This window comes from Pseudoalteromonas sp. TP27, from assembly GCF_056470645.1.
Window position 1 is genome coordinate 1 of the sequence record NZ_JARDAK010000003.1, and the last position, 57671, is coordinate 57671.

Genomic DNA, 57671 nt, shown 5'->3' on the forward strand with positions numbered 1-57671 from the left:
GGATGAAATTAAAATAACCGAGTAGGAAAGGTAAATAATTAACTTAAAAAGTAGATTTTATGGCACAGTTTTATTTTTTAATTGGAGTGGCTGTCTAGTTTAGTTTCTACTTACTAAATGGATGAAATTAAAATAACCGAGTAGGAAAGGTAAATAATTAACTTAAAAAGTAGATTTTATGGCACAGTTTTATTTTTTAATTGGAGTGGCTGTCTAGTTTAGTTTCTGATAATCCCTTGTACCTAGCCATAGCTCCCCGTCTTGCCACCACTCGAATATGATGATTTCATTACAACCATGTACAACAAATGAGTCCAAACAAGGAACTTCTGCAACTTGTAAATAAAAGGAGGTTAACTGTTTAGTCACCTCATCAGGAACACCATGACCATGAGCTCTGAGTTTAAATATCGTTAGAGACTCCTCAGGTGCCGACTTGACCCTACAACCATGTTCTTGAAAAATAGGCTCTAACACATTTATGACATGTTGCATGATTATCCTCCAAGCTACATAACGGCTTTATCAGTGGACACTTTCCCTATTCTAGCGTGAAAACGTCCTTATTTTATGAGTTTCTATTAATAGCAAATAGTGTAAGTTATTGACATTAATAAACATTATTCTTAGGGAAGGTTGTTTTACTATGTAAAAAAGGGGAAAACTTCCTCTTAGTATCGCTTAGCTAATCCCAATAGATTCTGAATATCCGTTGTTCGGTGTGAGTTCAAGCATTCGAAGCCGACATAATGGGTACGTGCCAGCTGAGAAGTTAATTGTTCAGAATTCACTCTTTAAATATGCAGACTCGTCTATATAATCAATTACCAATTCAAAATATTGAAGAGCCGAACCACCTAAAGCTCCATCTATTTTTTTATCCATCATTGATGACATGAATTTGTGGAAGTTATTATCTGCCCTCCGTGTAAACCAAACCGGCCCTGTAACTTGCTCGGCAATCATAACTTTAGGGACCTTTATCATTGATTCTCCAGTATTAGACTCCGCCTTTTCAATAACAGCCCAACTTGGATTTTGAGTTTTCCAATTTTCAAAAATACTGGCTGAAATAAAAGAAGTACCTACTACCTTTGATGTACCTTGTATATGCTTTGCCGCTGCATCGGTTAATATTGATGTTGCACCAGTATCTAAAAGCATTTGGTATTCTATCCCTTGAACTTTTATTTCGATTCTAGGAAATGCGGTGGTGTATTTTTGTTGCGAGTCTTTTTGAAAACCTAGTTTTATCTTCTTGAATTTGTATAAGTTTATTTCATCTAAAGATTGCAGGATGGACATAGATTTATTTAAATAGTCAATTTTAATAATTTTTTCTGCGTGCCATCGGCCACCTAAAAAACCATCAAAGTCTTCCTCAATTGATAGTTCATCCTTAGGGACTATAAATAAATAGCCTTCCATAAAGTTTTGCAAACCACCAATAGGAACTTCTGAGCCAGCTTGAAAGTCCGGCATGCTTGACAGTGTATGCACATTACCTTCATCTACTTTTTTAATTGTAGGCCATTTATATTGTTGATGAAGTTCTTTCGATATAGCATTCCAACCGCCACCTGTATCTGTAAAGAACTTTAGCTTTTGACCATCTTTCAGTTCTGGAGTAAGAAAGATGCGGTTATTATTAAATTCAGTGGGCAGCGGTTGTTCAGCTAAAAGTTGAAATGGAACTAAAGCTAAAGCTAAAGCAAAGAAAAGAGGTACTAGATTTAAATTATACATTGATCATCCATGATTTTTAAAAATTACAATATGTAAATCCTAACACTTAGTTACTATGAGTGGTGAATTCACGTATCAAACCAGACCATTCAAATAGACTTAACCTGCCTAATAAACATAGTTACTAATCGAAATGTAATGACATACACACCCAGCAATAACAAATAAGTGCCAAATAGCATGGCTAAACTGGGTGCTTTTAGCGCTGTAAAATAATGTACCTAAACTATAAAAAATACCGCCAGCAAGTAGCCAGTAAAGTGCTTTTACATCAACACTAGAGTAGAGCGGATATACAATAGCCAGTGCAAACCAGCCCATGAGTAAGTAGGTGGCGAGTGATATTTTTTTATTACCGTTTTTTACAAATACTTTGTACGCAACGCCCGCCAGTGCCACAGTCCAAATAAATGTAAGTGTTGCCCATGACCAAGCACCGGTTAATGAGATTAATAAAAAGGGGGTGTAGGTGCCGGCAATTAATAAGTATATGGCGCAGTGATCGCACTTTTTATAAAAGGCTCTTAAGCGCGGTTGAATACTGGCGTGGTACAAAGTGGACGACAAAAACAGCACAAATAAGCTACTGCCATAAATTGCAGTACTAACATACGCCTTAGCGCTGGTGGCTTGGCTAAATAAATCCCACATAACAAACGCGGCAAATACAATACCGAGTGCATGGCTGATTACGTTTAGTTGTTCTTCTTTTCGGGAATAAGGCGCTTCTAACGACATAACTGTTCCTACCACTATTGGAATTAATTTCAGTGTACAACTGTACGCTGAATGTTTCAATCTTAGCTGTGAGTAATTCTAAATAACTTTATTTGATACGCTACTTTAGCTTTTACTTGATTTTAAAGAGAATTAATTCACTATGTTGGTGTCTAGTGTAATACATATTACGAGCTGAAATAACCATGAAACAAGATCTAAAAGCTGCTTTACTTACCGCTATTGTTTATCCTGGAGCGGGGCATTTTTCTTTAAAAAAGCACCTAATAGGCGCTATTTTTGCGGGTGTATTTTCTGTTCTTTTAATTTTAACCCTACAAGATATATTTGCGATTGCACAGTGTACTGCAAATGAAATTGTACACGGAAAAATCCCTATGTCGGTTACGGCTATTTTAAAAGCCGCGCAACAACCTTCCGACGCCTGCGCTAAACTCGCTGAATATAAGTATGTGCCTTTAATGATTATAATTTGGGTGCTGAGTATGGCTGATGCATACCGTTTGGGCTGAAAAGTACTTCCTACTAAAAAATAAGCCACTTAATCAGAACTCTTTTTAGTTGGCCTATTAATTTTCTTCCCGCATATTTATCCCTGATATTTAGCTATTATTGATGGCGGTAATAATAATTATTACCGCCTCTTCATTTTTATATATATTTTTTGTAATCGAGATTTTTGCCAGCGCCATGTAAACATCGTGTAAATGCCTGTATATACCCAGTAAAATCCTCAAACCTCGTTAAATCGATCACTTGTTGATATTTAGTTAATTAAAACCCTTCTCTTTGTACCTTTTTGTTCATTTAATGTTAATAAATAAATGGTACTTTCTGCTCGCCAAATTAACTTTGTTTAATTTTTAAGTATTGGTTTGCTATTAATTTATTACGTCAATCAATGACGACTGATAATTTCAATTTAAGGAAATACTATGAATAACAGTTCAAATAATCGCAACAGAAAGGATTTTAAAGTGGCGAGCTTATCGTTAGCTTTATTATTAGGATGCTCAACAATGGCCAATGCTGCTGTTGAGAAGTTAACGGTAAGTGGGAATCAAGTTCTTGCGGGTGGAGAAAACACAAGCTTTGCAGGGCCTAGCTTATTTTGGAGTAACACGGGGTGGGGCGCTGAAAAATTTTACACAGCTGAAACAGTGGCAAAGGCAAAAACTGAATTTAATGCAACATTAATCCGTGCAGCTATTGGCCATGGCACAAGTACGGGTGGCAGTTTGAACTTTGATTGGGAGGGCAATATGAGCCGTCTTGATACTGTTGTAAATGCAGCTATTAGCGAAGATATGTACGTTATTATTGATTTTCATAGCCATGAAGCACATACCGATCAAGCAACAGCCATTCGATTTTTTGAAGAAGTAGCCACTAAATATGGTGACAACGATAATGTTATTTATGAAATTTATAATGAGCCATTACAAATTTCATGGGTTAACGATATTAAGCCTTACGCCGAAACAGTTATTGATAAAATTAGAGCAATCGACCCTGATAACTTAATTGTGGTTGGTACGCCTACATGGTCGCAAGATGTTGATGTAGCATCACAAAACCCAATTGATCGCGCCAATATTGCTTACACTCTGCATTTTTATGCTGGCACGCATGGTCAATCGTATCGAAATAAAGCACAAACAGCTCTTGATAACGGTATTGCTTTGTTTGCCACAGAGTGGGGAACGGTTAATGCTGATGGCAATGGTGGTGTTAATGGTAATGAAACCGATGCATGGATGGCATTTTTTAAAACAAACAATATTAGCCACGCTAACTGGGCTTTAAACGATAAAAACGAAGGTGCATCGTTATTTACTCCAGGCGGTAGTTGGGATTCATTAACAGCGTCAGGCACTAAAGTTAAAGAGATCATTCAAGGATGGGGTGGCAGTAATGGCAATGTTAATTTAGATAGCGACGGAGATGGCGTAAGTGACAGCTTTGATCAGTGCGATAATACTCCCGCAGGTACAGCGGTTGATAGTATTGGCTGCGCGGTAACCGACAGCGACGCCGATGGTATTAGCGATAGTATTGATCAATGTCCTAATACACCAGTAGGTACAAGTGTTGATAATGTTGGCTGTGCTATTGAAGTTGTTGAACCAGCAAGCGATGCTGATAACGATGGAGTGAATGATAATATCGATCAGTGCCCTAATACACCAGCCGGTACAAGTGTGGATACAAATGGATGTAGTGTTGTAAGTTCAACAGATTGTAACGGTATTAATGCATATCCTAACTGGGTGAACAAGGATTACGCAGGTGGTCCATTTACTCATAATAACACCGACGACAAAATGCAATATCAAGGCAACGCATACAGCGCAAATTGGTATACAAACAGCATTCCAGGAAGTGATGCTTCGTGGACGCTTCTTTATAGTTGTAATTAAGCGCGTTTAATAAAATAAACGAAGAAGGTAAATGATGTATTTACCTTCTTTTTTATAAAATCAGCCTTTATAAACACTTTGGTGTTGAGCAGCAATGTTGTAGCTTGGAGAATCTATATTATCTATATAACGCCAATCGGTTGTGATTTGCTCGTTTGTAATTGTCAGTAGCATATATCCGCGGTGCGATAGATCACAATAATTTAAGTCATTTATTAGCAATGAAAACGAGTCAGCCATTTGCTTTGCTTGTGCTGTATTAAGTGCTAAATAATGCTCCATACCCGGGGATGTAACGCCAGGTGTTGCAAACTCTACTCCTACGCTTTCGCCTTTTGCGTTTTTTAATGTGCCATGCCACGCATTGTGCGTATCACCTGCAACCACGACTAATTTTTTATTTAACGTAGTAACGCTTTTATATAATGCTTCGCGCTCACTGGGGTAACCATCCCATGCATCTAAGTTGTAAGGCATTAAAGTATTTACGCGTGCTAGTTGCTCAGGAGTTACTACTTTATTGGTTAACACCGCTTTTTTAATAGCAACTAGTTCTTTTAATACCTCTAGTATTTTAGTGCGATCGGATTGCGAGAATATTTCAGTAGGTAGCCACATTTTAGTCATCAACACTTGCTGACCTAATACTTGCCACTTTGCATTTGATTGAGTTATTGCACTCGCGAGCCAGTTTAATTGTGTACTACCTAGTAACTGCCTTTTTGTATTATTTAAATCGCTCGCAAAGCGCGCAACATCCATTTGTTTGGTCTCTAGGTTTTTATAGTCGCTGTAAGCGAGTTGTTTATCGCGTGCAATTACGCGCGTATCTAGCATGTGTAAGCTTATTAAATTACCAAAATCGAAGGTGCGGTATATTTGCGGGCTTTGCTCGCCCCTAGGCGGCCTAATTGGCAGCCATTCGTAATAGGCTTGAATAGCTGCTGCACGGCGTTTAAAAAAGTCACCTTCATCAGGGGTGTGATTTTCAGCTCCTTCTTTATATGTGTCATTAGTAACTTCGTGATCATCCCATATTGCAATAAAAGGCGCTGCGGCATGCAGTGCTTGTAGGCCCTTATCTGTTCGATAAATAGCATAGCGTTTACGATAGTCGCTAAGGGTAATAATTTCACCGCTGTTATCGGCGGCTAATTGGCGACCAATTTTTTCAGCATTTTGCGTGGCGTATCCGCCCATTGGGTATTCGTAAATATAATCTCCCAGGTGCAGCACTACATCTAAATCTTTTTGCTTAGCGGCATCTGTGTAAGCATTAAAATACCCTGCAGGATAGTTTGAGCAAGACACAACAACCATTTTTATTTGTTCAACATTACTAACCGGCAGAGTTTTAGCGCGGCCAATAGGGCTTTGTGTATTTAATCCAATAAAGCGATAAAAGTATTCTGTATTTGGAGTAAGGTCTTGCACATCTATTTTTATTGTAAAGTCGCGGCTTTTATCGGTTTGTTCGCGCCCGCTGCGAATAATATTTTTAAATTGAGAGTCACTTGCCAACTCCCAAGCAACAGTTACTTCAAAATTTGATTGAGCAGTGGTTGCACGTGTCCAAATAATTAAAGCATTACTGAGCGGATCGCCACTCGCTACCCCATGTTTAAATTCAATTGCTGATAGAGGCTTGCTCATTAATGTTTGAGCACAACCTGTAATGGCGCTCGATACCGCAACTGTAAATATGCTTGCTGCTGAGGTTTTTAAGAAATTTCGACGAGATGAAAGAGTCATACTGCACTTTTTTAATTATTAATAGTGGTGCGCACTTTAACGATTAGATATGACGGTATTAATACACTTAAAACTCTTTTATTTATTAACTAAAAAATAGTCAAAAAATTAAATTAAATGGTTAAATTAACGAGGTATGAATTGCTTGAATTAAAAAAGTGAACATAAACCTATTTAATTACAATGGCTTGCATTTTGTTTTTATGTTGGCACAACCCTTGAGTATATAACTACGTCTAAACAATACACAAACAAGGAATACCATTATGAAACATTCAATTAAAATCGCTATGGCAAGTTTATTAGTATTAGGTTCTGCGCAAGTTCATGCAGTAGAAGTGGACCTAGATGTAACTGATATATTAACTCAAAGTGTAACAAGCTACGTTAAGCAAACCACAATTGAGCTTGAAAAATCACTAAAGGAAACACTTTATTTTGATGCTAAAACTGTTTTAGAAAGTTTACTAGATGAGCCAGTTTTAACAGATAGCGCAACGATTAAAAATACTGACGCTAGCGTTAAAAACGTAAAATAAACCACTTAAAGGATTAAAACGATGAGCAGTGAACTTGGATTATTTGCATTAATGTTAGCACCCGTAGTAAGCATGATTAGCGCTTATTACTCGGTTCAAGTGTTTAAAGCTATGGGAGGTTGGTTTAATTTTTAACCAATTATATAGCTGGTAATTAATTCGATTCATACAAAGCTGATCGACTTAGCAAAAGCGCACGTAAATAAAGGCAGAGTGTTTGAAATAAGTAGACTTTATGAAACGTGCGATTTTTCCATTACCCATTTTTATGTTACCTGAAGGTTTTACGCGATTGCGCATATTTGAGCCTCGTTATTTAAATATGGTTAAAACCGCATTAAAAAATAATTCAGGGTTTGTGCTTTGTACATTTGAGCACGACACGCTATTTAATATAAGTGCGCAAGGTTGCCTTGTCGATATTATTGATTTTGACCAAGACGACAACGATGTACTTTTAATTGATGTATTTGCATCTCAAAATGTGCAAATAAACGATGTATACCAAGACGAAGACGAACTACGACATGGCTTAGTGTCGCCTTGTAATACGCCTTACTGGTACAAGGATTCTAACAACGACATTGGCGATCATTACCTATTGCACGACGCGCTCAAAAACGTGTTTGCAGGTAATTCAGAGCTTAATTTATTGTACAAAAAAACTCATTTTGACAAGCTGCCTTGGATTGCAGCACGTTGGCTTGAGCTTCTACCTATATCAATTGAGAAAAAACAGCAACTTGCGTTTGAAACGAACTTTGATAACTTGCTGAGTTTCCTCCATACTGTGATTAATAACGAATTTGCCTAAATTTTATGATCCTAAATTAATTATTGCCCGTATCACTTAATACAAAAGCAATAACGGGATAAATTATTATGGTAAGTCAACAACAGTCACCACGTTGTGAACCTAATACAGGTAAGTACACTGCCATGCCAGAAACGCCGAGTAAAGAGCTCATGCAAGCGCTTATAGATGTTGCGCAATCACGCGACAAAAAAGCATTTTCCTATTTATTTGAATACTTTGCGCCAAAAATCAAACGCTTTGGAATTAAGCAGTTTGGTGTTGAAGCGCAAGCTATGGAGCTTGTGCAAGAGACACTAACGTCAGTTTGGCGAAAAGCACATTTGTATCACAGTGATAAAGGTGCGGCGACTACGTGGGTTTACACCGTTATGCGTAACGCTTCATTCGATATGCTTCGTAAAATGAAAAGTAATAAAGAAGAAAACATAAGCGAAGACATTTGGCCGTTATTAAACGACTCACAAGATACACATCACGAATACAGCGATCATTTAGAAGATAAACAAATTAAACGCTACCTCGATAAATTACCTATTGCTCAACGCGAAGTGGTAAGAGGCGTTTATTTTCAAGACATGTCGCAAGAGCAACTTGCGCATCAACTTAATATTCCAGTAGGCACGGTAAAATCACGATTACGTTTGGCCTTGCAAAAATTACGTAATGAAATGGGAGATCAGCATGATTAAACATCACCCGAGTGAAACTTTACTGACACAGTATTGCGATGCATCACTTGCTACATCACTAAGTTTAGCCGTATCTATACATGTAGATATGTGTCCTGTGTGCCAAGCTAAAGTAGCCAAAATTGAAGCAAGTAATGCGGACGCATTATTTAGTGAAGAGCCTGCCAAATTTGAGAAACCTCAAACTGAGCAATCTGAATTACTTGAAGAATTTGAATTAAACGTACTTGATATGATCATGTCTGATGATTCTATCGATGAAGTTTATGAAGTTGAGCCTGTGTCTGTAAGTATTAACGAACACAATTATCAGCTGCCGCGTGCTTTAACACGTATTTCTCATAGCAAATTTACACAAGTTGGTAAGCTAGCGCGTTCTCGCGTTGCACTGGATGATGGTGCGCTGCGTTCAAGCTTATTGCATATTGATGCGGGTGGTGAAATTCCTGAGCATACACATACCGGATTTGAAGTTACTTTACTATTAGACGGTGAGTTTAGTGATGAAGATGGTAATTACGTACCAGGTGACTTTATATGGCAAGATGGTAGTCATCAACATACACCTTTAACGAAAGATGGATGTTTATGCTTTACAGTTGTCAGTAGTGCGCTACATTTTAATAAGGGCTTCAGCAAGTTACTAAATCCAATCGGTAATTTGATTTACTAAGAGAATATATGCAAACAGATATAATAAAAATAGGTATAAGCGCCTGCTTAGCAGGCGAAAAAGTTAGATTTGACACAGGACATAAAAAGTCAAATTTTTGTATGGACGAATTAGGCAAACACGTTGAGTACACACGTTTTTGTCCGGAGGTAGCAGTAGGTTTACCGATACCTCGTCCAACTATTCGTCAAGTTAAAGTAGGCGATACTATTAAAGTATGTCGCCCAGATGGTAGCGGCGAAGTAGGGCAACAACTTACCGAATATGGTAAAAAAATTGCAACTGAACAAGCTAAAGAATTAAGCGGATTTGTATTTTGTGCTAAAAGCCCGAGCTGTGGCATGGAGCGCATTAAAATATACAACGAAGCTGGTACAGGCAATACCTCAGAAGGTGTTGGTTTTTTTGCTGAGCAAATAATGAAGCATAACCCATTGTTGCCATGTGAAGAAAATGGACGTTTAAACGACATGCACTTACGTGAAAACTTTGTGATGAGAATTTACGTATTTAAAAATTGGCAAAAGCTAGTACAAGAGCCGCTATCGGTTCACAAGCTTACTCAATTTCATTCTCAGTATAAGTACTTGTTAATGGCTCATAATTACCAAGCTTATCGCGACTTGGGTAATTTGCTAGGAACATATGTAGGTGACGATATAAGCGCAGTTGCGGATGAATATATTTTAGGTTTGATGACGGGTCTCAAAAAGCCAGCTTCTCGAAGAAATAACTGCAACACGCTGATGCATTTACAAGGTTACTTTAAAACATTTTTATCGAAGGTTGAAAAACAAGAACTTCGTGATGCAATAGATGAATATCGCGAAGGGTTGGTGCCATTGTATGTACCACTTACTTTGCTAAAACATCATTTGAAGGTTCACCCAAATGAGTACCTTGAAAAACAAGTGTTTTTTAACCCTTACCCTCACGATTTAAAACTACGATTTGGTATTTAATGGATACATTATTTTGGTTTAGGCGCGATTTGCGCCTTTTTTCTAACGAAGCGTTAATTCAAGCGCTAAACAATGGCGCTAAACACGCCATTTTTTTTGTGTCTGAAAAACAGTGGCAACAACATCAAGCTGCGCCTATTCAGATTGACTTACTTAAGCGCCGAGTTGCTTACCTTCAATCTCAGCTTGCTGATGTCGGTATTACTTTACATATAATTGAAGCGCCAAGCTTTTGCGATTGTACGCGTGAGCTTATTGATTTTTGTAAAGCAAACGATGTAAAACATGTAATAGCTAATGCAGAATACGAGCTTAATGAAGTAAATCGCGATAAGGCTATTTTGCATGAATGCGATGAGTTTTCTATTACTTTTACCTTGTACGAAGGCGATTTAATTGCACCTGTTGGCACGGTTAAAAACCAAAGCAATGAAATGTACAAAGTGTTTACTCCGTTTAAGCGAGCGTGGTTAAAGCAGTACCAAGATACGCACTTTAGTTTGCCACAATGGCCTCTCAGCTCTGAGCCAATAAAGTTTGATGAAAGCGATTTACTAAAAAGTGATGGAAGCTCTGATAAGTGGCCGGTTGACGATGAAACACTTGCAACTGTGGTTGATAACTTTATATGCGATAAGCTGACGAGTTACGACGATCAGCGTGATATACCTAGCATAAAAGGCACATCAGGATTAAGCCCGTATTTAGCACTTGGTATTGTAGGCACTAAGCAGCTACTTATTAATATTCAACAGCGCTACCCAGATATTTTAACTACGTCGAAAAGTAAAACCTTTACGTGGATTAACGAGCTCATATGGCGTGAGTTTTACAGACACTTAATTGCTGAGTTTCCTAAGCTTTCGCGCGGCAATAACTTTAACGAAAAGTATAACGCGGTAGTGTGGCGTAAAAACGAAAGTGAATTTAAAGCATGGTGCGAAGGGCGTACAGGGTATCCGTTAGTGGATGCAGCAATGTTACAACTAAAGCAAACCGGCTGGATGCATAATCGTTTACGCATGGTTGTTGCGAGCTTTTTAACTAAGCATTTATTAATAGATTGGCGTGAAGGTGAGCGCTTTTTTATGCAGCACTTAATTGATGGCGATTTAGCTTCAAATAACGGTGGTTGGCAGTGGGCTGCAAGTACCGGGTGTGATGCTCAGCCTTACTTTAGAGTTTTTAATCCTATCAGGCAAAGCGAGCGCTTTGATCCAACAGGTAAGTTTATCCGTAAGTATTTGCCAGAGCTTGAAAACGTGCCAGATAAACACATTCATTTTCCACACACTTATTTAGCCGCAATAGGTAAAGATAAGGAATGTTACTGGCCAGCAATAGTTGATCATAAAGCGGCACGAGAACGTGCACTTGCTGCATTTAAGGTGTGATATGGATAACCAGTTACCAGTAGATAAATTTGTTGAAATATACCAACAGCTTGATAGCACTAATCTTGATTTATTGAGTGATATTTACTGTGACAACATACAGTTTATAGACCCCATGCACGAAATTAATGGCATTGTAGAATTACGCAGATATTTTGCTAACTTGTACAGTAATGTTAAACATTGCCAGTTTGATATTAGTGATTCGTTTAATAGCGGCAATAACGCTTTCATATATTGGACTATGCACTACGCACATCCAAAACTTTCATCAGGTAAAACTATATCAGTGGAAGGTCATAGTAAGCTTATTTTTGAAGATGGCAAAATTATCAAACACCGAGATTACTTTAATGTAGGCGAGTTGTTATATAAGCACATTCCTTTACTTGGTAGTGTTATAAAGCTAATTGATAAAAGGGCAGGTTAATTATGATCACACTTATAACGGGTGCTACTTCAGGTATTGGTGAGCAGCTAGCAATTAAATATGCGCAGTTGGGAGATACTGTTATTGCCTGTGGTCGTAATAGTGAAAAGCTCGCTGAACTTGCTAAGCACGATAATATTCAAGCATGTAAATTTGACGCAACTAACTTACAGGATATTAAAGAGTCGACAGTTGGCTTTCCTCATTTTGACCGTGTTATTTTAAATGCAGGTAATTGCGAGTACGTAGACGACGCACGAAATTTTGATAGTGCATTGTTTGAGCGTGTAATAAACGTAAATTTACTTTCTATGGGATATTGCCTTGAGGCACTACTTCCTAAAATAAACTCAGGCGGTCAGCTTGTTTTAGTTAGCTCAAGTGTTACTTACCTTGCGCTACCTCGCTCAGAAGCTTACGGAGCATCGAAGGCGGGCGTAAGTTACTTAGCAAAAAGTTTAGCTGTTGATTTAAATGATGTAGATGTGACTTTAGTTCATCCTGGTTTTGTGAAAACTCCGCTTACTAATAAAAATGATTTTCCAATGCCGATGGCTGTGACAGCTGAGAAAGCCGCAGATTATATGATTAAAGGAATACATAAACGCCGTAAAGACGTTCACTTTCCGTATCGCTTTACACTTATATTAAAAGCATTACGCATTTTACCACTCCCACTTTGGCTTAAAATCGCAAAAGGATTAGCCCGTTGAAAAAAATAGCAATAATAGGAACTGGTGTATCTGGTTTAACATGTGGGCATTTGCTTCACAAACATTACGATGTAACCGTATTTGAAAAAAATGATTATATTGGTGGTCATACAGCAACTGTTGATGTTGACGTGTGTGGTATAAAATACGCAATAGACACCGGTTTTATTGTGTTTAACAACCGAACTTACCCTTATTTCGAAAAGTTACTTTCACGAATTGGCGTAGACAAACAGACAACACAAATGAGCTTTAGTGTTCATAACGAAGCTACTGGTTTTGAATATAACGGCCATACGTTTACAAGTTTATTTGCACAGCGTCGTAATATTTTTAGACCAAAGTTTTGGCGTTTATTGTACGACATTGTTAGGTTTAATAAACTGTGTAAAGCACTACATGAAAAAGATGATTACCAAGTAGACCAATCATTAGGGCAACTGCTTAGCGACAATCACTTTAATGACTTTTTTAAATACCATTACATTCTTCCAATGGGAGCTGCTATTTGGTCTACCAGCATTAAAGAAATGGAAAATGTTGGCGTAGAATTTTTTGTTAAGTTCTTTTTTAACCATGGCCTATTAGATGTAACAAACAGACCGCAGTGGTATGTAGTACCAGGCGGTTCTCGTCAGTATATTAAGCCGTTGATTAGAGGCTTTGCCGATAAAATTAACCTCAATACAGATATTAAATCTGTTACGCGTCAAAATGATGAAGTAACAATAGAGTTTGCCAATGGTGAATTAAGTAAGTTTGATAAAGTGATTTTTGCTTGTCATTCAGATCAGGCGCTTGCACTACTTGGTGATGCTACGGAGCAAGAAAAGTCAGTATTGGGTGCAATAGCTTACACTGAGAACTCAGTTGTGCTGCATACTGATACAAACCTTTTACCAGATAGAAAAGCGGCATGGGCAAGTTGGAACTACCTACTTAATAACAATACAGATAAAGCAGCTGTTGTAACCTACCAAATGAATATATTACAAGGGATACAATCGGATACACAGTTTTGTGTAACGCTTAATCACCTTGAAGGAATAAACCCAAGTAAAATTTTGCGCGAGTTTACTTATCACCACCCTGTATTTAACCAAGAGTCTATTGCTGCTCAAAAACTTAAACACAGTATTGACGGGCACAATAATAGTTATTTTTGTGGTGCTTATTGGTACAATGGTTTCCATGAAGACGGTGTACACAGTGGTGTAGATGTGGCTAAACAACTTGGGGTTGAATTTGACTAGTGCAGTGTATTTAGGCGATGTAAAACATCGCCGTTTTGCTGTTAAAGAACATCGTTTTAGTTACCCGTTATATATGATGTGGGTAGATTTAAATAATCCTCAGCAATTAAATGGTGTACATAAACAGTTAGGTACATCAGGCTTAAAAGCCTTAAAGTTTAATGAAGCAGATTATCTTAAAAATATATCAGCCCCTTACCAACACCCCATTATTGAACGCGCAAATGAACAACTTGCTGCATTAGGTGTAAATGAGACGTTTACTCATGTTTATATGCTTGGGCAACTTCGTTGTTTTGGTGTGTATTTTAGCCCTGTTAATTTTTACTTTTTTGGAAATAACGACACCCGTTTTAAGTACATGATTGCTGAGGTTAGTAATACACCCTGGAACGAGCGTCATTATTATTTAGTACCTTTAGAAAAAAAAGTGAACTTTAAGAAGGTTTTTTCCGTATCACCTTTTATGAATCTAGATATGAACTATCACTGGCATGTTAAACAATCGCCTGATAAAACATTGATACATATTGAAAACAAGCGAGATGAAGAGTTATTATTTGATGCAACACTTCGCTTAAAACGTAAAGAACTCACTAACGAAGAACTAAGTAAGTTGTTTAAGCGTTTTCCGGCCATGACATGGTCTATTTTCAAAGGTATTTATTATCAAGCGTTAAAGTTGTTTATAAAGCGAGTGCCTTTTTTAGGTCACTCAGGTAAGCCATAAAGCACATCGATAGTCAGGACAATTAATAGGTATTTTAATGGATAAAGTGTCGAGCTTAAATTGCGAGCAAAGTACGAGTTGGTTAACTAATATATATAAAAAATTAGTGACTAAGGCTTTCGCCTCAATTAAAACAGGTCAAATAATTTTAATTGACGCAAATGAACGTACAGTTTTTGGTGATGCGTCGTCAGCACTAAAAGCGACAGTCACAGTTAACGATAAAGCAATGTACAAGGCATTTGCGTTATCAGGTAGTGTTGGCGCTGGTGAATCCTACATATTAGGGCATTGGTCTTGCGACAATTTAACGTCATTTATAGAAATATTTGCTATAAATGAAAAACAACTCGACGAGTTCGAAAAGAAATTCGCATTTTTTAGCAACATAGCCCACCGATTTAATCACATAAAAAATAAAAATTCAGAATCGGGATCTAAGAAAAATATTGTTGCTCATTACGACTTAGGTAATGATTTGTACGAATCTTTTTTAAGTAAAGAAATGCTTTATTCGAGTGCAGTGTACCCTACAAAAGAAGCCACACTTGAAGAGGCGCAGCAATACAAACTCAAACGTATTTGTGAGCAAGTTGAGCTTCAAAAAAATGATTCAGTTATTGAAATTGGTACAGGGTGGGGCGCTTTTGCAATTTACGCAGCGACCCATTACGATTGCCACGTAACAACAACAACAATATCTGATGAGCAACATGATTATGTGGCTAATAAAATTATTGAACTTGGCCTTGAAAGTAAAATTACATTACTTAAGCTTGATTACAGGCTATTAAAAGGCAAATACGACAAGCTTGTTTCTATTGAGATGATTGAAGCGGTTGGTCATGAGTATTTACCGAGCTTTTTTACCCAATGTGGTGAGCTTTTAAAAGATGACGGCGCTATGCTTATTCAAGCAATCACTATTGGCGATCAGCGTTATAAGCATTACCTAAAAAACTCTGACTTTATTCAACAGTATATTTTCCCGGGTGGGTGCTTGCCATCACTCAACGAAATGAGTGAGCAAATTAAAAATAATACAGATATGGTTATTCACACTGTTAATGATATTGGCGCTCACTACGCTCGAACATTAGCAGATTGGCGAACTCGTTTTATAAAAAGCTGGCCTGATTTGGACCGCTCTAAATTTGATGAACGCTTTTACCGTTTATGGTTATTTTACTTTGCTTATTGTGAAGGTGCGTTTAGAGCCAGAGCGACCAGTACTGTGCATTTAATGGCGCGTAAACCACGTTTTATTAGCGATAACGATGATATTGCGCTCAATTACTAATTTTGTTTTGTTTCAAGCAGTGTGGTTTTTATCACTGCTGCTTGAAGCTGATTCGCTAATTTTTAGCGGATTAATTATTATTTTAATGTTTTTGTTGTCAAAGCAAAAAAAGCAAGACACCTTACTGCTAGTCAAAGCGCTACCTTTAGCCCTGTTGTTAGAATTTATAGCGGTAAAGTTAGGCTTGTTAGAATTTAAAGTATATCCCTTCCCCCTATGGCTTGTTTTTTTATGGGCTGCATTATTACTTTCTTTAAATACCTCTATGGTCTTTTTAAGTAGATTAAAACTTTGGCAAGCCTTTTTAATGTGCATTGCTTTTGCGCCTGCAAGTTATTGGGCTGGTGCTCGTTTTGAAGTAATAAGCCTAGGATTACCTTTATGGCAATTTTGGCTTGTTTACGGTGCGCTTTGGTCTACCATGTTTACCGCTATCCTTTTTATAAACCAAAAAATAAAGTTATTTATTAACCGCTGATCGGCAATAATTTTCACTTCGTAACACTACCCAGTTATTCAAAGGGAGCTCATTTTGAAATTTTTACTAAAGGCAATTACTTTTTATTTGCTTACAACCTCAATTGTTTTAGCCAACACACAATTTAGTAAAGTGGGTGAGGCGCGAATGGAGTATTTATTTTGGGATGTATATGATGCTGTGCTATTTACCCCTTCCGGTAATTACAGTGAAGGAACACTTCCTGTTAAATTTAAGCTCACCTACTTACGAGACTTTGATGCTAAAGAAATAGTGAAAGCAACTAATGAGCAGTGGGAATATATTGGAAAAACAGGGTTAGCAGACAAATATGACAGTAAATTACTGTCGATTTGGCCTGATATTAAACAAGGTGATTCGCTAACGTTAATCACAAATGAGCAGGGTATGAGCACTTTTTATCATAATGATGAAAAAATTGGTGAAATTAATGAACTTCAATTTTCGAGTGATTTTTTAGCCATTTGGCTTGATGAAAAAACCTCTGAGCCAAAACTACGAAAGCAACTATTAGGGAATTAATATGAAAGTATTAAACACGTTTAAAACAGTGATTATATGCTTATCGGCTGTGCTGTTAATTAGCTGTTCGGCGCCGAATGTTGAGCATTATAAAAATACATCACCAAATTTCGACTTTAAAACATTTTTTAGTGGAAATTTGAAAGCCTACGGTGTTGTACAAGACTTTAAAGGCGAATTAACCCGTAAGCTTGTTGTAGACATGAATGCAACTTGGGATGGTAATGAGGGAGTTATAGAAGAAGACTTTGTTTACGACGATGGCGAAACTCAAAAGCGTATTTGGAAAATAACGTTAAATGAAGACAACAGTTTAACGGGGACAGCGGCTGATGTTATAGGTACGGCAAAAGGTAAAAGTGATGGTAGCGTATTTCATTGGAATTACGATGTAGCGCTTCCATATGACGGCAGTACTTTAGAAGTGAATTTTGACGATTGGATGTACCTGGTTACACAATCGCGCTTGATAAACCGCACATCTATTGTTAAGTTTGGTGTCGAGGTCGGGGAAGTGACCTTAGTTATCGAAAAAATATAGCTTATTTACCCAGTTGCTTAACTTGCGCCAAAATTGTACTCAAATTAAGTCTTTGTTAACCCAACACGCTGTATTCTACCGAGAATTATTTAAATTTTACTCATTTTTTAAGAATTTAAGCAAAAAATGCAATTTGCTGTTGCTAACTCTTTAAAAATGCATAAAGATAGGTTTTGCGAAGGCAAAATAATAACGAATAGGAATCTAACAATGAATAAAGCTCAATTAGTTGAAAAAATTGCTACTGATGCAGAAATCTCAAAAGCCGCTGCTACTCGTGCTCTTGACGCGTTTACAGGTGCTGTAACTTCTTCTTTAAAAGAAGGTGATTCAGTAGCATTAGTTGGTTTTGGTACTTTCTCAGTAAAAGAACGTGCAGCGCGCACTGGCCGTAACCCACAAACGGGTGCTGAGATCCAAATCGCAGCGGCAACTATCCCAAGCTTTAAACCAGGTAAAGGTCTTAAAGACCAAGTAAACCCTTAATAGGTTTAACGAATTAAATTAAAAAAAGAGCTATTTAGCTCTTTTTTTTTATGTTTAAAAAGCCGCTATATAACGGCTTTAATCGATGAATGTTACGCTTTTAGCGCTTTATCGCCTCGTCCAATGCCAACAGCACCTGAGCGAACAACTTCTATAATATCGGTTTCATGGCGAAGTGTGTCTAAAAACGATTCTATTTTGTCTGTACTGCTAACTAATTGCAGGCTGTAGCTTTGTCGGCCCATATCTAAAATAGCACCTTGAAATACATCAACTACGCGGGTAACCGCTGCTCGGGTTGTCTCGTCTTGAGCAAATACCTTAACAAGTAATAACTCTCGTTCAATGTGGCTCATTTGTGTTAAATCGATAATTTTAAGCACATCTACAAGTTTATTAACTTGTTTTGTAATTTGCTCAACGACTCTGTCATCGCCCATAGTGGTAATGGTAATTCGCGACAATGACTGATCGTCTGTTGTGCCTACAGTTAGACTGTCGATGTTGTATGCGCGCTGCGAAAAAAGTCCGACAATACGCGATAGGGCACCGGGTTCGTTTTCTAATAAAATAGATAAAATACGACGCATTATGCTTTTACTCCTTTACGTAACCACATTTCATCAATGCCGCCTAACTTAATTTGCATTGGGTATACATGTTCTTTTTCATCAACGTTTATATCTAAAAAGACTAAACGATCGTTAATACTCATTGCTTTATCTATAGCCGGTTGTAATTCATCTAATGTATTTACTTGTATGCCTACATGCCCGTAGCTTTCAACTAACTTAACAAAATCAGGCAGTGAGTCCATGTAAGATGATGAATGACGTCCGCCATAAACCATGTCTTGCCATTGGCGTACCATACCTAAAGAGCGGTTATTTAGGGATACAACTTTTACCGCTAAGTTGTACTGCAAACAGGTAGATAACTCTTGAATGTTCATTTGGATAGAGCCATCACCAGTAATACATACAGACTCTTTATCAGGGAACGCTATTTTCACGCCCATGGCGGCTGGTAGCCCAAAACCCATAGTGCCTAGGCCACCTGAATTGATCCACTGGCGAGGGTGTTTAAATGGATAATACTGCGCTGCAAACATTTGGTGCTGACCAACGTCTGAGCTAATATAAGCATCACCATTTGTTGCTTTGTAAACCGCTTCAATTACAGCTTGTGGTTTAATTTTGTCGCCATCAGTGTTGTAGCTTAAACATTTTTGTTCACGCCAGCTGATAATTTGACGCCACCAATCTTCTTGTGCGCTGCGATCTATTTTAATTGGGCTTTTATCAATACCCGCTTGTAGTTGCTCTAGTACCGTTGCTAAGCAACCTACTACCGGTATGTGCGCTTTGATTGTTTTTGAAATAGAAGTGGGATCTACATCAACATGTACAATGGTGGCATTTGGGCAGAATTTTTTAACGTTATTAGTAACTCGATCATCAAAGCGAGCGCCTAGTGCTAAAATTACATCGGCGTTAGCCATTGCTTTGTTTGCCTCTAATGAGCCGTGCATGCCTAGCATACCAACAAAGTTTGGATGCACACCTGATATACCGCCAAGCCCCATTAGTGTATTTGTAATGGGTGCATTTAACGATTCAACTAAATGGGTTAACTGCTCTGATGTATTTGAAATAACAATACCACCGCCTGAGTAGATAACCAGTTTTTTGGCCTCTAGAATAGTGGTAACGGCTTTGCGAATTTGCTTTGAGTGCCCTTTAGTATTAGGGCTGTATGTTCTTAGTTCTGTTGTTTTAGGAAATTCGTATGCGAATTTAATAGCAGGGTTAAGCATATCTTTAGGAAGCTCAACCACAACAGGCCCAGGGCGACCTGTACTCGCAATATAAAAAGCTTTAGCTAAGATAGTAGGAATTTCTTTAGCACTTCTACAGTTAAAGCTGTGCTTAACTACAGGGCGAGAACAGCCAACAATATCAGTTTCTTGGAATGCATCATCGCCTATTAAACTAGTAGGAACTTGGCCCGCTAGAACAACCATAGGGATTGAATCCATGTAGGCCGTTGCAATGCCTGTTATACAGTTTGTAGCGCCAGGGCCTGAGGTTGCAAGTACAACACCAACGTCTCCAGTAGCACGAGCATAACCATCAGCCATATGTGTGGCAGCTTGTTCATGGCGTACTAATATATGCTCAATATCATCTTGCTGAAAAAGTGCATCATATAAGTCTAAAACCGAACCACCGGGGTAGCCAAATATGTATTTTACCTTTAACTCTTTTAATGCCTGAACTACTAGTTCAGAGCCATTATATTCTTGTTTGCTCATCCTCATTCCTCTGTGCGCTTTTTTGTGCATAAAAAAACCCCCGCGTAGTGCGAGGGTTTTTAAAAAGCAGTATCACCTTTTAATACATCCCCGCTGGGCTTATAACTAAGACCAGTACGAGTACGACTAAAAGATTTGTTTGTATGTTCATAGTTTTTACTCTACTTAGCAAAACACTGCTTTAAATTAAAAATTCTGTATAGGTTTATTTTTAAGGGTTTTTAGGCGTCACGTCAACCTTAAAATCGTTTATTTGCATTAAAATTTCATTTTCGTTGCGTTTTTAATTTTAAATTGTCAAAAGTAAGGGTTTTGATTGGTTTATTTGGAAGAAATTATGCAGGTTGATGTTGAGTGTATGTGGTATGCATTTACAAAAAAAAACCCGCTAAATTAGCGGGCTTTCTAAATTAATAACGAGTAAATAGTTATAGACGGTCAATTACTGATTGAGTGAAATCAGTTGTACCGTGGCTGCCGCCTAAATCGCGAGTTGTACGGTCGCCAGATTTAATAACATCAGCAACAGCACTACGAATACGCTCTGCTGTATCGCCCATATCTAAATGCTCAAGCATTTGGATAGACGCTAAAATTACAGATGTTGGGTTAGCTAGGTTTTTGCCAGCAATATCTGGTGCACTACCGTGTACCGCTTCAAAAATTGCAGCGTCTTCACCAATGTTAGCACCTGGAGCCATACCTAAACCGCCAACTAAACCAGCACAAAGGTCCGATAAAATATCACCAAATAAGTTAGTCGTAACAATTACGTCAAACTCTTCAGGTGTCATTACCAGTTTCATACACGTTGCATCAACAATCATTTCATTTGATTCAATTTGTGGGTAACGCTCAGCTACTTCACGTGCAACTTTTAAAAACAAACCAGAAGTTGATTTTAAAATGTTAGCTTTATGAACAGCAGTTACTTTTTTACGACCTTCACGCACTGCTAGTTCGTATGCAAACGTTACGATTTTTTCTGCGCCTTCACGTGTAATTATCGATTTTGCTTCTGCTTCGTTACCGTCTTCACTCACTACTTGGCCTGCGCCTGAGTACATACCTTGTGTGTTTTCACGAATAGTAATAATATCAATATCGTCATAACGCGCTTTAGTACCAACAAATGATTTAACAGGGCGTACGTTAGCGTATAAACCAAATTGCTTACGAAGTGTTACGTTAATAGACGTAAAACCTTCACCTACAGGCGTAGTTAATGGGCCTTTAAGAGTGATTTTGTTTTTAGCTATTGTATCAACCGTGTCTTGTGGAAGTAACTCACCTGTTTTTTCAAGTGCAGCTAGGCCAGCATCAACAAATTCATAATCAAAGTCGCAACCTGCGGCTTTTAATATTTCAAGTGCTGAGTCGATAATGCTCGGACCGATGCCGTCGCCTTTGATCACTGTGATGGTTTGTTTGGCCATTGACTTTTCCTTTAAAGAGTTTGATTTGCACATAAATTATTACCCTGAGAGAGTAATCGCTTGTTAGAACATTTATGTGAACGTGCTTGAAAATTTTAAGGGCGCATTTATACCAGTTTATCACCCATTTTGCTAGTTTATACAAAAAATACTGGGTATACATCAAGGTTATAATGGGTATAAAGACGTTAAATAGGTTTTCATAAATTAAATACTATCAAATAACTCAAGAGATTCTAATTGCAGATAAAAATCTGTTGGGTTGTGCCAATTGAGTATTTTTAGTTGCTCAAATAACGTTTGTTGCTGCCATGCAGTGAGCGCAAGTTCTGGTTTAAATACATTTTGAGCAACAATTTTAAGTGTGATCCAGAGTTTATGAGAATCAGTTAAGTGTTTTTTAGGTGTTTGCTCTGCTTCTAACAGCGTAGCTGTCCATGGGTTATCGCTCAATAGATGAGTAAGCTGTTGTGCTAGTTGCTCACTATTAATTACATTTACCCCAAAAAATGAACAAATCGGCTCACTCAGTTTTTTATTTGGAGTGTCGTCAATGAGTGTTTTACGAGAAAGCTGTGTACTACAGTGTGTTAATAAAAAATGGACGTAAGCGTATAAAGGTAAAGTGATGAGCTCAAATTGGTCGTGATTATTTTTGCTCATCAATAAGGCCATTATTTTTACAAATCCATTTAATCTGTTAGCAACATAGACTTGTAAGGGGTGTGGGGTAACATTAACTAATTCTTCAAAAACAACCCGTTGAATTATTGCAGGCGCATTATAATAGCCGACCATCGATAAGCTATGCTTTAAGTCTTTAGCAGCCTGATGTTCTTTATTATAAGGTTTTACCGCCTCACACAAACTAGCAATGACGTGAGGATGAGCTGCCAACAAACGACTTAATCCTTTATAGCTGTATTCGTGCTGTAGTTTAATATTACTTATTAGTTCAAGTAAAGACAGCGCCTTATCAACCTCAGCCTCACTTTTTGACTTAACATGCTCACTATTAAACACTTTAAAGCTGATTGTTTTGTCAGTGCAGTGCCATTGTTTTGGATTATCGTTAAGTGCTGCTTTTACTCTATACCAAGCTAATTTATTTGCATTAGCGGTACTAATTAAAACATGCCTTTGCTGTGCATCAGTTGCTAAATAAATCATGGTTTGCTCGGCATATAAAACGCGGCTTCCCGGTAATAAGGACCCTAAATGCGCTATAAGCGATTTAATTAGCTGTAGTGCAAACAAATTTGGTGTGCGAATGTACAAATCAGTAAGTGCTTTAAATAAACTAATATGTTTGTTAGCCGTATTGCTAGTAACATTCATGCTAATAATATTTGCTAAAGCAATCAGGGTAATGCCGCCATCGTAAAGCATAATTTTAGGCGCACTTACCAATGCTTGTTTATATTTACTTAATTTAGCTAACAATTGTGTAACGGGTTTGGCAGAATCACCATTAGATAACATTACTTTTGCAGCTAATTGATGGCGCATCTTCCATATTTTTTTATCAGAATCTTGAAAAGGTGTTTGCTCGCAAAGTTTGTTTAATTGCGCTCCAACACACAAATGCTCAATGAGAGCAGCCGCTATGTATAGCTCACTTAGGGCACTATCATAGTTTTGAGATTTACAAAGTGCAGCGGTTATTACACTCTGACTAACAACTAAGTTGGTGGCATAAGAATAATTAGGATTATAAAGCGTTAAACGAGCTTGTAATGCGAATGGCTGTTCGCTATAGAGCACTCTATATTGCTCAGCTAGCTTACTTGCCATGGGGTATAAGGCTGTCCATTTTTGTTTATTATTGTAATAGCTTAAAAACAGCTGCGTATTATTAAGCAGCTGCTCTAAAGTCGTTGAAACAGCTTCATCCATTAAACCTTCACCTAATTTTGTTCCTGGTATTTATTGTATGCACTCGGGCCCCATAAAAATAACTGCCCATTTTTAAACAATAGCCCAGTACATTCATCTATAGTAGTTATACCGTCAGAGGTTATATGCTGTGTACGGTAAAACACTATCTGAAAGACTTGTTCGCCGTTTCGTTTAGCATATGTAAGATCGGGGCTGCCTAAATAATCAAGCACACTATTTAGCGTGGTTGGCTTTTCAAGTGATAGTTTTTGGATGTAACGTTTATTAAAAGCCTCTCTGTCTTGCCAGATCATAGCCTGTGGATCGTCTTTATAAAAAGTGATCACCAATGAGGCTATCAGCGCATATAGCCCTAAACCTAAAATTAAGTATCTAATAAATTTTTTCAATATGGTTTACTCTGACTCCGGTAACTAATAAATAGTATACGTTTTGTAATGTTTAGAGGCTATTAACTTGCGATTAATTAAGTCTTAACTGCTTTAAACTAAAGCCTAAATTTATATCGGTCCGTAAACTTACCAAGTGCTTTGAGATTACGTACATATCCATATTAGCGGCTAGCTTTGTTTTAATACTCGGGCTTAAAGACTCATCTTCTGCAGCTTGTTCAATTGAATTGTAGTTATTAACGATTTGCTGCGCTGACTTAGTACCTATCCCTTTAACTCCCGGAATATCATTTGTCTTATCACCCGCTAAAGCCCAAAAATCAACAAGCTTATTTTGTTCAACACCAAAGCGCTCTTTTATACTTGTCTCATCAAGGTAGAGTTTTTTAAAATAATCATACACTGTAATATAAGGGCCTATATACGGTAAAAAGCCTTTATCGGTAGAAACAACAGTATTAGCTATTTGATTATTTGATGCTTTAAACGCAAGCGTTGCAATAATATCATCGGCTTCATCGTTAATAGGCTCAAATACAACAATACCGGTTTCTTCAATTGCAGTTTTAAAATGCAATAGGGCGTCTTTTAATACTTGAGGCATTGGCGCGCGCGAGTGTTTGTAGTCTTTATAAAAATGATAACGCCAGCTTTTGTCGCCATCAAACACAGCAATGGCATGGGTTGCATTACTGGTATCTAAAAGCTTTTTACATGCATGTGTTACACGAGAACAACACGTTTGTATCATCTGCTCGTCGCTGTGATGTTTTTGATTAGCGTCAACGGCGTAAATGCGCCTAATTAAATTAAGCGCATCGATAAGAAGTAAATGGGGTTTCAAACTATAAAACTCATGCTTTTATTTTGTAACACGGAACGTATTTGCTGCCAGGGAGTTTCATACGGCCTTGATCAACAAATGCTTGTAATAACGTATCCATATTTTCCATAAGGGCAGGTTCGCCGCTTAAAACATATGGACCGTTTTGCTTAATGGCTTTAACGCCTTCGTCTTTTACATTTCCAGCAACAATACCTGAAAAAGCCCTGCGTAAATTAGCTGCTAGTAGCTGTTTTGGTTGATCAAGATGTAAATCCAGACTTGCCATATTTTCATGTGTTGGTGCAAAAGGTTGTTGAAAGTCGTTATCTATTTTTAATGTCCAGTTAAAGTAATAAGCATCGCCTTCACTTTTACGGTAATCACGAACATTAGCCATCGCTGATTTTAGCTTTTGACCCACTAATTCAGGGTCATCAATAATAACTTCAAACTTATCCAGTGCTTCTTTGCCGAGTGTTATTTCAACAAAATCACATAGCTCTTTAAAGTACGCTTCACTTTCACTAGGGCCCGTTAAAATAACCGGTAAGCATTGTTTGGTATTATCAGGGTGCAGTAATATGCCTAATAAATATAACAACTCTTCGGCTGTGCCTGCGCCACCAGGAAAAATGATAATCGCGTGAGCTGTTCTAATAAACGCTTCAAGGCGTTTTTCAATATCCGGTAAAATAACTAACTCGTTTACAATAGGATTTGGTGGCTCGGCAGCAATAATGCTTGGCTCAGTTAATCCTAAGTAGCGGTTGTCGGTATTACGCTGTTTTGCATGGCCAATAGTGGCGCCTTTCATTGGGCCTTTCATGGCACCAGGGCCACAACCGGTACAAATATTTAAGCCACGTAAACCAAGTTCGTAACCTACTTGTTTTGTGTATTTATATTCCACTTCGTTTATTGAGTGTCCACCCCAGCAAACAACCATATTGGGTTCGCTTTTAACGCGCAGTGCACCCGCATTTCTGAGCATATCGAATACCATATGCGTAATCGCTTTTTGCTCTTTTAAATCTTTTTCGTATTTTTGACAAATAAATAAAATATCACGAATTACAGAGAATATATGTTCGTGAATACCGGTAATTATTTCGCCATCAACAAATGCTGTTTCGGGTGGGTTTTCAAGCTCAATTTTAATACCTCGTTCGCGGCTTACTAAACGAATATCAAAATCTTGGTATTTGTCGTATATATCGTTACTTTCGTCAGTATGGCTACCTACATTAAGCACTGCAAGTACACAATTTCTAAATAACTTATAACGCTCACTAGCAGAAGATTGTTCTAATAAATCAACTTCTAATTGCGAGAGTAAATCTAATACCCCAGTTGGGTTTAACTGTATTAACATAGACGTTCTCCTTACTGCTAAATCGTAAAACTGCTTGTCATAAAGTTATAATAGCTATGACATTATTTACTGGTACAAAGTCTATCTCGCCCTGAGTTTTTGGCCTTATAAAGAGCTTCATCTGCTCTATCAAATGCTATGAGCGGGGTATCGTCTTTTTTAAATTGAGTTGCACCAACTGAAATAGTGATTTCAATTTGTTTATCTCTGAATTTGAAGGGGATATTTTTAATTGCTCCTCTTACTTTATCCAAGGGTAAGGTTGCGTTTTCTAGCGATACCCCAGGCATTAAAAGTACAAATTCTTCACCGCCATAACGCGCTATAAAATCAGATTTTCTGACTGATTTTTGCAATGCTTTTGATATAACCTGAAGGGTTATGTCGCCGGCTGTATGGCCAAATCTATCATTTATAGATTTAAAGTGGTCAACATCAATAACTGCAAGCGTAACATCTGATGGCTGCACATTAAACAAATGCATTTCGTGATTATAGCGTTCATCAAATGCGGCTCGGTTAGGCAGTTTTGTAAGCCCATCAAGTAAGCTTTTAAAGCGCTGCTCATTTAAGCGTTTTTTATAAGTAGTTAACTTATCTTCTAAAGTAATAATTCGTTTATTTATTTCACTAAAACTAGATGTAAGCATTTCTCTATCTTTTCGTTCTAATTTTTCTTTTGCTATAAAATCTTCGCTTAGTGATTTTAGCTCGTTATCAACGAGTTCTTTTAAAGATGAGATTGACGTTGCTTTTTGGGTTTGCTCATTAAGATTTTTTATTTTTAGTTCTATACTTTTATTTAATGAGTCAAACTCAACCTCCATTGACTCAGAGTGCTTGCTAGTTGAGATAATAGAGTTGTGTAAATCTTCGAGGGTTTGATTCAATGAAACTAAAAAGCTTTGCGCCGATTTACGCTCTTTACTAATGTTTTTTACTACGACTTCAATTATGTTAATCGCGACGTCGAGTAACGCATCGACTGTGTCGCTTTCAGTAATGTTATTTTTTATATTATTAATTTGCAGTGTAGCTTCTTCTTCAAGAACAAGTTCATTAGCTAGCTCAAGCAGCTTCTTTGCATGAGTTTGTTTCGCTCGGCGTTTCTTATCAACCTCAGGGTCTTGTTTAGTTATTAAAGCCTGATGATAAAAAGTAATAAGTTGATCAAGAAGTGGGATATAACCATGAGTTGACTGGACATTATTAATTTCGTTATCAATTAAGTTTCTTAGTGTTCTGCGAGTATCATCAGGTAAACCTTTGGTTTTTTGTAGTTGTTTACCGGCATTTTGCACACTGTTGAACAGATCTCGTTGCTGAGCTTGCTGAGTCGACTCTTGATTTTTAAGTAGCGTTAAAGTTTCACTAATAAGTGGGTAGAGATTCTCAAAGCTTACACCTTTATTTAGCACACTTCTAAATTTTGCAAGGCGGTTATCTAATTCAGTGTCAAGCCCTTTACAGCTCAACGATAATTTTGCCGTAAAATCACACAGGATATCTACTTGATGTTTACGTGCACTTTCAACAGCCATACGAGCATCAATTGCTTGTTTGAGCTTTTTGTCTGTTGCGTTAAATCTTTCGGACACCTAAGTATACCGCCATCAAATTAATTTTATTATCTTTAGTTTACAACAAATTTTTATTATGTGTAGTTATCTAGTAAAAAACTTAGAAATTTTAATAAGCTACTACATATAAACTCGTATACAGGGCAATTTGTCGTATTTAATTCACTTTTAAATAGCAGCTTGTTAGTCTTGCAAGCAATTAAGTTTCCACTAAGAGTTTCTATGAAAAAGTTATTAGCCCTTTCTATCCTAGCTGCATGTTCAGCACCTGTATTTGCCGATGTGAATTATTCTTTAGAAATTTCGCAACCACAGCACCATTTAGGTGATGTAAGTGTAGAGTTTCCAAAAACTGCGCAAGCACATCTTGATATAAAACTTCCTGCATGGCGTACGGGCCGTTACGAAATGCTAAACCTCGCCAATGGCATTCGTTATTTCAAAGCTAAAGATGAAGATGGCAAAGAGTTAAAATGGGAAAAAATTGACCACAGTACATGGCGTATTCACCTTAATGAGCCAACAGAAGTTAATGTTGACTACCAAGTGTATGCAAACGAACTTGGTAAGCGTGCTCGCCATATCGACGACAGCCATGCATTTATAGATGCGTCAGGTTTTTTTATGTTCAGTGAGGCGTTTCGCCAAGAGCCTGTAACCGTTAATTTAGACGTGCCTAAAAAATGGCGCTCAGTATCGGGTATGGATAATTTAAAAGGTAAAAATACTTTTAAAGCAGCTGATTACGACGTACTTGTTGATTCGCCAATCGAAACAGGTATTAATCAGTTACATACTTTTGAAGTAGACGGCCGTGAATATGATTTAGTTATATGGGGCGAAGGTAACTACGACGTAGAGCAAATGCTTACCGATCTTAAAAAATTAGTTGCCACTGGCAATGTAATTTGGGATGGCTATCCGTATGAACGTTATGTATTTATGGTTCATGCTACATCGGGCGCAGGTGGTGCTACAGAGCATTTAAATTCAACAATTATTCAACGTCCACGCGATCGATTTGGTAGCCGCGAAGATTACCTAGCCTTTATAAGTACCGCTGCGCATGAGTTTGTTCATACGTGGAATGTAAAAGCATATCGGCCACAGGGTTTAGTGCCTTACGATTACACGAACATGAACTACTCTAAATTGCTTTGGATTGCTGAAGGTTCAACAAGTTATTTTGAAGATCATTTAATGGTTCGCTCTGGTATTGAAACCACAGATGAATTTTTTAAAGTGATGAGCAAAACCATTAATCGCCATTTACAAACACCGGGTCGTGAAGTGCAAAGCGCAAGCGAAACAAGTTTTGATAAATGGATTAACCAAGGTGGCGATCATGCACGTAACTACAGCACCAACATTTATTCTGAGGGCTCGTTACTCTCTTTAGCTTTAGATATCGACCTACTTGAAAAAAGCCAAGGTAAAATAAGCTATCGCGACGTGCACAAAGCACTTTATAACAATCATAAAATGCCAGCCGGTTTTACAGACGTAGACGTGCTTAATATTTTAAAAGACTTAACAGGGCGTGATTACTCAAGCTGGTGGCAGGAAAATGTAGAATCGCCAGCCAGTATCAACTTTGATGAACTACTTACTAAGGTCGGCTTGAAATTTGAACGTCCAGAAAAAGCAAAAGCCCTCGCAAGCATTGATGCTACTGCTAAAAACACAGGTGAGCTACTCACCCTAAGCTACGTTCGCCGCGGTGGAAGCGCATGGAAAGCAGGTTTAACTACCGATGATAAAATTGTCGCTATAAACAAACATCACGTAGGTAAAGATTTAAAAACCAGCCTAGAAACGTTTAAAGCTGGCGACAAGGTAACGGTTGACTATCTTCGTCGTGATGCTCTTGAAAGTTTAACATTAGTGCTATCAGGAGATTTTGATAAACCCAAAAAAGTAGTTGCTGATAAAGACGCAACGCTTGAGCAAAAAGCACTGTTTAAAGCGTGGATAGGCGTAGATCATCCAAATGATGTAATTAGCAAATAACTATAATAATTATATTATTATGTTGATTTCATAACGTGATTCACAGTATTACAGTGTGGATCACGTTATGTGTTTTTTTAGTTTCATATATAAAGATAAGTAAATCTTGAATTCTAGTGTATTGAAATTAGGTATGTTAAAAATGAAATAATGTTAACAGAGGAAAGTTGCATGTTCTTTATACTAAGTTTATCAAAAGTAATTTCAAGACTAAATTAGTATCATAAAAAAAAAGAGTGAGCTATTAGGCCTGATAATTCATAGCAGACAGCTGCATTTTGACTCAAACATAATCTGTTTAGATGAAGTTGGTGTATGAAAAACAAACGATCGTCTTGTTTTATTACTAAAATCAAACTAATTACTAATTTAAGCGCATTTTTTAGAGAAAAATTAGTCATTAAATACTATTATTATTAGTAAGTTCTTCTTGATCCCTGCCATCGAAATGAAAATAGATAAAGTTGTAAATGCGTTAACTCATCAATTTGTTACAAATGACCCCCTCCATCAATTATTTGATGCGGTTAATGCTATTTCTGTGCAAGGATATGACGAACAAAGACGTGTAATTTATTGGAATAAAGGCAGTGAGTATCTTTATGGCTATAGTGCACAGGAAGCTTCTGGACAAAAACTTGAAGATTTAATTATTCCTCCCCCGATGCAAGACGCGGTTGTATCTGCTCATACAAATTGGCTTAATAATGATGAAGAAATCCCTGCAGCGGAGCTTACTCTGCGGCGTAAAAATGGCGCGCAGGTGTGTGTGTATTCAAGTCATGTAATGTTTATAAATCAATATAATATTAAACAAATGTATTGCATAGATATTGATTTAACCGATGTAAAAAAGGCCCAAGGGCAGGCCGTTTTCAAAGAAAAAATGCTTGAAACTATTTTCGAAGCAATTCCTGATTTATTTTTCTTAATGCAAGAAGATGGCACTATTGTTGACTATCATGCCAGCAATGAGAATAACCTCTATGTTAATCCTGATGTATTTATTGGTAAAAGCATGTTTGCTGTATTACCTGATGAAATTGCGATTAAATTTCAGGTTAATGTTGCCAAAGCACTAAAACAAAAAGTAATGATTAGCTTTGAGTACGAACTTAGACTGCCTAAAGGCACTGTTTATTTTGAAGCCCGTATAAATCATGTACCTCAATATGAGCAAGTCATGGTTATTGTTCGTGATATTACCGAACAACATAAATCAGATGAGTTAATACGCCATCAAGCCTATTTTGATAGTTTAACATTACTTCCTAATCGCTTTTTAGCGCTAGATAAGTTGTCTGAAATTTTGAAAAATGCAGATGAAAATAAAGGTAATGCCGCTGTTTGTTTTCTGGATTTAGATGATTTTAAAAAAATTAACGACTCACTAGGGCATGAAGTTGGCGATAAACTATTAATTGAAGCTGCTGCAAGACTTCAGCGAACTATCAGTGATAGCGGTATGGTAGGAAGGTTAGGGGGCGATGAGTTTATTGTATTATTACCAGATTTAACCTGTGCAAAAAGTGCGCTACGCATAATCGATAAACTCCTAAAAAACTTCAGAGAACCATTTAAAATAGAAGGCCGCAAATTAATGGTTACGTTAAGTGCTGGTATTGCTATGTATCCTGATAATGGTAGTTCAGCTTCAGATTTACTACGTAACGCAGATACCGCAATGTATCAAGCTAAAGCATTAGGCCGAAACACCTATTCTTTTTTTGCAAAGCAAATGAATGTAGTAATCCAGCGGCGTTTATCAATTGAAGAGCAAATGAGTGGTGCCCTTGAGCGTAATGAATTCGAACTATACTACCAACCACAATTAGATGTTAAAAATAAACACATCATTGGTGCAGAAGCGTTATTACGCTGGAATAACCCTGAGTTAGGGAATGTAACACCTGATGAATTTATTCCGATTGCGGAAAATACAGGATTAATTGTACCTATTGGTAAATTTGTAATTAGCCAAGCATTACATTTTTTAAATGAGTGGCAAAGCTCCTGTAAACGCGAACAAAAATATACAATGGCAGTTAACTTATCTCCTCGTCAGTTTAGAGATGAGGGGTTACTTCGCTTTATTCAAAATTCATTGATCGACGCTGAAGTAAATCCCGAAAGTTTAGAATTTGAAATCACTGAGGGAGTACTGATGAGTTGCCATACTAATGTTGTTGATATATTGACTGAAATTACGGCATTAGGCATTAACTTATCAATGGATGACTTTGGTACGGGTTATTCGTCATTAAGTTATTTAAGAGAGTATCCATTTAATGTGCTCAAGATAGACAGAAGTTTTATAGATGGCATTGTGTTAAATAATGAAGATTGCAATCTAGTGAGAGCAATCATTGCCATGTCGCACAGTTTAGGGCTGACAGTGGTTGCCGAAGGCGTAGAAACAAAAGAGCAACACACTTTATTAAACGAATTAGGCTGTGATTTTATGCAAGGCTTTTATTTTAGTAAGCCAATACCAGCAAAACAGTTTCTTGATTTTTCAATTAATTTTAAATAAAAAGTAAGATTAAACACTCGATTGTAACAAATCATTACACGGCTATTGACCTTATTATCGCATCGCGAGTAACCTGTTATAGAAACAAATAAAAAGGATTCTATAATGCGTTTAAAACCTCTTGTAGCTACATTAGCAGCCACATTTGCACTATCACTTTCAAGTAGCGCCATTGCCGATGAAGGCATGTGGCAACCACACCAACTTCCAGAGTTAGAATCAATTTTAAAAGCTAAAGGGCTTGAAATTGATGTTGAATCTATTTCTAAATTAACCGAATTCCCAATGAATGCGGTAATTAGCCTAGGTGGCTGTACAGCATCGTTTGTATCGCCAAAAGGCTTAGTGGTTACAAATCATCACTGTGTTTATGGCTCAGTACAATATAACTCAACGCCTGAGAACAACATTTTAGAAAATGGCTTTTTAGCTAAAAGTCCTGCTGAGGATTTACCAGCAGCACCGGGTTCACGCGTATACGTAACAAAAACGGTTACCAACGTAACAGATGAAGTAATTAAAGGTACTAACGAGCTAACAGCAAAAGCACGCTACGATGCACTCGAAAAAAACGAAAAAGCACTAGTAGCTCAGTGTGAAGCCGACGAAAGCTATCGTTGTAATGTATATTCGTTTCATGGTGGTTTAGAGTTTTACCTAATTAAGTCACTTGAAATAAAAGACGTACGTTTATCGTATGCACCAGCTATGGGCGTAGGTAAGTACGGTGGCGATATAGATAACTGGATGTGGCCGCGCCACACAGGCGACTTTGGTTTCTACCGTGCTTATGTAGGTAAAGATGGAAAACCTGCAGAGTACAGTAAAGATAACGTACCTTACGTACCAGACTCTTACCTAAAAGTAAGTGCCAAAGGCGTGCAAGAAGGCGACTTTGTAATGGTTACAGGCTACCCAGGGCGTACTAACCGCTACCGTATAGCAACAGAGGTAGATAACGTATTTAACGACAGCTACCCTAAAGCACGCGTTCATAACTCAAAATACGTGTCGCTTATTGAAGAAAACTCAGAAGATGGCAGTAAAGCGCGTATTGCTTACGAAAGCACCATTGCAGGTTACAACAACTATATTAAAAATTATGGTTCGATGATCGAAAGCTTTAAAAAAGGCACTATGCTTGAGCGCAAAAAACAGTTTGAGCAAGATCTAACACAATGGATCAATAGTGATGCTGAGCGTAAAGAACAATACGGAAGCGTATTAGGTGAGCTATCTGAGCTAATTGCGCAATCACAAGAGCACAGTGAACGCGACCGCATGTTAGGTTATGTGCACCGCTCACAAATGATCAGCACAGCACGACGTTTATACCGCTTAGCTTACGAAAAACAACAGCCAAATAGCGAACGTGAATCTGGTTATCAAGAACGTGACTTACCGCGCATTAAAGCAGGGCTTGAGCGCATGACGCGTCGTTATGATAGCAAAGTAGACAAAGCTATTTTACTGCACTTTTTAGAGCTATATGCAGCACTTCCAAAAGAAGAGCGTTTTAGCGACGTTGATAACGTGTTTAAAGTACAAAATGGGTTTGATAAAGCAACCCAAAGCGCGTTGCTAGATAGCATGTATGAACAGTCAAGACTTGATAATGCCACTGTTCGCACTTCATTATTTGAGCAATCGTTTAGCCAGCTAAATCAAAGCCAAGACCCATTTGTGCAGTACGCTAAAGCAATCTTTAAAGTAATGAAAGCTGAGGAAGATAAATCAAAAGCACTAGCAGGTAAATTACAAGCAGCTCGCCCAGAGCTAATGAGCGCAATCATTGCGTTTAACAAAGATAAAAACAAACCTGTATACGCCGATGCCAACAGCACATTACGAGTAACCTATGGCACCGTAGGTGGCTACTCACCTCAAGATGGCTTGGTAGCAACGCCGTTTACATCGCTTGAAGGGTTACTAGCTAAAAACACCGATGTTGACCCATTTAATGCGCCTAAAAAGCTACAAGAGCAAATTAAAGCTAAGCTTTACGGTAATTACACGGGTGGCATGAATACAGTACCCGTTAACTTTTTATCAAATGTAGACACTACCGGTGGTAACTCAGGTTCGCCAACACTTAACGGCAAAGCAGAGCTTGTAGGTTTACTGTTTGACGGTGTTTACGAAAGTATTATTGGTGATTGGGATTATAACCCAGAGCTTAATCGCTCTATCCACGTTGATTCACGCTACATGCTGTGGGTAATGGATAAAGTAGATAACGCACAAAACTTATTAGACGAAATGACAATCGTAAAATAAGTAATTGGTGAGATAAGAGAAGGGCGCTTACCGTAAAGGAAGCGCCTTTTTGTTGGGAGTTAACCGTTAATTGTTTTTCTTGTGTAGGCGGGAGTTTACCTCGCGCAATAAAGCAGAAGCGCAAAAACCCCAAAGCGCGGCATAAAGCCCCGCCCACCAATATAACCCCAGCCTTGTAGGCAGGAGTTTACCTCGCGCGCAATAAAGATAAACCCAAAAGCGCGGCATAAAGCCCCGCCCACCAATATAACCCCAGCTTTGTAGGCGGGAGTTTACCTCGCGCGCAATAAAGAAAAACCCCAAAGCGCGGCATAAAGCCCCGCCTACCAATATAACCCCAGCTTTGTAGGCGGGAGTTTACCTCGCGCAATAAAGCAGAAACACAAAACCCCAAAGCGCGGCATAAAGCCCCGCCCACCAATATAACCCTAGCTTTGTAGGCGGGAGTTTACCTCGCGCGCAATAAAGAAAAACCGCCAAAGCGCGGCGTAAAGCCCCGCCCACCAATGTAACCCCAGCTTTGTAGGCGGGAGTTTATCTCGCGCGCAATAAAGAAAAACCGCAAAGCGCGGCATAAAGCCTCACCTACCAATATAACCCCAGCTCTGTAGGCGGGAGTTTACCTCGCGCAGTAAAGTGATAACGGACAGAGCTTGTTGGACGAAATAGCCATCATAAAATAAGTAATATCGATTACATTAAGCTAGATAGTAGTTACGTACATTGTTAACTTTTTTAACGCCTCATAATCTTCTGGAGAATTGTATACACTTTCAAAAAGTGTAAAAGCAACATGGTCATTTTCTTTAAGCCAAGTGAGGCTACTTTTTGAACCAAAGAACCATTTGTCTCGCAAATGAAAATATGTTTCTAGTAAATTAAATTGTAAGTATGTTCTTCTGTGATTTCCTTCTAAATCCCCTTTAAGCACCCGTTTAAGAACTTTTAGCCTCAATTCAATGATGTTGCGCTTTTCTTTATGATTTAAAGGTACTGGCCCTTCATTAATTTTTACATTTATTTCTTGCAATAGTTTAGCGCCATATCCTAACCTATCAATAGCGCAGAATGCTTTACCCATTTGGGCGAACTTAACTGGGTTTTGCATAGATTCTGTGGGATAGAGCCATGCATCAAGGAAAATTCCATTGGAATCTCTGAAGTCTTCAGGCACGGGTGGAGAATCAAGAAAACAAGCCATGTCTACGTCGCTCTCATCCGTAGCATCACCTCTTGCTCTGGAACCGTAGATTATTATGGTATGTGGATTGTATTTATCAACAACCTCATTAACTGCTAATTCTGTCATTTTATCCATCTAAAAACCTTATCTGTAAATGCAAGTATTTGACGCTATATTTAAAGCGGAATGTTACAGAAAAACTAATGATAACGGTATGTATTATTAGTGAGGTATAATTTTTTAGTGTTAATTTCGTATGCAAATATTATTGAATAATAGCTAGTCTTACAGATGGTTATTTACTTGCGTCAAGTTGATGTTATTTATGGTGTAGTTTACTTTTAGAAAGTACCCATAATGTTTATTGAAACTAGGCCGTATCTGCATACCTAAGTGTTTTAATATTGAATAACGAATTTATAAAATATCGGCTTAACGCCATTTTTAACTTAAATCAAACTACCTCAACATCCTTTAATATATTTCATGTGCATTTTATAACCAAGAAGTGCTAGGTTAGTGGTAAATTAATTGAAGGAAATAATTATGAAATTAGAGTCATTAGCACTGCACCATGGTTACGAATCTGAAGCTACGACTAAATCTGCAGCCGTTCCTATTTACAATACATCATCGTACACATTTGATAACACCCAACATGGCGCTGATTTATTCGATTTAAAAGTACCCGGAAATATCTACACCCGCATAATGAACCCAACCAATGCCGTACTTGAACAACGTATTGCTGCAATGGAAGGGGGCATCGGTGCGCTGGCTGTTGCCTCTGGGATGGCTGCTATTACGTATGCTATTCAATGTTTGTGTGAAGTCGGTACTAATATTGTAAGCACCAGCCAAGTGTATGGTGGCACGTATAACTTATTTGCCCATACATTACCTAGGCAAGGTATTGAAGCGCGCATGATTAAGGCTGATGACTTTACAGCATTTGAGAATGCCATTAATGACAACACCCGCGCCGTTTTTTGCGAGTCAATTGGTAATCCGGCAGGTAATATTGTTGATATTGAACGCTTAGCACGTATTGCACACAGTAAAGGCGTGCCGCTTATTGTTGATAATACCGTGGCTACGCCGTATTTATGCCGCCCATTTGAGCTGGGCGCCGATATAGTGGTTCACTCACTTACAAAGTATATAAACGGGCACGGCACTGCCATTGGCGGCATGATTGTCGACTCTGGTAAGTTTGATTGGAAAGCCAACGCCACGCGCTTTGCAATGATGAACGAGCCCGATCCGTCGTATCACAATGTGGTGTATACCGAAGCATTTGCTGAAGCTGCATTTATTGGACGCTGCAGAGTAGTGCCACTGAGAAATACCGGCGCAGCGCTTGCGCCTAAAAACGCATCTGACATTTTAATCGGCCTTGAAACCTTAGGCTTAAGAATGGATCGCCACTGCGAAAATGCACAGCAGTTGGCTGAGTATTTAGAAAATCATCCAAAAGTGCTTTGGGTTAATTACGCAGGGTTAAAATCAAGTCCGTATAACGCAATGAGTCAAAAAATTACCAGTGGTAAAGCATCCGGTATTTTAAGTTTTGGTATTGCTGGTGGGCTAGAGGCTGGTACTCGTTTTATTGATGCGCTAAACATGATTTTACGTCTAGTTAATATTGGCGATGCCAAGTCGCTTGCGTGTCATCCTGCGTCAACCACACACCGCCAATTAAACGATGAAGAATTAGCAAATGCGGGCGTAAGTCGCGATTTAATACGTTTGTCGGTCGGTATTGAAAACATTGTAGATATAATGGCAGATGTAAGCCAAGCGCTCGATAAAGCATAACGTTAATTTATAGCCTCGAGATATCGAGGCTTTAGCTTTATTACGTTTTTGTGATATCTGCTCGTGGTGTTTCTAAAATCGTTTTTTTTTCATCTTCAGATAATATTATCCAATCAAAGATTTCTTCGTTGGTACGCCCGCAACCAGTGCAATAACCGCTGCGGCGCTCACATATTCCTAGGCAATCAGTTTTAAATTTAGATGGTTTTTTGTTTTGATTTAATTGGCGCATAATTAAAGTCCTAACGGCGGTGCAATTTCAAAGCGAGTAGTGAACCCATTACTTTCTTGATTGGTAGAGAGTGTAATTACTGGGGTTTTAGTATCAAGTACAAAGGTGCTGTAAATTGAACTTGCGGTTTCTTTTTGGCTTTCAAACCAGCCTGCTTTGGTTAAACATTGGCGTAATTGTAGGGCTAGTTTTTGATGAGATTTTATTGTTTTAGTTTGTGTTTTAACAGGCGTTTGGCATTGGTAGCTTGCTTGCTCTGACTTATTTAATGTAACCGTACAGGCTGCCCCAATAATATGAGTATTAGTACGCCATTGATTAGTAAACTGGTTAGTTACTTTATCTGTTTTTATTGAATTAAAACCAGACTCATAACTGCTTATAAGGTTATTTATTGGGCTGCATTCATCAAGTATTACTGTGTTTTTTACAGACTGATTCGTTGTAGTAGTGGTTGCTGTAGTTGTAGCAGTCTGATTAGTTTTGCCCGTACAGCCCGCTAAAATAAACGCGACAAATAAAATAAATGCGACGAAGGAAGGAGTTATATAGTTTTTCATAGTTCACAGTAACCGAATAATTGAGCCTCGCACTATACCATATATAATTTACTCAATTAAAAGCGAAAAACAAAAAGGCCCATAAAATATGAACCTTTTGTAATTTTCTGTAACAGGTGCTATTTATGGCGACCTTGTAAGCATTTAACTACATCTTCAAGGGCTAAGCCTTGACGTTGTAGCAATACAGTCAGGTGATAAATTAAATCAGCAGACTCGTTTGTTAGCTCATCGTTATCGTGTTTCATAGCGGCAAGGGCAACTTCTACGCCTTCTTCACCTACTTTTTGACAACTACGGCTTAAGTCTTTTGCAAATAATGAGGCTGTGTAGCTTTTTTCAGGGTCGTCGTTTTTACGCGCAACAATCACATCTTCTAATTGTGCTAAAAAGCTTAAACTTGGTTTTGCATCATCACCAAAACAACTTTGTGTGCCTAAGTGGCACGTTGGGCCTTCTGGGTTGGCAAGTACTAAAATTGAATCGTAGTCACAATCGGTATGCACAGATACTACGTTTAAGTAGTTTTCTGAAGATTCACCTTTAGTCCATAAACGCGATTTTGAACGCGAGTAAAACGTTACTTTATTGCTCTCAAGCGTCACTTTTAATGCTTCGCTGTTCATAAAGCCTTGCATTAAAATAACACCAGAGCGGGCATCTTGAATAATAGCAGGGATCATTTCACTTTTAGCGAAATCGACTTGATCTTGGTTTTGTTGTGTTACTTGCATAATCTTGCTGCCACTTGGTTATCTGTTAAAAATTGTTTAAGTTCGCCAATGTTAATCACATTTTTATGAAAAACGCTGGCTGCTAATGCACCATCTACTTTGCTTTGTTTAAATACATCAACAAAATCTTGCATACTACCCGCACCGCCTGAGGCGATTAAAGGAATGTGACATAGCTCGCGAATTTTACTGAGTTGCTCGTTATCGTAACCGTTACGAACGCCATCTTGGTTCATACAGTTTAATACAATTTCGCCTGCGCCTAAGTCTTGTACGCGCTCAACCCACTCTTGCGTTTTATAACGCGTACGGCTTGATGCATTAGGATCGCCAGTTAATTGATAAACTAAATACTCGCCAGTAGTCTCATCAAAAAAGCTGTCTATGCCGACTACTACACATTGCTTACCAAACTCATCGTGTAATTCTTTAATAAGTTCAGGGCGCGCAATAGCAGGGCTGTTAATACTTATTTTGTCTGCACCGCGCTCTAAAACGCGCGCTGCATCAGCTACCGATTTAATACCGCCGGCTACACAAAATGGAATATCGATATTGCGTGCAATACTCTCTACCCAATTTACATCAAGAAGGCGTTTTTCAACGCTTGCACTTATTTCGTAAAAAACCAGTTCATCAGCACCAGCTTCACTGTAAGCTTTAGCCATTGTTAAAATGTCGCCAACTATTTCATGACCTTTAAACTTCACGCCTTTAACTACTTGGCCGTCTTTAACGTCTAAGCACGGGATTATGCGTTTTGATAACATGCCAATGCCTCCTCAACGCTAAATGCGCCATCAAGCAGTGACTTACCTAATATAACGCCGCCGACACCAAGCTCTTTAAGCTTTTTAATGTCGTCAAGTGAGCTTACGCCCCCTGAGGCTTGCACTTTAATTGTGCTGTTGTGGCGAGTCAGGTCTTCGTAAAGCTCAAACGATGGGCCCGTCATTGTGCCATCTTTACTGATGTCCGTGCATAAAAAATCAATAACACCTAAGCCTACGTAAAAATCAACCAGCTCAAGTAAACCAAACTCAGATTCACTTAACCAACCGTGCGTAGCAGGTGCCCAGCCAGTGGCTGTTTTATTTACATCAAGGGCAATAACAAAGTGCTCTGCGCCAAATTGTTCAATCCAGGCTTTTACTTGTTCGCGTTTTTCTACTGCCATTGAACCAATAACAACTTGGTTTGCACCGGCTTTTAGCCAATCACTTACATCTTGCTCTGAGCGAATACCGCCGCCCACTTGGTACGGTACGTTAAGCGCTTTGGTTGCAGCTTGAATATGTTTCCACTGTTTTTTACTTGGATCGCGTGCACCTTCTAAATCAACAAGGTGTAGTTTACCTGCGCCGCTGTCGGCATATTCTTTTAAACGCGCGCCAAGTTCGAAAGGGTAAAACTGTGCTGTGTCGTATTTACCTTGGTACAAGCGCACAATTTGATTTTGTAATACGTCTAATGCTGGAATAATCACAAATAATCTCTTTTTTGTTAGTTAATGGGCAGCTTACAACTGCCAATCAACAAAATTTTGTAATAAACGTGCGCCAACTTTTGCGCTGCGCTCTGGGTGAAATTGCATGCCAGCGTAATTGTCTTTAGCAACAATGGCTGAAAAGGTTTGACCGTATTCGCCGCTAACTAGTGTGGCGTCGTTTACTGTGTGCGCAAAGCTGTGAACAAAATACACTTGCTCATCAAGCGTTAGCCCTTTAGTTAACGCATGCTCTTTGTTAACGCTTAAGTTATTCCAACCCATATGCGGCGACGTTAAATTGCCTACATCGAGTGCTTTTACTTGTCCTGGTATTTTACCTAGGCACTGTACGTTACCTTCTTCGGTGCTTTCGCACAGTAACTGCATACCTAAACAAATACCCATAAGCGGGCGCTGGTATTCATTTATAGCTTGTTGCCAGCCGTTATCTACTAGGCGTTTCATAGCAACCGATGCATGCCCTACACCTGGCAATATAGCGCGCTCAAAATCCGCTAATTGCTCTGGTGATGTAATTACTGTTGGCATTTGCCCTAAGCGTTCAAACGCAAAGCGTACTGAATTAATATTGGCACAACCGGTGTTAATTATGGCAATCATAAACATCCCTTAGAGCTGGCTGTTTGTTGGGTCGTATCTTGTGCTACTGCCATACGAAGGGCGCGCGAAAACGCTTTAAATAAACCTTCTACTTGGTGATGACAGTTACCGTCGCTTACCGATAAAATAAGGCTAATAGCGGCGTTATCACTTAAACTTTTGAAAAAGTGCTCAACCATTTGTACATCTAAATCGCCAGCTTTTTCACGGCTAAAGTTGGCGTTTAATACAAATGATGCACGACCCGATAAATCAATTTGCGCTTCAGCTTTACACTCATCCATTGGTAGCGCAAAACCATAGCGTGCAATTTGCGATTTAGTACCTAGAGCTTGTTTTAGTGCAACACCGAGTGCAATACCAATGTCTTCAACAAGGTGGTGCTCATCTATGTGTAAATCGCCTTTGGCTTTAATGTTTAAACCAATGTTTGCGTGCGTACGAATTTGATCAAGCATGTGATCAAAAAAGCCAAGTCCGGTGTCTATGCTGCCATTTTTAGTTTGATCTAAGTTTATGGCTACATCAATTTGGGTTTCTTTAGTGTTGCGTGTAACACGACCTTCGCGGTTTGCAGTGGTCAATTTAGTTACTATTGCACTCCAATCGCCGTCGTATAAAATACCTTCACAACATAAGTTTTGAGCAAGGCCAATATCAGTTTCACGGTCGCCAATAACAAAAGAGCGTGCTAAATCTACTTTGCCTGAGCGCATAAGCTCGGTAAGTAAGCCTGTTTTAGGTTTACGGCAATCGCAGTTTTGCTCGTTAAAGTGAGGGCAAATTAATACTTCGTCAAAGTTAATACCTTGGCTTTGCATTATGTCCATCATTTTGTCTTGTGCAATATCAAAGTCAGCAGTAGGGAAGCTGTCTGTGCCTAAACCATCTTGGTTTGAAACCATCACTAAACGGTAACCTGCAGCTTGTAATTGTAATAACGCAGGGATAACGCCAGGTAAAAATGCTAGCTTTTCAAGGCTATCTACCTGCTTGTCGGTAATTGGCTCTTCAATAATAGTGCCGTCGCGGTCGATAAATAAATAGGGGTTACTCATGATACTTCGTTTCCTGCTAAAGATGCTGCGGTAGCTGGCGTTTGTAAGCCATCTAACCAAATTTTTACTTGTTCAAGTTCTTGTTCACTGCCAATAGAAATTCGTAGCCAGTCGTCTTCACCGTATAGCGTAAAAGCGCGCATAACTAAACCTTGCTCAAGTGCAATTTTAAAATAGTTTTTATCGGCTAATTTTAAAGTAACAAAGTTACCTTCACCAGTGAGAATTTTTAATACAGCAGGTGAGGCGTTTAGCCAATCTACCAATTTAGCTTTTAAGCTGTTTAAAATAGTCACTTGGCGGCGCATTGATGTAATTGCGTCGGGTGCAATTGCTTGCGCAGCAATACTTGCCACTACGCCCGATACCGGATACGGCGCAATCACTTTACGAATTGGTGCAAGTACACTTGCTTGTGCAAGGGTAAAGCCGGTTCTAAGTCCTGCTAGCGCAAAGGCTTTAGATAACGTACGCAGTACGACTACATTACTAAACTCATTAATAAGTTTAGTGGCACTTTGCTCTGGACAAAACTCTATATAGGCTTCATCAACAATTACCAGTGCAGAACCCGTAAGTGCTGTTGCAATTGCTTTTACTTTATCAAGAGGCGTTAAGCTGCCCGTTGGGTTATTAGGATTACAAATAAATACCAGTTTTGAGTTACCCACCGTTGTTACTATTTCATCAACACTGCCACTTAATAATAATTCTTGCGTAAGTGCATTAATGCCAACGTTGTGTGTATCGGCGGTTACTTTGTACATACCGTAGGTAGGTAAAAATAACGCGATGCTGTCTTTAGCTGGCTCACAGTATGTGCGTACTAAAAGCTCTATGCCTTCATCTGCGCCGCGCGTCATTAAAACATTTTCGCTTTCAAGCTCTGTATAAGCTGCGTAGCGGTCAATAACCAGTTGCGGCTGTGGATCGGGGTAGCGATTTAAATCTTCAATACTCAGTTCAAGATTTTTAGCATACGGGCTTTCGTTAGCATTTAGCCACGTAGTACCGGTTAGCTTTTCACTTTTTGCAGAGCTATATGCAGCAAGGGCTGCAATGTTTTCAGGTAATAAGCTAGACGCTTGTGCGATCTCATTGCTCATTTTTAATTGCCTCTAAACGAATTGAAACCGCATTAGCGTGGGCATCTAGGCCTTCTGCATCTGCAAGTGGTAAAATAGCTTTCGAAAGCTCAGTTAATCCACTTTTACTTATTGTTTGTACGGTATACGTGCGGAAAAAATCAAGTAAGTTTAAGCTTGAGTACGTTGCACTGTAGCCATACGTTGGTAATACGTGGTTAGTACCCGATGCGTAATCGCCTGCTGATTCTGGTGTGTAATCGCCTACAAATACTGAGCCTGCATTTTTAACTTTATCTAGGTAAGGTGCTGAATCAGCTAATTGTAAAATTAGGTGCTCTGGACCGTACTGCGCTGATACATCAAATGCCTGCGCAACTGAATCAACTAAAATAAGTGATGAGTTAGCTAGTGCTTTTTCGGCTGTGTCTTTTCGGCTTAAGTTAGCAAGTTGGCGAGTAAGCGCCTGCTGAGTTTGTTCTATAATATTCTCGCTGTTACATAATAAAATAACTTGCGAGTCAGCTCCGTGCTCTGCTTGTGAGAGTAAATCGGCGGCTATAAATTCTGGGTTTGCACGTTCATCTGCAATAACTAATACTTCAGACGGACCTGCTGGCATATCAATTGCCATACCCGGGATAGTTTGCGCAACAAGCTGTTTAGCCATTGTTACAAAGCTATTACCAGGGCCAAATATTTTGTTCACTTTAGGAACCGATTCGGTGCCATACGCCATTGCTGCAATTGCGCCTGCGCCACCACTTTCTATTAACGTAGTGATACCACATAACTTAGCTGCGTATAAAATAGCAGGGTTAATGGCTTTATCACCTTGTACCGGTGTAGCAAGTACAACGGTTTTTGCGCCGCTTAACTGTGCTAATACACCTTGCATAATAACCGACGATGGCAGTGGAGCACTGCCACCGGGTACATAAATACCGACTGCTTCGATGGCTTGATATTTCAGTTCACATACAACGCCTGGTTGGGTCGATAATTTAATATCTTTTGGCAATTGCGCTTCGTGAAAACGTTTAACGTTTGCATAAGCGGTATCAATTGCGTATTTAAGCTCCGCACTTAGTGATTGCTCTGATGCGTTAATTTCATCAAGCGGAACACATAGGCGAGGGTTAGCTCTATTATCAAACTCCTTAGCCATGCTAAGTAAGGCTTTATCGCCTTGCTCTTTTACATTAGCTAAAATAGTTTTACATATAGCTTCAACCTTGGCGCTGGCAGAAACTGCAGGGCGCATTAGCGCCGCTGCTTGTACTTGTGAAGATTCCTCATTCCAACGAAGCATGGCACTTACTCCATCATTTTTTCAATTGGCATAACTAAAATAGAGTTAGCGCCTAGGGCTTTTAACTGCTCCATTGTTTCCCAAAATAATGTTTCGCTGCTTACCATGTGAAGTGCTACGTATTCATCGTTACCAGCAAGGGCAAGTAGAGTAGGTTGACCAGAACCAGGTAAAATTTCACAAATTTCATCAAGTTTGTTTTTTGGAGCGTGTAGCATGATGTATTTGCTTTCTTTAGCTTGTCTAACACCACGTAGGCGCGGCATAAGCTTATTGATTAGTGCTAGTTTGTCAGTGTCTTGAAGATCTTTATTTTGAATTAAACAGGCGTTTGATTCTAAAATTGTATCGCCTTGAATCAAGCCGTTAGCTTCAAGTGTTGCGCCAGTAGATACCAAATCACAAATTGCATCAGACAAACCTGCACGCGGTGCTACTTCAACAGAACCCGTAAGCATTACTGTACTTGCGTTAATGCCTTCGCGCTTTAACCACTGAGTTAAAATTTCTGGGTAGGTAGTAGCAATACGTTTGCCTTCAAACCAGCTCTTATCGCGAGCGCCAAGCTCTTGTGGCCATGCAAGTGCAAGACGACAGTAACCAAAGTCTAGTTTTGAAAGTTTAGTTACTTCACTTGGAACACCTTGGCGCATCCGTTCTGCTTGAACTTCTACTAGTACGTTTTCGCCAACTATGCCTAAGTCACATACACCGTCCATTACTAAACCCGGAATATCGTCATCACGCACACGTAGTACGTCAATTGGCATATTAGTTGAGTGTGCAATTAAGCGTTGTTCACGAAGGTTAAGTTTAACACCTAACTGTTTTAGCAGATCTTGACAATCTTTAGATAGGCGGCCACCTTTTTGAATGGCGATACGTAGACGATTACTGTTGTTCATTATTCATTTTCCTTTAATTTAAAAACTAAAAACCCCGAGGGGAACCTCAGGGCGAAAATGAATCAATGTTATTTGAATCGCCAGAGGTTCCTTTTAGGAATAACCTCTCAGCGAAAGACCTGACAGGTTATTCCGGTGAATGGTGGTGATGATGTACTGTTGTCAGGTTTAAGCGCATTTTTTATCCTATGTAACTGCCCGTTGTTTTGTTAACGTGCAGTTGTTATCTGTTTAAATAAATTTCGCATTCATAAAAACATAAACAGCTATATTATGGCAAGTTTTTTTTAGCTTAATTAAAGCATATGTTATAACTGTCGATAATATTAAGATAATAAGCGCAATTTTAACGAATAATTGTTTGTTTATCATTCAAATTAAGCATTTTGATAATCAAACAGTTAAAATAAGGAAGTACGTATGGATATTATGATCCCTTATTTAGGAAGAATAACTAGGCTAGAAGTCGAGTCAAAAAGTGCTTTTCATATTGCGGGTGTGCAAAGTGGCGCTGTGGCTGAAAAAGTTAAACTAGAGAATAAAAAAAGGCGTGAGTTACAAAAAAAGAAAAAGCTCAATATACTTGATGATCAAAATAATAAAAAAAATTCTAAACTAGATGATGACGAAAACCCCCATTTAGATACATGGGCTTGATAATAGCAACTTTACTAAATACATAAGCAATCAACTCAAAAAGGCCCTTGCGGGCCTTTTTACTATGTATTTTGCTTATTCCAATTAGCTTAAACTCTTAAGCAGATTGGCATTACTTCTGGCTTTTACTTTTGAATATATAAAAGCTAAATATAGCGAATACACAAACTTGAGCCACAATACCTTGCCATGTTGACTTTATACCAAGCCATGCAATATCAAAGCTAATTGGTAGTGACGCAATACCTATTATATCGGCCTCTTGTAATGCAATAACGGCTTTGCCCATAAGCACAAACGAGAGTGCGAATAATAGGTAAGTGGTAATTGCAAAAAACTTAGCAACCGGTAATTTAATTGAGTATTTAATTAATACCCACGTAATAATAGCCAGTATTGCTACACCGATGGCAAAACCCGAAGCAATAGATGAATATTGAGCAGGCGAGCTTTGTGTTAATAATGACTGGTAAAATAGTACGGTTTCGAATACTTCACGGTATACGGCAATAAAAGAAAGCCCTGCTAATCCCCATAATGTACCCGACTCAAGACGCTTATCTATATTGTCTTTTATGTATTTTTGCCATTGTTGCGCACTTGTTTTACTGTGCATCCATACGCCAACATACAGCAAAATAACAGCGGCAAACAATGCACCAGCACCTTCCATAACTTCGCGACTTGCACCACTTATTTCTATTAATGTTTGCGCCGCAGCCCACGTTAAACCACCTGCAATAAGTGCGGTTACCCAACCAACATGTACATATTTAAGCGCGTCTTGGCGTTTAGTTTTAATAAGCACAGTCATAAGGGCAATAATAACGAGGAGTGCTTCTAAACCTTCGCGTAGCAATATAACTAAACTTGCTGAAAGTAGGGCGCCATCAGTTAGTTTTGTTTCGTTTAGCATGCTATCTGCTTTAGCGAGTTGAGCTAGCGCCGCACTTACTTTTTCGCCAACGATGGCAGTATCTTTCTCGTTTTTGAAGGTTTGACGCAGGTTCATCAGTTGTACTTCGATGTTTTTACGCAAAGTTTCGTCGTAAGCATTTAAGTTATTTTCAACAAGCTCAAAGCCATCTAGGTATGCGCTAATTGCTAAGTCACTCGCTTGAGAGTAATTACCTTTAGCATGCGCTGCTTGCGCTGCAAGTAACTGCGTTCGAGTAACCGTTATCGGATTTTTTTTACCGGTAAATAATTGCTCTGGATTACCACGTAACCATTTAACGTAATGTGCTTGCGCTTCACTTTGACCCGCTGATAATTGTGCAGGGTTTAGGTTTACAATTTGCGAAGCCGTAATATTTTGCTCTACATTTTGTGGTTTTTGAACATCTTTAAATGCCAAGCTACCTACATAAAGAGCTAAAGACCAACGTTGTTGTTCGTTAAATTGTGTAAAGGCAACCATTGGCGTGTCGTTAATGCCGTTACTTACAGCGTCAAACAAGCCCATTAATGAGCGGTTAGTTGCGCGTTCTTCATCGGTAAAGTTGGTAGGCTCTGGTGATAAGTTTTTTGCAAGCGGGCCGTCGCCTTGACCACTTGGGCCGTGACACATTGAACAGTTAGCAGCAAAAAGCGCTTTGGTTTGCTCAACCGGTAGTAACGATGTAGGTAAAGATAGCTGCGGCATAAAGGTAAGTAGCGACTCACGAAGCGCAGAGCTTGCTGCACGTACATCGGCAACGCTTGCTTTATTGGCAATCGCTGTATGCAGAGCTTTAGCTTGTGCCTTTACTGTATCAAACTCATTTGTTTGGCTTGATAGCTGCCCAGCTTGCTCAATAATAACGTGCGAAAATTCAGTCATTTCTTGATATTCGTCGGGGTCGAGTATTTCACCATTCCCAACAGCTGCCACGTAATCAACACCTACGTACTCTGCAAGCTGTGCAATTTGCTTTATTTTTATTTGTTGATCGGGTGAGGCAGAAACGCTAAAGCTTGCCGTCATCATGATCAAAAGTGCAAAAATGAAATTAAGCTGACGCTTGCTTACAGACACAAAGTTAATAAACATGTGAGAATTATTTATGGACATTGAAAAGCCCTGCAGAGGAAAAGCCAAAATTATAATTGTTTTCATTTGCATTTCAAGCAGATTAATTTAAACAAAGCAGATAAATAAAAAGGATAACAATTTATAGAACTTTAAAGTGTTTTTGTAACACGTGAGTAACAGTAACCAAGTGATTTTTATAATAACTTGGTTACTGAATATGTTGCGGACAAAGCATTTATTACTTGGCTTGCTCAGCTGACTTAATGCTGCTTTGAATAAGCGGCGAAATAGTTAAGCCTTGTACAATAATAGAAAATATAACCACTACGTAAGTAACAATAACGATTAAGTTATGTAAGTCAGAGCCGCCTACAAAAACTTGCTCGCGTGGTATAGCTGCCGCCATTGCCAGTGCTAGACCTCCACGTAGACCACCCCAGGTTAAAATTTTAACACTGTGTTTATCGTAAGTTCTAAAGCGTTTAAAAATTACAAATGGTGCGCCTACACTTATAAAGCGTGCTAGTAATACAACAGGTACCATTAATAACCCTAAACCAATTTCGCCAAGCGTGATTGGCATAGTGACTATTAGCATACCTATTATTAAAAATAGTAGAGCATTTAAAAAGCTGTCAGTTGCATGCCAAAAATCTTTTACGTAGCGCGTGTCTTCAGGGCCTGTGCGCTCAGTTGCTTTAGTGCGGGTGATATTACCCATTAATATGCCACTGGTTACCATAGCAAGTGCGCCAGATATTTCCCAAATATTTGCTGCAGCAAAACCTGCTGTTGGGATAGTTAAGGTAATTAATAAGCGAATGTTTACATCGCGGCTATTAATAATTAAAAAGTGACCAACTAATGCAATGACTAAACCAAACGCAATGCCCCCTATTGCATCAACAAAGAATAGCTCTGCTATGTCACCAAATTGTGCATCTGTGCCATAAAAAGCAACAGAAAATATAGTGGTAAATATAACTAAACCAATACCATCGTTAAATAGCGACTCACCTTCTACTTGAACTGAGATGCCTTCCGGCGCTCGCATTTGTTTAATAATAGCAAGTACAGCGATAGGGTCGGTTGGGCTAATAAGCGCACCAAACAGTAAACAATAAATAAAAGGGACATCAAAACCAAAAACTGAAAATAAATAAAAGCTCAAATAACCCACTATAAATGTGGAAGCAATGGTTGAAAACAATACCAGGGCAGTAATTTCCCACCGCTGCTTACGCAGGGCAAGTAGGTTTATTTCGAGCGCACCCGCATAAAGTAAAAAACCCAACATGCCTTTAAGTAGTAACTCGTTAAAGTCAATACTGGAAACAATTTGGGTCATTGCTAATGCGTTCTGATCGCCTAATAATTTAACTGCAACGATCAGCAATAAAGAAATAACCACAGAGCCGGTAGTAATGGCAATAGTAGTTTGCATTTTGAGGATGTACTGGTTTGCAAAGGCTATAAATATTGCAATTGCAGAGAGAAAACAAATGAGGTACCAAGCATTCATTGATTAACCTTAATTAACGAGAAAAGCATATGATTAAGCGGAATCTAAACATGCCTATGTTACTCCCGAGATATAGCTATGTCACAGTGTTTGTTCGACAAATTGTGTTTTTATTTTTAATAAAAATAGTTTTGGTAAATAAGACATTAAAGATGTTAAAGCTTCAGTCGAGCTTTTAAAAATAGGTTTGTTTTTTAGGCTTTTCGTTAAATTTAATAGTGTTTATATTGTAAAAATCACTTTATTAAATTTATACATCTTAATTGTGTTATTTTTATTTCAAATTGCTACTCAAAGTAAATAAATGTTTACATTGTGTTAATCGGATGTTTTTATTTTTTGGTGCTATTTTTTTAATTTATTGAATCTAAAGAATATAATTTATTTTTTAATACTTTAATTGTAAATTTTTTGTTTCATTTTCAATTGTATGATTTGTAACCTAGGATTGCTTTAATCGGGAACAAGATGTACCGATTAATAAAAGTATATTCAAACAAAATAAACAAATGGAGTGTAAACGTGAATTTATCAAAAATCACAATAGCAACACTTGCTGCCTTTACTTTGGTACAAGCATCAAGCGCAGTAGCTGCAAATAAAAAATATTTAAATCAACAAGCAAATATAAATAATTCAGCACAAAATAGTGTGTCTTCTGTTTTGATGGTCAGCCCTGATCAGTTAGTAGGTTTAGAGGCAGGAAATGAACTAGTTGTATTAAAAGAGATAAAAAGTAATAACGGTGATACTACTCGTCGTTATCAACAAACTTACAACGGCTTGCCTGTAATTGGAGATACGGTAAGTTTAACGTTTAGCAGTAGCGGGCAGTTAAAGCATGCTCATGGTGCAGCTGTATACGATATATCGAGTGACATAAATACAGTAGTGCCGAAGCTTAATCAAAAGCTTGCTATTGCAAAAGGTTTGCAAAAATCATCAGCAGCGGCCAAATCAGTTGGACTAAAAAAACACAATGAAAAATCACAATTAGCCATTTGGGTAGACAATCAAAGTAAAGCGCATCTAGTGTACGAGGTATCTTATGTTACTTATGGAAGTAATCCATCTCGTCCTTATCAAATCATTGATGCTAACTCAGGGGATGTGTTACTAAGCTTTGATAACCTACAACATGCCGATGCTACAGGTCCTGGCGGTAACTTAAAAACAGGGAAGTACATTTACGGCACTGACTTTGATAATTTAGACGTTAGTCAGTCAGGTAATAATTGTACGATGAATAACGCGAATGTTCGTACGATAAACTTAAATGGCGGTACAAGTGGAACGAGTGCTTATTCATTTACATGTCCTGAAAATACATTTAAAGAGATAAATGGCGCGTACTCCCCACTCAACGATGCACACTATTTTGGCAATGTGATTTTTAATATGTATAACGATTGGATTGGTACGCCGCCGCTTTCGTTTCAACTGCAAATGCGAGTTCATTATAGTAGTAACTATGAAAATGCATTTTGGGATGGCAGTGCCATGACCTTTGGTGATGGCCAAAATACGTTCTATCCACTTGTTAGCCTAGATGTATCGGCTCATGAAGTAAGTCACGGCTTTACCGAGCAGAACTCAGCTTTAGTTTACAGTGGAAAGTCAGGTGGTTTAAACGAAGCATTCTCAGATATGGCTGGTGAAGCGGCTGAATTTTACATGAAAGGGACAAACGATTGGTTAGTTGGTAAAGATATATTTAAAGGCAGCGGTGCTCTTCGTTACATGAATAATCCAACACAAGATGGTAGCTCAATTGATAATCAATCAAGCTACTCTTCAGGAATGGATGTTCATTATAGTTCTGGGGTGTTTAATAAAGCATTTTACAACTTAGCAACTACATCTGGTTGGGATACTGAAAAGGCATTTAAAGTGATGGCTCGTGCAAACCAATTATATTGGACTGCGAGTACTGACTGGGATCTTGCTGGTAACGGCGTTATGGATGCAGCTTGTGATTTAAATTACGATCCAAGTGAAGTTAAAGCAGCCCTAAGTGCTGTTGGCGTAAACTCTAATTTAAGCTCGGGTAGTTCATGTGGTACAACCACTCCCCCAGTGGAAGATGAAGCGTTATCTAATGGCGTTACTCGTACTGGTATAAGTGGCTCAGCTAAAGATCAGTTGTTTTTTACACTTGATGTACCAGCGGGTGCTAGCAATTTAGTATTTAATACTAATGGCGGCTCTGGTGATGCAGATTTATACGTACGATTTGGAAGTAAACCGACACTCAGCACTTACGATTGCAACAGTACAACTTCTACAAGTACTGAAAGCTGCTCTATTGGCAGTGCTCAAGCGGGTACATACTACGTTATGGTAGAGGCATGGAATGCTATTTCAGGCGTTTCATTAACAGGTAGTTATGACGGGTCTGCTGGCGGAGGCGCTTCGCCAATTAACCGCACAGAAAGCAATGTGAGTGTTGCTTCAGGTGGTTGGACACGCTTTACGCAAAATTTAGATGCAGGGTATTCTTCACTCGATATTTCAATTGCCGGTGGTTCTGGTGATGCTGATTTATATGTAAATTTTGGTTCAGCATCTAGTACTAGCTCTTATGAGTGCCGCCCATATAAAAATGGAAACGTTGAAACGTGTACAATAGAAAATCCTCAAGCAGGTACATGGTACATAGACTTACGAGGTTATAGCGCGGCAAGCGGTATAACATTAAGTATTTCAGCTGATTAAGTTAATTTCTAGGGAGCACTCGCTCCCTTTTTTATTTTTCAAAACTCCCTCGCCTCAAAGGCATTACTCGATTTAAAAGGTATCAATTAATGAAACGCGCGATAAAAAATATGCTATTCGGTGCTAGTACTTTATTACTTACCCAACCCTCATACGCACAAGATACTGAAAGTGTTTGGGTAACGATAGACCCCGTTGCAGCCAAACATTATAAACAGGTTCAAAACTCGCTTAAACCAAATGATGAATTATTGAGTATACAAAATACAACATTACAAACAGTGAATTTGTTAAAAGTAAAGCCAGCAAATATTGCTCACTTAAGTCAATTTATGCATGATAATTATCATCGGTGTGGTGGGTTTGTTGCCCATGATTCGTTAATCGAGGCTAATGAATACACTCAACAGTTAGCTGCCGTTCAAAATCAAAATCTAAGTGCGTTAGCTGCTACATACAGCATTGACAATCCGCAAACAACTCAGCAATTAATAAATAGTATTAGTCCAAATAACTTGACGAACACAGTTAATTCGATGAGTAGCTTTTATAATCGCTATTACACGGCTCAAACTGGAATAGATGCCTCGCAATGGCTAAAAGATTACTGGCAACAGTTAGCAGGTACACGTAGTGATATAAATGTTGATTACTTTACTCATAGTTGGGCACAGTCGTCGGTCATTGTTACGATTGCAGGAGATGAAGAGGCTGATGAAATTGTCATTATTGGTGGGCATTTAGACTCAATTAATCAATCAAATCCAAGCAACGGTCGCTCACCAGGGGCTGATGATAATGCATCGGGGATTGCTGTATTATCTGAAGTGTTAAGATCGATTGTTGAAAATGATTATAAACCGAAAAAAACAATTCATATAATCGCTTTTGCTGCAGAGGAAGTTGGTTTAAAAGGTTCAAAAGATATTGCTTCATCTTATAAGTCACAAGGAAAAAATGTGATCGGCATGGTGCAATTTGATATGACAGGAAATAATGGCAGTAGCGAAGATATTGTAATGATGACTGATTACACTACAAATGCTCAAAACCAATTTTTAGGTCAGTTAATTGACACCTACTTACCTAGCATTACCTATGGTTTTGACCAATGTGGGTATGGGTGTTCAGATCATGCATCATGGTATCAACAAGGCTTTGCAGCATCAATGCCATTTGAATCTAGGATGGCTGATATTAATCCGTTAATTCATACAGAGAATGACGCTAATTTTGATGCTGACCACGCTAGTAAATTTGCAAAACTTGCTGTGAGTTATTTAGCTGAAATGGCAAAAAATACAGGTGATGTAGTGCCACCAGCTAATAATGAGTTACAAAATGGTGTTGCAGTTTCTGGCCTTTCTGGTGATGCAAAAGCGCAGCTTATCTATACGCTACAGGTACCTAATAACGTAAGTAACTTAAACTTTACTACCTCAGGGGGCAGTGGTGATGCAGACCTATATGTTAAATTTAATACAGCGCCTACATTAGAAAATTTTGATTGTAAAAGTACAACATCATCGAGCAATGAAAGTTGTGATATTGCGAGTGCCCAAAACGGTATTTATTACGTTATGGTAGAAGCATGGAACGCTATTGCTAATGTTTCTCTTATTGCCAGTTATAGTGAAACAACAGCGATTGAACCCATTAATCGAACAGAAACTGATATTAGTGTTGCTACGGGAGATTGGGGGCGGTTTACACAAGACTTAGAAGCAGGGTATTCCTCTCTAAATATTACTATGGCTGGTGGCTCAGGCGATGCCGATTTATATGTGAATTTTGCCAGTCAATCAACTGAATCTGTATATCAATGTAGACCGTATAAAAATGGTAATGCTGAAACGTGTAGTATTACCAACCCACAAGCGGGCAAGTGGTATATTGACTTAAAGGGGTACAGCGCAGCTAGTGGAATAACCTTAACTATAAATGCGCAATAATAACTAATGGGAGCTCTGCTCCCTTATTTATATACTCAAACCGATTACTTAATTACTTGCCCTTGATGTTTAGCTTACGTAAAATCGCGCTATTATTTCTTGTAAAGTGATTGGTATTATCAAACAGCTGTTTAGTGCAACCGGACCTTTGGCGTTATCGTTAGATGGATACACACCTCGCCAACCTCAAATAGATATGGCTGTCGCCGTTGATGATGCATTAAAAAACAGTTCGCAATTGGTCGTTGAAGCTGGCACGGGTACTGGTAAAACGTTTGCCTATTTAGCACCCGCACTTAAGTCTAAAGGCCGAACGATAATATCGACTGGCTCTAAAGCTCTTCAAGAACAACTTTACCACCGCGATTTACCGCAGTTAGTTAAAGCGCTTAGTGCCTCTAAAAAAACCGCCTTATTAAAAGGGCGCGCTAATTACTTATGCACCTATCGCCTAAATCAGCATGTTGCGCACGTACCTACAGATGACTCTGATGTAATGCATCAACTAGCCATGGTGGCTAAGTTTGCCAGTGAAACGCAATCGGGTGATTTAGCTGATTGTATTGGTATAGAGGATGACGCCAAAGTACTGCCTTATGTAAACTCAACAGCCGATAATTGTTTAGGCAAAGAATGCCCAGACTTTCAAAGCTGCTATATACGTAAAGCACGTTTAACAGCAGCTGATGCCGATGTAGTTGTTATTAACCACCATTTATTTTTTGCCGACATGGCCGTAAAAGAAAGTGGCTTTGCCGAACTTATGCCAAAAGCCGACGCGTATATATTTGATGAAGCCCATCAGTTAAGTGAAATTGCCAGTGATTATTTTGGTGAGAGCATTAGCACTAAAAAGCTGGTGGATTTAATTAATGATTTACGTGCTATTTATCGGGCCGAAATACCCGATATGCTACAACTTGGTAAAAGCTTAAATAAGCTTGAAACAAGCGTTGCTGATTTACGATTACAGTTTGGTGTTGATGGCAGTAGAGGCGATTGGCGAGAAAAGCTCAGCGATAAACAAATATGTGCGGCACTTCACCGTGTTATCAGTGATTTAGATTTTGTTTATCAAGTACTTAAACTTTGCCTAGATAGAAGCGATAAAATAGAGCACCCGTTTGAGCGTGCATTGGCATTTAAAGGGCAGTTAGAACGTGTTTTTGATACTGCTCAAACCGGCTTTAGTTACTGGTACGAAACAACGCGTCGTTATTTAACAATAAATATAACGCCATTAAATGTGTCAGCTAAGTTTGCTCAAATGATGCAAGACACGGGCGCAGGCTTTGTATTTACATCAGCAACACTTTCGGTTGACAACAAACTCGAGCACTTTAATGCAAGCCTTGGTTTAAAACCAAAGCAAAGCATGATGGTAGATAGCCCATTTGATTACCCTAATCAGGCGCTGCTGTGTTTACCGCGTTACTTACCCGAATCGCACGCGGATAATATGCCCCACGCAATAGTAAAATTAACACTTGAGCTTATAAAGTCAGCGCAAGGGCGTTGTTTTGTCCTATTTACAAGCTATAGAATGATGCACTTAGTTGCCGAAGGGCTCACCACACAAATAGACTACCCAGTTTATATGCAAGGGCAAATGTCTAAGCGTATTATTTTAGAGAAATTTACCCGCCATGGTAATGCGGTATTACTCGGTACGGCTTCTTTTTGGGAAGGCGTTGATGTACGCGGCAGCACGTTAAGCTGTGTTATTATAGACAAATTGCCATTTGCAGCCCCTGACGATCCATTGCTTCAAGCTAAAATGCAAGATTGCCAAATGCAGGGTAAAGACCCTTTTTCACACATACAATTACCGCAGGCTGTTATTGCGCTAAAACAAGGTGTAGGGCGTTTAATTCGAGATAGTAAAGACAAAGGCGTACTTGTAATATGCGATAATCGCTTAGTTACACGCCAATATGGCCAAGTATTTTTAAAAAGCTTACCGCCGATGCGCCGCACGCGAAGCTTAGAAGATGCCAATACATTTTTAAAACAAATTAATTAGAGTAATAAAATGATCAAAAGTAATATTCTTGCCCTTGATGCTTCAACAGAAGCACTTTCAATTGTTTTACATTTTCAGGGCCAAACATTTCATCATTTTGAAGAATGTCCGCAGCAACATAGCCAAAAAATACTTCCACTTGTGGATGAGCTATTAACTAAAGCAAACTGTAAATTAAAAGATTTAGATGTCATTGGTTTTGGGCAAGGCCCGGGCAGTTTTACTGGTGTACGTATTAGTGTAGCGATAGCACAGGGCTTAGCATATTCAACTAATTTGCCGCTTGTAGGTGTGTCTACTTTGGCTATTATGGCGCAACAAGCATTTGAGCAAAACGACAGCCTGAGTGTTTACCCAAGCATAGATGCGCGTATGGGTGAGATATACTTTGCACATTACCAAGCGCAAAATAATTTAATGCTTTTAGTTAACCAAGAATGCGTTATAAAACCTGATTTACTAAATAATGATTATATAGCGACTACAGAGCCATCTGTAGCGGTGGGCACGGGCTTTAAAACTTACCCTGATGCGCTTAATGATTTTGAAAATGTGACAATTAATACTGATATTACATTGCCTGATGCGCGTTATATGTTAGCGCATGTTGAAGCCGCGTTTTTAGCGAGTGATGTTGTAAAAGCGAGTGACGCTCAACCTAAATATGTGCGCGATACGGTAACGTGGAAAAAGCTACCAGGTCGAGAGTAACCATATCTTGAATTCAAGTATTATTTGCAAATTGGTTGTTTTTAAATCATAATTTTATGCAATATTAAGGTTGGAGACGCGTAATGACGCTGCCTATTGGTTCAGGTTTTTTTACCGGAGATATTCCGGGTAGGGTTAGTCCTACTAAAGTTGTTACTAATAAACCACAGAGTTTATTAGACCAGCCGGCTGCTCAAAAAACGAATACCGATTATGTAAAAAGCAGTGTTGAGGGCG

General features: G+C 38.6%; 51 protein-coding genes (1 of these 51 running past the window's edge). 27 read left to right on the plus strand and 24 right to left on the minus strand.

What is annotated here, in order from left to right:
• Positions 1 to 780: 780 nt before the first annotated feature.
• Positions 781 to 1746 carry a pepsin/retropepsin-like aspartic protease family protein gene (locus PX700_RS04695; RefSeq protein WP_415637021.1) on the minus strand — a complete coding sequence of 322 codons (966 nt, stop codon included), beginning with the start codon at positions 1744 to 1746 and terminating at the stop codon, positions 781 to 783.
• Between the two features lie 108 nt (positions 1747 to 1854).
• A complete protein-coding gene (gene trhA, locus PX700_RS04700; RefSeq protein WP_415637020.1) occupies positions 1855 to 2484 on the minus strand; it encodes a PAQR family membrane homeostasis protein TrhA in 630 nt (209 codons plus the stop codon).
• A 185-nt stretch (positions 2485 to 2669) separates the two neighbouring features.
• Between trhA and PX700_RS04705 the strand changes: the two genes are divergently transcribed.
• Together PX700_RS04705 and PX700_RS04710 are read left to right on the plus strand one after the other, a co-directional pair.
• A complete protein-coding gene (locus tag PX700_RS04705) occupies positions 2670 to 2996 on the plus strand; it encodes a hypothetical protein (RefSeq protein WP_479519995.1) in 327 nt (108 codons plus the stop codon).
• A 423-nt stretch (positions 2997 to 3419) separates the two neighbouring features.
• Positions 3420 to 4904: a cellulase family glycosylhydrolase gene (locus tag PX700_RS04710; protein WP_479519996.1), complete on the plus strand. Its 1485-nt coding sequence runs from the start codon at positions 3420 to 3422 to the stop codon at positions 4902 to 4904.
• A gap of 60 nt (positions 4905 to 4964) precedes the next feature.
• On the opposite strand, the gene PX700_RS04715 is transcribed toward PX700_RS04710, so the two are convergent.
• Positions 4965 to 6656: an alkaline phosphatase D family protein gene (locus PX700_RS04715; protein ID WP_479519997.1), complete on the minus strand. Its 1692-nt coding sequence runs from the start codon at positions 6654 to 6656 to the stop codon at positions 4965 to 4967.
• A gap of 266 nt (positions 6657 to 6922) precedes the next feature.
• Here PX700_RS04715 and PX700_RS04720 point away from each other — a divergent pair, with 266 nt between their 5' ends.
• From PX700_RS04720 to PX700_RS04790, 15 genes are all read left to right on the plus strand, one after another.
• Entirely contained in the window at positions 6923 to 7195 is a 273-nt protein-coding gene (locus PX700_RS04720; protein ID WP_479519998.1) for a hypothetical protein, read from the plus strand.
• 235 nt (positions 7196 to 7430) lie between these two features.
• A complete protein-coding gene (locus tag PX700_RS04725) occupies positions 7431 to 8009 on the plus strand; it encodes an LON peptidase substrate-binding domain-containing protein (RefSeq protein ID WP_479519999.1) in 579 nt (192 codons plus the stop codon).
• Positions 8010 to 8077: 68 nt separating this feature from the next.
• On the plus strand, positions 8078 to 8701 hold the full coding sequence (locus tag PX700_RS04730; RefSeq protein WP_024598117.1) for a sigma-70 family RNA polymerase sigma factor: 624 nt from the start codon (positions 8078 to 8080) through the stop codon (positions 8699 to 8701).
• Entirely contained in the window at positions 8694 to 9374 is a 681-nt protein-coding gene (locus PX700_RS04735) for a ChrR family anti-sigma-E factor (protein WP_165728012.1), read from the plus strand. The genes PX700_RS04730 and PX700_RS04735 overlap by 8 nt, the downstream gene beginning before the upstream one ends.
• 8 nt (positions 9375 to 9382) lie before the next feature.
• On the plus strand, positions 9383 to 10336 hold the full coding sequence (locus PX700_RS04740; RefSeq protein ID WP_165728011.1) for a YbgA family protein: 954 nt from the start codon (positions 9383 to 9385) through the stop codon (positions 10334 to 10336).
• On the plus strand, positions 10336 to 11730 hold the full coding sequence (gene phrB, locus PX700_RS04745) for a deoxyribodipyrimidine photo-lyase (protein ID WP_479520000.1): 1395 nt from the start codon (positions 10336 to 10338) through the stop codon (positions 11728 to 11730). The genes PX700_RS04740 and phrB overlap by 1 nt, the downstream gene beginning before the upstream one ends.
• A 1-nt stretch (position 11731) precedes the next feature.
• Positions 11732 to 12160, plus strand: a complete 429-nt coding sequence (locus PX700_RS04750) for a nuclear transport factor 2 family protein (protein ID WP_479520001.1) — start codon at positions 11732 to 11734, stop codon at positions 12158 to 12160.
• A gap of 2 nt (positions 12161 to 12162) precedes the next feature.
• Positions 12163 to 12873 carry an SDR family NAD(P)-dependent oxidoreductase gene (locus PX700_RS04755; protein WP_479520002.1) on the plus strand — a complete coding sequence of 237 codons (711 nt, stop codon included), beginning with the start codon at positions 12163 to 12165 and terminating at the stop codon, positions 12871 to 12873.
• On the plus strand, positions 12870 to 14126 hold the full coding sequence (locus tag PX700_RS04760) for an NAD(P)/FAD-dependent oxidoreductase (protein WP_479520003.1): 1257 nt from the start codon (positions 12870 to 12872) through the stop codon (positions 14124 to 14126). Before PX700_RS04755 ends, PX700_RS04760 begins: the two co-directional genes overlap by 4 nt.
• Positions 14119 to 14856, plus strand: a complete 738-nt coding sequence (locus PX700_RS04765) for a DUF1365 domain-containing protein (protein ID WP_415637010.1) — start codon at positions 14119 to 14121, stop codon at positions 14854 to 14856. Before PX700_RS04760 ends, PX700_RS04765 begins: the two co-directional genes overlap by 8 nt.
• 37 nt (positions 14857 to 14893) lie before the next feature.
• The gene (locus tag PX700_RS04770; RefSeq protein WP_479520004.1) at positions 14894 to 16156 is read left to right on the plus strand and encodes a class I SAM-dependent methyltransferase; all 1263 of its coding nucleotides are present in this window, start codon (positions 14894 to 14896) and stop codon (positions 16154 to 16156) included.
• Positions 16134 to 16634: a DUF2878 domain-containing protein gene (locus tag PX700_RS04775; RefSeq protein ID WP_479520005.1), complete on the plus strand. Its 501-nt coding sequence runs from the start codon at positions 16134 to 16136 to the stop codon at positions 16632 to 16634. The genes PX700_RS04770 and PX700_RS04775 overlap by 23 nt, the downstream gene beginning before the upstream one ends.
• Before the next feature lie 54 nt (positions 16635 to 16688).
• Positions 16689 to 17177: a chalcone isomerase family protein gene (locus PX700_RS04780; RefSeq protein ID WP_415637007.1), complete on the plus strand. Its 489-nt coding sequence runs from the start codon at positions 16689 to 16691 to the stop codon at positions 17175 to 17177.
• A gap of 1 nt (position 17178) precedes the next feature.
• Entirely contained in the window at positions 17179 to 17718 is a 540-nt protein-coding gene (locus tag PX700_RS04785; RefSeq protein ID WP_479520006.1) for a DUF3833 domain-containing protein, read from the plus strand.
• A 210-nt stretch (positions 17719 to 17928) separates the two neighbouring features.
• Positions 17929 to 18204 carry an HU family DNA-binding protein gene (locus PX700_RS04790; protein WP_479520007.1) on the plus strand — a complete coding sequence of 92 codons (276 nt, stop codon included), beginning with the start codon at positions 17929 to 17931 and terminating at the stop codon, positions 18202 to 18204.
• A gap of 92 nt (positions 18205 to 18296) precedes the next feature.
• Here the strand turns inward: PX700_RS04790 and ilvN are convergent, their stop codons facing one another.
• From ilvN to PX700_RS04830, 8 genes are all read right to left on the minus strand, one after another.
• Positions 18297 to 18794, minus strand: a complete 498-nt coding sequence (gene ilvN, locus PX700_RS04795; protein ID WP_479520008.1) for an acetolactate synthase small subunit — start codon at positions 18792 to 18794, stop codon at positions 18297 to 18299.
• Entirely contained in the window at positions 18794 to 20518 is a 1725-nt protein-coding gene (locus tag PX700_RS04800; protein WP_479520009.1) for an acetolactate synthase 3 large subunit, read from the minus strand. The genes ilvN and PX700_RS04800 overlap by 1 nt, the downstream gene beginning before the upstream one ends.
• 428 nt (positions 20519 to 20946) lie before the next feature.
• Complete coding sequence (locus PX700_RS04805; protein ID WP_197238466.1) at positions 20947 to 21954, minus strand: isocitrate dehydrogenase; 1008 nt, start codon at positions 21952 to 21954, stop codon at positions 20947 to 20949.
• Positions 21955 to 22161: 207 nt separating this feature from the next.
• On the minus strand, positions 22162 to 23850 hold the full coding sequence (locus PX700_RS04810) for a hypothetical protein (RefSeq protein WP_479520010.1): 1689 nt from the start codon (positions 23848 to 23850) through the stop codon (positions 22162 to 22164).
• Between the two features lie 11 nt (positions 23851 to 23861).
• Positions 23862 to 24245: a DUF3192 domain-containing protein gene (locus PX700_RS04815; RefSeq protein ID WP_415637079.1), complete on the minus strand. Its 384-nt coding sequence runs from the start codon at positions 24243 to 24245 to the stop codon at positions 23862 to 23864.
• A gap of 70 nt (positions 24246 to 24315) precedes the next feature.
• Positions 24316 to 25089, minus strand: coding sequence for a flap endonuclease Xni (xni, locus tag PX700_RS04820; RefSeq protein WP_479520011.1), 774 nt, complete (start codon positions 25087 to 25089; stop codon positions 24316 to 24318).
• A 10-nt stretch (positions 25090 to 25099) separates the two neighbouring features.
• Positions 25100 to 26443 (minus strand): nucleotide 5'-monophosphate nucleosidase PpnN, encoded by a 1344-nt coding sequence (gene ppnN / locus PX700_RS04825; protein WP_479520012.1) that lies wholly within the window; start codon positions 26441 to 26443, stop codon positions 25100 to 25102.
• 62 nt (positions 26444 to 26505) lie between these two features.
• Entirely contained in the window at positions 26506 to 28041 is a 1536-nt protein-coding gene (locus PX700_RS04830; RefSeq protein ID WP_415637002.1) for a diguanylate cyclase, read from the minus strand.
• 204 nt (positions 28042 to 28245) lie between these two features.
• On the opposite strand from PX700_RS04830, the gene PX700_RS04835 reads away from it, so the two are divergent.
• From PX700_RS04835 to PX700_RS04845, 3 genes are all read left to right on the plus strand, one after another.
• Positions 28246 to 30033 carry a M61 family metallopeptidase gene (locus PX700_RS04835; protein WP_479520013.1) on the plus strand — a complete coding sequence of 596 codons (1788 nt, stop codon included), beginning with the start codon at positions 28246 to 28248 and terminating at the stop codon, positions 30031 to 30033.
• Between the two features lie 448 nt (positions 30034 to 30481).
• Entirely contained in the window at positions 30482 to 32566 is a 2085-nt protein-coding gene (locus PX700_RS04840) for a sensor domain-containing protein (RefSeq protein WP_479520014.1), read from the plus strand.
• 105 nt (positions 32567 to 32671) lie between these two features.
• The gene (locus PX700_RS04845) at positions 32672 to 34843 is read left to right on the plus strand and encodes a S46 family peptidase (protein ID WP_479520015.1); all 2172 of its coding nucleotides are present in this window, start codon (positions 32672 to 32674) and stop codon (positions 34841 to 34843) included.
• A gap of 703 nt (positions 34844 to 35546) precedes the next feature.
• On the opposite strand, the gene PX700_RS04850 is transcribed toward PX700_RS04845, so the two are convergent.
• Entirely contained in the window at positions 35547 to 36161 is a 615-nt protein-coding gene (locus PX700_RS04850; RefSeq protein WP_479520016.1) for a nucleotidyltransferase family protein, read from the minus strand.
• A gap of 411 nt (positions 36162 to 36572) precedes the next feature.
• Here PX700_RS04850 and PX700_RS04855 point away from each other — a divergent pair, with 411 nt between their 5' ends.
• On the plus strand, positions 36573 to 37844 hold the full coding sequence (locus tag PX700_RS04855) for an O-acetylhomoserine aminocarboxypropyltransferase/cysteine synthase family protein (protein ID WP_479520017.1): 1272 nt from the start codon (positions 36573 to 36575) through the stop codon (positions 37842 to 37844).
• Between the two features lie 40 nt (positions 37845 to 37884).
• On the opposite strand, the gene PX700_RS04860 is transcribed toward PX700_RS04855, so the two are convergent.
• From PX700_RS04860 to hisG, 10 genes are all read right to left on the minus strand, one after another.
• Positions 37885 to 38076: a DUF1289 domain-containing protein gene (locus PX700_RS04860; protein WP_479520018.1), complete on the minus strand. Its 192-nt coding sequence runs from the start codon at positions 38074 to 38076 to the stop codon at positions 37885 to 37887.
• A 2-nt stretch (positions 38077 to 38078) separates the two neighbouring features.
• Positions 38079 to 38636, minus strand: coding sequence for a hypothetical protein (locus PX700_RS04865; protein ID WP_479520019.1), 558 nt, complete (start codon positions 38634 to 38636; stop codon positions 38079 to 38081).
• Between the two features lie 119 nt (positions 38637 to 38755).
• A complete protein-coding gene (hisIE, locus tag PX700_RS04870; RefSeq protein ID WP_197180631.1) occupies positions 38756 to 39370 on the minus strand; it encodes a bifunctional phosphoribosyl-AMP cyclohydrolase/phosphoribosyl-ATP diphosphatase HisIE in 615 nt (204 codons plus the stop codon).
• The gene (hisF, locus tag PX700_RS04875; protein ID WP_479520020.1) at positions 39361 to 40140 is read right to left on the minus strand and encodes an imidazole glycerol phosphate synthase subunit HisF; all 780 of its coding nucleotides are present in this window, start codon (positions 40138 to 40140) and stop codon (positions 39361 to 39363) included. The genes hisIE and hisF overlap by 10 nt, the downstream gene beginning before the upstream one ends.
• Positions 40122 to 40856: a 1-(5-phosphoribosyl)-5-[(5-phosphoribosylamino)methylideneamino] imidazole-4-carboxamide isomerase gene (locus PX700_RS04880; protein WP_010552951.1), complete on the minus strand. Its 735-nt coding sequence runs from the start codon at positions 40854 to 40856 to the stop codon at positions 40122 to 40124. The genes hisF and PX700_RS04880 overlap by 19 nt, the downstream gene beginning before the upstream one ends.
• A 33-nt stretch (positions 40857 to 40889) precedes the next feature.
• Complete coding sequence (hisH, locus tag PX700_RS04885) at positions 40890 to 41480, minus strand: imidazole glycerol phosphate synthase subunit HisH (protein WP_479520021.1); 591 nt, start codon at positions 41478 to 41480, stop codon at positions 40890 to 40892.
• Positions 41477 to 42538: a bifunctional histidinol-phosphatase/imidazoleglycerol-phosphate dehydratase HisB gene (gene hisB, locus PX700_RS04890; protein ID WP_033038394.1), complete on the minus strand. Its 1062-nt coding sequence runs from the start codon at positions 42536 to 42538 to the stop codon at positions 41477 to 41479. Before hisB ends, hisH begins: the two co-directional genes overlap by 4 nt.
• Positions 42535 to 43644: a histidinol-phosphate transaminase gene (gene hisC, locus PX700_RS04895; protein WP_479520022.1), complete on the minus strand. Its 1110-nt coding sequence runs from the start codon at positions 43642 to 43644 to the stop codon at positions 42535 to 42537. Before hisC ends, hisB begins: the two co-directional genes overlap by 4 nt.
• Positions 43634 to 44935 (minus strand): histidinol dehydrogenase, encoded by a 1302-nt coding sequence (hisD, locus tag PX700_RS04900; RefSeq protein WP_479520023.1) that lies wholly within the window; start codon positions 44933 to 44935, stop codon positions 43634 to 43636. The genes hisC and hisD overlap by 11 nt, the downstream gene beginning before the upstream one ends.
• A 5-nt stretch (positions 44936 to 44940) precedes the next feature.
• Positions 44941 to 45840, minus strand: coding sequence for an ATP phosphoribosyltransferase (gene hisG / locus PX700_RS04905; RefSeq protein ID WP_479520024.1), 900 nt, complete (start codon positions 45838 to 45840; stop codon positions 44941 to 44943).
• A gap of 420 nt (positions 45841 to 46260) precedes the next feature.
• On the opposite strand from hisG, the gene PX700_RS04910 reads away from it, so the two are divergent.
• Entirely contained in the window at positions 46261 to 46497 is a 237-nt protein-coding gene (locus tag PX700_RS04910; protein WP_479520025.1) for a hypothetical protein, read from the plus strand.
• A 112-nt stretch (positions 46498 to 46609) separates the two neighbouring features.
• Here PX700_RS04910 and PX700_RS04915 read toward each other — a convergent pair whose 3' ends face one another.
• The gene (locus tag PX700_RS04915; protein ID WP_479520247.1) at positions 46610 to 48466 is read right to left on the minus strand and encodes a cytochrome c/FTR1 family iron permease; all 1857 of its coding nucleotides are present in this window, start codon (positions 48464 to 48466) and stop codon (positions 46610 to 46612) included.
• 283 nt (positions 48467 to 48749) lie between these two features.
• Positions 48750 to 50033, minus strand: a complete 1284-nt coding sequence (locus PX700_RS04920) for a cation:proton antiporter (protein WP_415636987.1) — start codon at positions 50031 to 50033, stop codon at positions 48750 to 48752.
• Between the two features lie 522 nt (positions 50034 to 50555).
• Between PX700_RS04920 and PX700_RS04925 the strand changes: the two genes are divergently transcribed.
• The 5 genes from PX700_RS04925 to PX700_RS04945 form a co-directional block, all read left to right on the plus strand.
• Complete coding sequence (locus tag PX700_RS04925; RefSeq protein WP_415636986.1) at positions 50556 to 52748, plus strand: M4 family metallopeptidase; 2193 nt, start codon at positions 50556 to 50558, stop codon at positions 52746 to 52748.
• Between the two features lie 89 nt (positions 52749 to 52837).
• The gene (locus tag PX700_RS04930) at positions 52838 to 54700 is read left to right on the plus strand and encodes a M28 family metallopeptidase (RefSeq protein WP_479520026.1); all 1863 of its coding nucleotides are present in this window, start codon (positions 52838 to 52840) and stop codon (positions 54698 to 54700) included.
• A 106-nt stretch (positions 54701 to 54806) separates the two neighbouring features.
• Positions 54807 to 56723: an ATP-dependent DNA helicase gene (locus tag PX700_RS04935; protein ID WP_479520027.1), complete on the plus strand. Its 1917-nt coding sequence runs from the start codon at positions 54807 to 54809 to the stop codon at positions 56721 to 56723.
• 9 nt (positions 56724 to 56732) lie between these two features.
• Positions 56733 to 57434 (plus strand): tRNA (adenosine(37)-N6)-threonylcarbamoyltransferase complex dimerization subunit type 1 TsaB, encoded by a 702-nt coding sequence (tsaB, locus tag PX700_RS04940; RefSeq protein WP_166376627.1) that lies wholly within the window; start codon positions 56733 to 56735, stop codon positions 57432 to 57434.
• Between the two features lie 83 nt (positions 57435 to 57517).
• Positions 57518 to 57671, plus strand: the beginning of a protein-coding gene (locus tag PX700_RS04945) for a hypothetical protein (protein WP_007580633.1). It continues 176 nt past the right edge of the window; 154 of the gene's 330 nt are visible here — the first part of the coding sequence; its start codon is at positions 57518 to 57520; the stop codon falls past the right edge of the window.

What these genes read in the sequence shown, in the direction of transcription:
- PX700_RS04730 (WP_024598117.1), top strand. Translation starts at nt 8,078, where the DNA reads ATGGTAAGTCAACAACAGTCACCACGTTGTGAACCTAATACAGGTAAG.
- PX700_RS04705 (WP_479519995.1), top strand. Translation starts at nt 2,670, where the DNA reads ATGAAACAAGATCTAAAAGCTGCTTTACTTACCGCTATTGTTTATCCT.
- PX700_RS04910 (WP_479520025.1), top strand. Translation starts at nt 46,261, where the DNA reads ATGGATATTATGATCCCTTATTTAGGAAGAATAACTAGGCTAGAAGTC.
- PX700_RS04715 (WP_479519997.1), bottom strand. Translation starts at nt 6,656, where the DNA reads ATGACTCTTTCATCTCGTCGAAATTTCTTAAAAACCTCAGCAGCAAGC.
- hisD (WP_479520023.1), bottom strand. Translation starts at nt 44,935, where the DNA reads ATGCTTCGTTGGAATGAGGAATCTTCACAAGTACAAGCAGCGGCGCTA.
- PX700_RS04930 (WP_479520026.1), top strand. Translation starts at nt 52,838, where the DNA reads ATGAAACGCGCGATAAAAAATATGCTATTCGGTGCTAGTACTTTATTA.
- PX700_RS04855 (WP_479520017.1), top strand. Translation starts at nt 36,573, where the DNA reads ATGAAATTAGAGTCATTAGCACTGCACCATGGTTACGAATCTGAAGCT.
- PX700_RS04835 (WP_479520013.1), top strand. Translation starts at nt 28,246, where the DNA reads ATGAAAAAGTTATTAGCCCTTTCTATCCTAGCTGCATGTTCAGCACCT.
- hisH (WP_479520021.1), bottom strand. Translation starts at nt 41,480, where the DNA reads ATGATTGCCATAATTAACACCGGTTGTGCCAATATTAATTCAGTACGC.
- PX700_RS04805 (WP_197238466.1), bottom strand. Translation starts at nt 21,954, where the DNA reads ATGGCCAAACAAACCATCACAGTGATCAAAGGCGACGGCATCGGTCCG.
- PX700_RS04750 (WP_479520001.1), top strand. Translation starts at nt 11,732, where the DNA reads ATGGATAACCAGTTACCAGTAGATAAATTTGTTGAAATATACCAACAG.
- PX700_RS04865 (WP_479520019.1), bottom strand. Translation starts at nt 38,636, where the DNA reads ATGAAAAACTATATAACTCCTTCCTTCGTCGCATTTATTTTATTTGTC.
- hisB (WP_033038394.1), bottom strand. Translation starts at nt 42,538, where the DNA reads ATGAGTAACCCCTATTTATTTATCGACCGCGACGGCACTATTATTGAA.
- PX700_RS04790 (WP_479520007.1), top strand. Translation starts at nt 17,929, where the DNA reads ATGAATAAAGCTCAATTAGTTGAAAAAATTGCTACTGATGCAGAAATC.
- ppnN (WP_479520012.1), bottom strand. Translation starts at nt 26,443, where the DNA reads ATGTTAATACAGTTAAACCCAACTGGGGTATTAGATTTACTCTCGCAA.
- PX700_RS04845 (WP_479520015.1), top strand. Translation starts at nt 32,672, where the DNA reads ATGCGTTTAAAACCTCTTGTAGCTACATTAGCAGCCACATTTGCACTA.
- PX700_RS04785 (WP_479520006.1), top strand. Translation starts at nt 17,179, where the DNA reads ATGAAAGTATTAAACACGTTTAAAACAGTGATTATATGCTTATCGGCT.
- PX700_RS04735 (WP_165728012.1), top strand. Translation starts at nt 8,694, where the DNA reads ATGATTAAACATCACCCGAGTGAAACTTTACTGACACAGTATTGCGAT.
- PX700_RS04720 (WP_479519998.1), top strand. Translation starts at nt 6,923, where the DNA reads ATGAAACATTCAATTAAAATCGCTATGGCAAGTTTATTAGTATTAGGT.
- hisIE (WP_197180631.1), bottom strand. Translation starts at nt 39,370, where the DNA reads ATGCAAGTAACACAACAAAACCAAGATCAAGTCGATTTCGCTAAAAGT.
- PX700_RS04695 (WP_415637021.1), bottom strand. Translation starts at nt 1,746, where the DNA reads ATGTATAATTTAAATCTAGTACCTCTTTTCTTTGCTTTAGCTTTAGCT.
- PX700_RS04725 (WP_479519999.1), top strand. Translation starts at nt 7,431, where the DNA reads ATGAAACGTGCGATTTTTCCATTACCCATTTTTATGTTACCTGAAGGT.
- PX700_RS04800 (WP_479520009.1), bottom strand. Translation starts at nt 20,518, where the DNA reads ATGAGCAAACAAGAATATAATGGCTCTGAACTAGTAGTTCAGGCATTA.
- PX700_RS04920 (WP_415636987.1), bottom strand. Translation starts at nt 50,033, where the DNA reads ATGAATGCTTGGTACCTCATTTGTTTTCTCTCTGCAATTGCAATATTT.
- trhA (WP_415637020.1), bottom strand. Translation starts at nt 2,484, where the DNA reads ATGTCGTTAGAAGCGCCTTATTCCCGAAAAGAAGAACAACTAAACGTA.
- PX700_RS04770 (WP_479520004.1), top strand. Translation starts at nt 14,894, where the DNA reads ATGGATAAAGTGTCGAGCTTAAATTGCGAGCAAAGTACGAGTTGGTTA.
- PX700_RS04850 (WP_479520016.1), bottom strand. Translation starts at nt 36,161, where the DNA reads ATGGATAAAATGACAGAATTAGCAGTTAATGAGGTTGTTGATAAATAC.
- PX700_RS04710 (WP_479519996.1), top strand. Translation starts at nt 3,420, where the DNA reads ATGAATAACAGTTCAAATAATCGCAACAGAAAGGATTTTAAAGTGGCG.
- PX700_RS04860 (WP_479520018.1), bottom strand. Translation starts at nt 38,076, where the DNA reads ATGCGCCAATTAAATCAAAACAAAAAACCATCTAAATTTAAAACTGAT.
- hisC (WP_479520022.1), bottom strand. Translation starts at nt 43,644, where the DNA reads ATGAGCAATGAGATCGCACAAGCGTCTAGCTTATTACCTGAAAACATT.
- PX700_RS04775 (WP_479520005.1), top strand. Translation starts at nt 16,134, where the DNA reads ATGATATTGCGCTCAATTACTAATTTTGTTTTGTTTCAAGCAGTGTGG.
- hisG (WP_479520024.1), bottom strand. Translation starts at nt 45,840, where the DNA reads ATGAACAACAGTAATCGTCTACGTATCGCCATTCAAAAAGGTGGCCGC.
- PX700_RS04810 (WP_479520010.1), bottom strand. Translation starts at nt 23,850, where the DNA reads ATGGATGAAGCTGTTTCAACGACTTTAGAGCAGCTGCTTAATAATACG.
- tsaB (WP_166376627.1), top strand. Translation starts at nt 56,733, where the DNA reads ATGATCAAAAGTAATATTCTTGCCCTTGATGCTTCAACAGAAGCACTT.
- ilvN (WP_479520008.1), bottom strand. Translation starts at nt 18,794, where the DNA reads ATGCGTCGTATTTTATCTATTTTATTAGAAAACGAACCCGGTGCCCTA.
- PX700_RS04740 (WP_165728011.1), top strand. Translation starts at nt 9,383, where the DNA reads ATGCAAACAGATATAATAAAAATAGGTATAAGCGCCTGCTTAGCAGGC.
- PX700_RS04840 (WP_479520014.1), top strand. Translation starts at nt 30,482, where the DNA reads ATGAAAATAGATAAAGTTGTAAATGCGTTAACTCATCAATTTGTTACA.
- PX700_RS04915 (WP_479520247.1), bottom strand. Translation starts at nt 48,466, where the DNA reads ATGATGACGGCAAGCTTTAGCGTTTCTGCCTCACCCGATCAACAAATA.
- hisF (WP_479520020.1), bottom strand. Translation starts at nt 40,140, where the DNA reads ATGTTATCAAAACGCATAATCCCGTGCTTAGACGTTAAAGACGGCCAA.
- PX700_RS04755 (WP_479520002.1), top strand. Translation starts at nt 12,163, where the DNA reads ATGATCACACTTATAACGGGTGCTACTTCAGGTATTGGTGAGCAGCTA.
- phrB (WP_479520000.1), top strand. Translation starts at nt 10,336, where the DNA reads ATGGATACATTATTTTGGTTTAGGCGCGATTTGCGCCTTTTTTCTAAC.